Annotated in this window: 48 protein-coding genes, 1 tRNA gene, 1 other RNA gene and 2 pseudogenes (1 of these 52 cut by a window edge); 25 read left to right on the forward strand and 27 right to left on the reverse strand. The window is 70.0% G+C overall.

Translation table 11 applies throughout. The features are described from left to right. Positions 1-57: 57 nt before the first annotated feature. From AC0L6Y_RS05235 to aceE, 6 genes are all read right to left on the reverse strand, one after another. Positions 58-1,062, reverse strand: coding sequence for a beta-ketoacyl-ACP synthase III (locus AC0L6Y_RS05235; protein ID WP_473557043.1), 1,005 nt, complete (start codon positions 1,060-1,062; stop codon positions 58-60). Next, positions 1,059-1,988, reverse strand: coding sequence for an ACP S-malonyltransferase (locus AC0L6Y_RS05240; protein WP_473557049.1), 930 nt, complete (start codon positions 1,986-1,988; stop codon positions 1,059-1,061). Before AC0L6Y_RS05240 ends, AC0L6Y_RS05235 begins: the two co-directional genes overlap by 4 nt. Before the next feature lie 88 nt (positions 1,989-2,076). After that, entirely contained in the window at positions 2,077-3,192 is a 1,116-nt protein-coding gene (locus AC0L6Y_RS05245) for a Gfo/Idh/MocA family protein (RefSeq protein WP_473557054.1), read from the reverse strand. Further along, positions 3,177-3,875, reverse strand: a complete 699-nt coding sequence (locus AC0L6Y_RS05250) for a ThuA domain-containing protein (RefSeq protein WP_473557059.1) — start codon at positions 3,873-3,875, stop codon at positions 3,177-3,179. The genes AC0L6Y_RS05245 and AC0L6Y_RS05250 overlap by 16 nt, the downstream gene beginning before the upstream one ends. 61 nt (positions 3,876-3,936) lie before the next feature. Then, positions 3,937-5,115 (reverse strand): PucR family transcriptional regulator, encoded by a 1,179-nt coding sequence (locus AC0L6Y_RS05255; protein ID WP_473557064.1) that lies wholly within the window; start codon positions 5,113-5,115, stop codon positions 3,937-3,939. After that, positions 5,116-7,860 (reverse strand): pyruvate dehydrogenase (acetyl-transferring), homodimeric type, encoded by a 2,745-nt coding sequence (gene aceE, locus AC0L6Y_RS05260; RefSeq protein ID WP_473557072.1) that lies wholly within the window; start codon positions 7,858-7,860, stop codon positions 5,116-5,118. A gap of 226 nt (positions 7,861-8,086) precedes the next feature. Here aceE and AC0L6Y_RS05265 point away from each other — a divergent pair, with 226 nt between their 5' ends. The 8 genes from AC0L6Y_RS05265 (at position 8,087) to rnpB (ending at position 15,202) form a co-directional block, all read left to right on the forward strand. Further along, positions 8,087-8,569: a peroxiredoxin gene (locus AC0L6Y_RS05265; RefSeq protein ID WP_473557078.1), complete on the forward strand. Its 483-nt coding sequence runs from the start codon at positions 8,087-8,089 to the stop codon at positions 8,567-8,569. A 12-nt stretch (positions 8,570-8,581) separates the two neighbouring features. Then, positions 8,582-8,654, forward strand: a tRNA-Val gene (locus AC0L6Y_RS05270). Between the two features lie 48 nt (positions 8,655-8,702). Beyond that, on the forward strand, positions 8,703-9,620 hold the full coding sequence (locus AC0L6Y_RS05275; RefSeq protein ID WP_473557084.1) for a DMT family transporter: 918 nt from the start codon (positions 8,703-8,705) through the stop codon (positions 9,618-9,620). A 9-nt stretch (positions 9,621-9,629) separates the two neighbouring features. Next, positions 9,630-12,779: a purine-cytosine permease family protein gene (locus tag AC0L6Y_RS05280; RefSeq protein WP_473557091.1), complete on the forward strand. Its 3,150-nt coding sequence runs from the start codon at positions 9,630-9,632 to the stop codon at positions 12,777-12,779. Between the two features lie 22 nt (positions 12,780-12,801). After that, entirely contained in the window at positions 12,802-13,620 is an 819-nt protein-coding gene (locus tag AC0L6Y_RS05285; protein WP_473557096.1) for a Nif3-like dinuclear metal center hexameric protein, read from the forward strand. 13 nt (positions 13,621-13,633) lie between these two features. Next, positions 13,634-14,374 carry a zinc ribbon domain-containing protein gene (locus AC0L6Y_RS05290; RefSeq protein WP_473557099.1) on the forward strand — a complete coding sequence of 247 codons (741 nt, stop codon included), beginning with the start codon at positions 13,634-13,636 and terminating at the stop codon, positions 14,372-14,374. Beyond that, entirely contained in the window at positions 14,371-14,811 is a 441-nt protein-coding gene (locus tag AC0L6Y_RS05295) for a reverse transcriptase-like protein (protein WP_473557105.1), read from the forward strand. The genes AC0L6Y_RS05290 and AC0L6Y_RS05295 overlap by 4 nt, the downstream gene beginning before the upstream one ends. Before the next feature lie 21 nt (positions 14,812-14,832). Then, an RNA gene (rnpB, locus tag AC0L6Y_RS05300) (RNase P RNA component class A) lies at positions 14,833-15,202 on the forward strand. A 2-nt stretch (positions 15,203-15,204) separates the two neighbouring features. Here the strand turns inward: rnpB and AC0L6Y_RS05305 are convergent. The 4 genes from AC0L6Y_RS05305 to AC0L6Y_RS05320 all read right to left on the reverse strand — a co-directional run bounded on the left by AC0L6Y_RS05305 (position 15,205) and on the right by AC0L6Y_RS05320 (position 18,205). Then, positions 15,205-15,951: an FAD:protein FMN transferase gene (locus AC0L6Y_RS05305; protein ID WP_473557106.1), complete on the reverse strand. Its 747-nt coding sequence runs from the start codon at positions 15,949-15,951 to the stop codon at positions 15,205-15,207. After that, on the reverse strand, positions 15,948-16,424 hold the full coding sequence (locus tag AC0L6Y_RS05310) for an FMN-binding protein (protein ID WP_473557111.1): 477 nt from the start codon (positions 16,422-16,424) through the stop codon (positions 15,948-15,950). Before AC0L6Y_RS05310 ends, AC0L6Y_RS05305 begins: the two co-directional genes overlap by 4 nt. Then, entirely contained in the window at positions 16,421-17,845 is a 1,425-nt protein-coding gene (locus tag AC0L6Y_RS05315) for a ferredoxin reductase family protein (protein ID WP_473557116.1), read from the reverse strand. Before AC0L6Y_RS05315 ends, AC0L6Y_RS05310 begins: the two co-directional genes overlap by 4 nt. 156 nt (positions 17,846-18,001) lie before the next feature. Continuing rightward, positions 18,002-18,205 (reverse strand): cold-shock protein, encoded by a 204-nt coding sequence (locus tag AC0L6Y_RS05320; RefSeq protein WP_294180555.1) that lies wholly within the window; start codon positions 18,203-18,205, stop codon positions 18,002-18,004. Between the two features lie 330 nt (positions 18,206-18,535). Between AC0L6Y_RS05320 and AC0L6Y_RS05325 the strand changes: the two genes are divergently transcribed. After that, complete coding sequence (locus AC0L6Y_RS05325) at positions 18,536-19,633, forward strand: fatty acid desaturase family protein (protein WP_473557121.1); 1,098 nt, start codon at positions 18,536-18,538, stop codon at positions 19,631-19,633. Here the strand turns inward: AC0L6Y_RS05325 and ppgK are convergent. Both ppgK and map read right to left on the reverse strand, forming a co-directional pair. Then, positions 19,630-20,394, reverse strand: coding sequence for a polyphosphate--glucose phosphotransferase (gene ppgK, locus AC0L6Y_RS05330; RefSeq protein ID WP_473557127.1), 765 nt, complete (start codon positions 20,392-20,394; stop codon positions 19,630-19,632). The two genes, AC0L6Y_RS05325 and ppgK, sit on opposite strands and share 4 nt — an antisense overlap. A 15-nt stretch (positions 20,395-20,409) precedes the next feature. Continuing rightward, complete coding sequence (gene map, locus AC0L6Y_RS05335; RefSeq protein ID WP_473557133.1) at positions 20,410-21,294, reverse strand: type I methionyl aminopeptidase; 885 nt, start codon at positions 21,292-21,294, stop codon at positions 20,410-20,412. A 93-nt stretch (positions 21,295-21,387) separates the two neighbouring features. Here map and AC0L6Y_RS05340 point away from each other — a divergent pair, with 93 nt between their 5' ends. Further along, on the forward strand, positions 21,388-21,573 hold the full coding sequence (locus AC0L6Y_RS05340; RefSeq protein ID WP_473557136.1) for a methionine aminopeptidase: 186 nt from the start codon (positions 21,388-21,390) through the stop codon (positions 21,571-21,573). Here AC0L6Y_RS05340 and panB read toward each other — a convergent pair whose 3' ends face one another. Genes panB through AC0L6Y_RS05355 form a run of 3 tightly spaced genes read right to left on the reverse strand, consistent with a single transcriptional unit; the run spans position 21,574 to position 24,166 of the window. Further along, positions 21,574-22,389, reverse strand: coding sequence for a 3-methyl-2-oxobutanoate hydroxymethyltransferase (panB, locus tag AC0L6Y_RS05345; protein ID WP_473557139.1), 816 nt, complete (start codon positions 22,387-22,389; stop codon positions 21,574-21,576). A 45-nt stretch (positions 22,390-22,434) separates the two neighbouring features. Continuing rightward, complete coding sequence (locus AC0L6Y_RS05350) at positions 22,435-23,787, reverse strand: NAD+ synthase (protein ID WP_473557142.1); 1,353 nt, start codon at positions 23,785-23,787, stop codon at positions 22,435-22,437. Next, entirely contained in the window at positions 23,723-24,166 is a 444-nt protein-coding gene (locus tag AC0L6Y_RS05355; protein WP_473557146.1) for a nitrilase-related carbon-nitrogen hydrolase, read from the reverse strand. Before AC0L6Y_RS05355 ends, AC0L6Y_RS05350 begins: the two co-directional genes overlap by 65 nt. Before the next feature lie 36 nt (positions 24,167-24,202). On the opposite strand from AC0L6Y_RS05355, the gene AC0L6Y_RS05360 reads away from it, so the two are divergent. After that, positions 24,203-25,540 (forward strand): glutamine synthetase family protein, encoded by a 1,338-nt coding sequence (locus AC0L6Y_RS05360; RefSeq protein WP_473557152.1) that lies wholly within the window; start codon positions 24,203-24,205, stop codon positions 25,538-25,540. A gap of 34 nt (positions 25,541-25,574) precedes the next feature. Then, positions 25,575-28,496 (forward strand): bifunctional [glutamine synthetase] adenylyltransferase/[glutamine synthetase]-adenylyl-L-tyrosine phosphorylase, encoded by a 2,922-nt coding sequence (locus tag AC0L6Y_RS05365; RefSeq protein WP_473557157.1) that lies wholly within the window; start codon positions 25,575-25,577, stop codon positions 28,494-28,496. A gap of 101 nt (positions 28,497-28,597) precedes the next feature. Here the strand turns inward: AC0L6Y_RS05365 and glnA are convergent, their stop codons facing one another. Then, entirely contained in the window at positions 28,598-30,022 is a 1,425-nt protein-coding gene (gene glnA / locus AC0L6Y_RS05370; RefSeq protein WP_473558282.1) for a type I glutamate--ammonia ligase, read from the reverse strand. A gap of 229 nt (positions 30,023-30,251) precedes the next feature. On the opposite strand from glnA, the gene AC0L6Y_RS05375 reads away from it, so the two are divergent. Further along, on the forward strand, positions 30,252-30,587 hold the full coding sequence (locus AC0L6Y_RS05375; RefSeq protein WP_473557162.1) for an RDD family protein: 336 nt from the start codon (positions 30,252-30,254) through the stop codon (positions 30,585-30,587). Positions 30,588-30,700: 113 nt separating this feature from the next. Here the strand turns inward: AC0L6Y_RS05375 and AC0L6Y_RS05380 are convergent, their stop codons facing one another. The 3 genes and pseudogenes from AC0L6Y_RS05380 to lipB all read right to left on the reverse strand — a co-directional run bounded on the left by AC0L6Y_RS05380 (position 30,701) and on the right by lipB (position 33,329). Further along, the gene (locus AC0L6Y_RS05380; protein WP_473557168.1) at positions 30,701-31,402 is read right to left on the reverse strand and encodes a DUF4191 domain-containing protein; all 702 of its coding nucleotides are present in this window, start codon (positions 31,400-31,402) and stop codon (positions 30,701-30,703) included. A 262-nt stretch (positions 31,403-31,664) separates the two neighbouring features. Further along, positions 31,665-32,682 (reverse strand): annotated as a pseudogene (lipA, locus tag AC0L6Y_RS05385) (lipoyl synthase). After that, a complete protein-coding gene (lipB, locus tag AC0L6Y_RS05390; protein WP_473557175.1) occupies positions 32,679-33,329 on the reverse strand; it encodes a lipoyl(octanoyl) transferase LipB in 651 nt (216 codons plus the stop codon). The pseudogene lipA and the gene lipB overlap by 4 nt, the downstream one beginning before the upstream one ends. A gap of 119 nt (positions 33,330-33,448) precedes the next feature. On the opposite strand from lipB, the gene AC0L6Y_RS05395 reads away from it, so the two are divergent. Next, positions 33,449-35,068, forward strand: coding sequence for a protein kinase domain-containing protein (locus tag AC0L6Y_RS05395; RefSeq protein WP_473557180.1), 1,620 nt, complete (start codon positions 33,449-33,451; stop codon positions 35,066-35,068). Here the strand turns inward: AC0L6Y_RS05395 and sucB are convergent. From sucB to AC0L6Y_RS05410, 3 genes are all read right to left on the reverse strand, one after another. Beyond that, entirely contained in the window at positions 35,065-36,555 is a 1,491-nt protein-coding gene (gene sucB / locus AC0L6Y_RS05400; protein WP_473557184.1) for a 2-oxoglutarate dehydrogenase, E2 component, dihydrolipoamide succinyltransferase, read from the reverse strand. The genes AC0L6Y_RS05395 and sucB overlap by 4 nt on opposite strands. A gap of 68 nt (positions 36,556-36,623) precedes the next feature. Then, entirely contained in the window at positions 36,624-37,997 is a 1,374-nt protein-coding gene (gene lpdA, locus AC0L6Y_RS05405; protein WP_473557190.1) for a dihydrolipoyl dehydrogenase, read from the reverse strand. Between the two features lie 94 nt (positions 37,998-38,091). Then, positions 38,092-39,597, reverse strand: coding sequence for a leucyl aminopeptidase (locus tag AC0L6Y_RS05410; RefSeq protein ID WP_473557196.1), 1,506 nt, complete (start codon positions 39,595-39,597; stop codon positions 38,092-38,094). A gap of 102 nt (positions 39,598-39,699) precedes the next feature. On the opposite strand from AC0L6Y_RS05410, the gene AC0L6Y_RS05415 reads away from it, so the two are divergent. The 5 genes from AC0L6Y_RS05415 (at position 39,700) to AC0L6Y_RS05435 (ending at position 45,689) form a co-directional block, all read left to right on the forward strand. Further along, positions 39,700-40,614: a proteasome assembly chaperone family protein gene (locus tag AC0L6Y_RS05415; protein WP_473557201.1), complete on the forward strand. Its 915-nt coding sequence runs from the start codon at positions 39,700-39,702 to the stop codon at positions 40,612-40,614. Between the two features lie 73 nt (positions 40,615-40,687). Continuing rightward, on the forward strand, positions 40,688-42,019 hold the full coding sequence (locus tag AC0L6Y_RS05420; protein WP_473557206.1) for an MFS transporter: 1,332 nt from the start codon (positions 40,688-40,690) through the stop codon (positions 42,017-42,019). 154 nt (positions 42,020-42,173) lie between these two features. After that, positions 42,174-43,535 carry an RNA polymerase sigma factor gene (locus AC0L6Y_RS05425; protein WP_473557210.1) on the forward strand — a complete coding sequence of 454 codons (1,362 nt, stop codon included), beginning with the start codon at positions 42,174-42,176 and terminating at the stop codon, positions 43,533-43,535. A gap of 7 nt (positions 43,536-43,542) precedes the next feature. After that, positions 43,543-44,925 (forward strand): MurT ligase domain-containing protein, encoded by a 1,383-nt coding sequence (locus tag AC0L6Y_RS05430; RefSeq protein ID WP_473557216.1) that lies wholly within the window; start codon positions 43,543-43,545, stop codon positions 44,923-44,925. Continuing rightward, positions 44,922-45,689: a hypothetical protein gene (locus tag AC0L6Y_RS05435; RefSeq protein WP_473557221.1), complete on the forward strand. Its 768-nt coding sequence runs from the start codon at positions 44,922-44,924 to the stop codon at positions 45,687-45,689. Before AC0L6Y_RS05430 ends, AC0L6Y_RS05435 begins: the two co-directional genes overlap by 4 nt. Positions 45,690-45,702: 13 nt before the next feature. Here the strand turns inward: AC0L6Y_RS05435 and AC0L6Y_RS05440 are convergent, their stop codons facing one another. Both AC0L6Y_RS05440 and AC0L6Y_RS05445 read right to left on the reverse strand, forming a co-directional pair. Beyond that, the gene (locus tag AC0L6Y_RS05440; protein ID WP_473557225.1) at positions 45,703-46,728 is read right to left on the reverse strand and encodes a sugar-transfer associated ATP-grasp domain-containing protein; all 1,026 of its coding nucleotides are present in this window, start codon (positions 46,726-46,728) and stop codon (positions 45,703-45,705) included. Continuing rightward, positions 46,729-46,962 carry a DUF7455 domain-containing protein gene (locus AC0L6Y_RS05445; protein WP_473557227.1) on the reverse strand — a complete coding sequence of 78 codons (234 nt, stop codon included), beginning with the start codon at positions 46,960-46,962 and terminating at the stop codon, positions 46,729-46,731. A gap of 184 nt (positions 46,963-47,146) precedes the next feature. On the opposite strand from AC0L6Y_RS05445, the gene AC0L6Y_RS05450 reads away from it, so the two are divergent. After that, a complete protein-coding gene (locus AC0L6Y_RS05450; protein ID WP_473557231.1) occupies positions 47,147-49,228 on the forward strand; it encodes a DNA gyrase/topoisomerase IV subunit B in 2,082 nt (693 codons plus the stop codon). 176 nt (positions 49,229-49,404) lie between these two features. Here the strand turns inward: AC0L6Y_RS05450 and AC0L6Y_RS05455 are convergent, their stop codons facing one another. Continuing rightward, positions 49,405-51,876 carry a DNA gyrase/topoisomerase IV subunit A gene (locus AC0L6Y_RS05455; RefSeq protein ID WP_473557234.1) on the reverse strand — a complete coding sequence of 824 codons (2,472 nt, stop codon included), beginning with the start codon at positions 51,874-51,876 and terminating at the stop codon, positions 49,405-49,407. Between the two features lie 129 nt (positions 51,877-52,005). Between AC0L6Y_RS05455 and AC0L6Y_RS05460 the strand changes: the two genes are divergently transcribed. After that, positions 52,006-53,007, forward strand: a complete 1,002-nt coding sequence (locus AC0L6Y_RS05460; RefSeq protein ID WP_473557238.1) for an alkaline phosphatase family protein — start codon at positions 52,006-52,008, stop codon at positions 53,005-53,007. A 20-nt stretch (positions 53,008-53,027) separates the two neighbouring features. Here AC0L6Y_RS05460 and sepH read toward each other — a convergent pair whose 3' ends face one another. Next, complete coding sequence (gene sepH / locus AC0L6Y_RS05465) at positions 53,028-54,089, reverse strand: septation protein SepH (RefSeq protein ID WP_473557243.1); 1,062 nt, start codon at positions 54,087-54,089, stop codon at positions 53,028-53,030. A gap of 198 nt (positions 54,090-54,287) precedes the next feature. Between sepH and AC0L6Y_RS05470 the strand changes: the two genes are divergently transcribed. Beyond that, positions 54,288-54,578, forward strand: coding sequence for a DUF4193 domain-containing protein (locus AC0L6Y_RS05470; protein ID WP_473557250.1), 291 nt, complete (start codon positions 54,288-54,290; stop codon positions 54,576-54,578). 27 nt (positions 54,579-54,605) lie between these two features. Here AC0L6Y_RS05470 and AC0L6Y_RS05475 read toward each other — a convergent pair whose 3' ends face one another. Then, positions 54,606-55,055 (reverse strand): DUF3093 domain-containing protein, encoded by a 450-nt coding sequence (locus AC0L6Y_RS05475; RefSeq protein ID WP_473557256.1) that lies wholly within the window; start codon positions 55,053-55,055, stop codon positions 54,606-54,608. Positions 55,056-55,087: 32 nt separating this feature from the next. Here AC0L6Y_RS05475 and dut point away from each other — a divergent pair, with 32 nt between their 5' ends. From dut to AC0L6Y_RS05490, 3 genes and pseudogenes are all read left to right on the forward strand, one after another. After that, positions 55,088-55,558, forward strand: coding sequence for a dUTP diphosphatase (dut, locus tag AC0L6Y_RS05480; protein WP_473557263.1), 471 nt, complete (start codon positions 55,088-55,090; stop codon positions 55,556-55,558). Beyond that, positions 55,555-56,182, forward strand: a pseudogene (locus AC0L6Y_RS05485) (DUF3710 domain-containing protein). The gene dut and the pseudogene AC0L6Y_RS05485 overlap by 4 nt, the downstream one beginning before the upstream one ends. Beyond that, positions 56,179-56,917, forward strand: partial view of a DUF3159 domain-containing protein gene (locus AC0L6Y_RS05490; protein WP_473557269.1) — the 5' portion only. 8 nt of this gene lie beyond the right edge of the window; the window shows 739 of its 747 coding nt (coding positions 1-739); the start codon lies at positions 56,179-56,181; its stop codon lies off the right edge, out of view. The pseudogene AC0L6Y_RS05485 and the gene AC0L6Y_RS05490 overlap by 4 nt, the downstream one beginning before the upstream one ends.

Genomic DNA, 56,917 nt, shown 5'->3' on the forward strand with positions numbered 1-56,917 from the left:
TCGTTTCTCTCCTTGTGTGGTGCGTGTTAGTCGGGTGTAGGGGTGACCGTGTCGATCCTAGGGCAGGCGCACGACCTGGGCGCCGTAGACGAGCCCGGCGCCGAACCCGATCTGAAGGGCGAGGCCGCCGCTCAGCTCGGGGTGCTCTTCCAGCAGGCGGTGCGTGGCGAGCGGGATCGACGCGGCCGAGGTGTTGCCGGTCGTCTCGATATCGCGGCCGATCATCACGTGCTCGGGCAGCTTCAGCTGCTTGGCGAGCTCGTCGATGATGCGCATGTTGGCCTGGTGCGGGACGAACGCGGCGAGATCGTCGGCGGTGATGCCCGCGGCCTCGAGCGCCTGCTTGGCGACCTTGGCCATCTCCCAGACGGCCCAGCGGAACACCGTCTGGCCGTCTTGGCGCATGGTGGGCCACGGCTTCTCGCCGTCGAGGTACTCCTCGAAGGTCGCGTTCATGCCGACCGCGTCCCACTTCGAGCCGTCGGAACCCCAGACGCTCGCCGCGATGCCCGGCTCATCGGCCGGACCGACGACGACGGCGCCGGCGCCGTCGCCGAGCAGGAACGAGATCGAGCGGTCCTCCGGGTGCACGTACTGGGACAGCTTCTCCGCGCCGACGACGAGCACGTACTCGGCAGCGCCGCTGCGGATGAGCGCGTCGGCCTGGGCGATGCCGTAGGTGTATCCGGCGCACGCGGCGCTGATGTCGTAGGCCGGGGCCGGCGTCACGCCGAGGCGGTCGGCGAGCAGAGTCGCCATCGACGGGGTGACGGCGACGTTGCTGATCGTCGAGACCAGCACGGCGCCGATCTTCTCGCGCGGAACTCCGGCCTTCTCCAGTGCCTCGTTCGCTGCGGTCTCGGCGAGGTCGACCGCGTCAAGGCCCTTGCTGGCGCGCTTGCGCGTCACGATTCCGGTGCGCTGGCGAATCCACTCGTCGCTGGAGTCGATCGGTCCGATCAGGTCCTCGTTCGGAACGACGAGATCGCCGCGGGCCGCGCCCACGCTCAGAATCCGCGTGTACTGGGCTCCGCTGGACTGCGTCAGGGTGGGGGTGGTCATGCTGCTCCGTCGATGAGGGCCTGCGCGGCCGCGAGGTCGTCGGGCGTCTTGACCGCGACGGTGGGAAGGCCTTTCAGCCCACGCTTGGCGAGACCGACGAGCGCGCCCGCGGGGGCGAGTTCGACGATTCCGGTGACTCCGGCGGCCGCGAACGCCTCCATCGTCAGGTCCCAGCGCACGGGGCTGGCGACCTGTCCGACGATGAGGTCGAGGTAGGCGGCGCCGCTGCTGACGGTGCTGCCGTCGCGGTTGGTCCAGATGGTGGTGGCCGGGTCGCTGACGGCGACGCCGGTCGCGGCCTCGCGCAGCGTCTCGACGGCCGGGGCCATGAAGCGGGTGTGGAAGGCGCCGGCGACCTGCAGCGGGATGACACGCGCGCCCGGCGGCGGGGTCTCCTTGAGTCGCTCGAGCGCCGGAAGCTCGCCCGCGACGACGATCTGGCCGCCGCCGTTGAAGTTGGCCGGTTCGAGGCCCAGGGCTGCGAGCATGCCGAGCAGCTCACCCTCGTCGGCGCCGATCACGGCGCTCATGCCGGTCTTGACCTCGGCGGCGGCGGAGGCCATGGCGCGACCGCGCAGGGCGACCAGGCGCATCGCGTCGGCTTCGCTCAGGATGCCCGCACCGGCTGCGGCGGCGAGTTCGCCGACCGAGTGGCCGGCGATGCCGGCGAGGCGACCCGCGCGCGCGGAGTCGTCGCCGAGAACGGCGCGCAGCGACAGCAGCGAGGCTGCGACGATGAGCGGCTGGGCCACCGCGGTGTCGCGGATCGTGTCGGCGTCCGAGGTGGTCCCGTGGGCGGCTAGATCGACCCCCGAGGCCTCGGCGAGTTCGCCCAGGTGCGCGGCGATCGCGGGCTCCGCGAGCCAGGGTTCCAGGAATCCGGGGGTTTGCGAGCCCTGACCGGGCGCAACGATGACGACACTCACGCCCTCCAGTCTGTCAGCCGTCGCCCGGCGGTGCGAAACAGGTGCCACGAAGTATCGGCGGAAAGACTGGAGAGAACCTACAGGTGGCCTAGCGGACGGGCGGCGCGGCCGAGAGCTGCTCGAGGGGGACCGGGCGGGGACGCGTTGCTCCCGGGGAGATGTCGAGTCGGCGGCCGGTGCGGGCCGATTCGAGTGTCGCCTCCGTCACCTCGAGCGCATGGAAAGCGAGGGTCGAGTCGGCGCGCGGCACTGCCCCGGCCGGGGTGCGCGCGAAGTCGAGCAGACCGATCCCGCGACCGCCCGCCTTGAACCCCGCCACGATCGGCAGCGGCTGCCAGCCAGCATCGCCGGGGCGTCGAAGTGAGCTGAGTCCGTCGAACATGTTGGGATCGGGCACCGCGAGCGTTCCCGCGGTGCCGTGCACCTCGATCGGAGCCGCGTGCGTCGCGGTCGCGTCGAAGCTGGTGATCAGCGTCGACAGCGCGCCGCTGGCGTGCTCGAGCACCGCCGTCACGTGGGTGTCGATCGAGACGGGGATGGTCTCGCCCGCGCGCGGCCCCGAGGCGATGGTGCGGGAGTCCCGCGACCGGGAGCTCGCGCCGAACACCGACACCACCGGTCCGAGCAGGTGCACCAGCGCGTGGAGGTAGTAGGGCCCCATGTCCAGCAGGGGGCCACCGCCGTCGACGTAGTAGAAGTCGGGGTTCGGGTGCCACGCCTCGTGTCCGGGGCTGACGAAGGTGGCCGTGGCCGCGACCGGCGTGCCGATGAGTCCCGAGTCGATCGCATGCCGAGCGGACTGGATTCCGGAGCCGAGCACGGTGTCGGGTGCGCAGCCGAGCCAGACGCCGGCCGCCTGTGCCGCGGCCATGAGCGGGCGGGCCTGCGCCGTCGTGAGCGCGAGAGGCTTCTCGCCGTAGCTGTGCTTGCCATTGTCGATGGCGCGCTGCGCCACCTCCGCGTGCGCGCCGGGCACCGTGAGGTTGAGGATCAGGTCGATGTCGGGCGCCGCGAACAGATCATCGACCGTCCGCGCGACGATCCCGCGCTCGGCGGCGACCATCTTCGCGCGCTCATCGTCGCGGTCGGCGACGGCGACCAGCTGCACCTCGGAGGAGATCCGCGCGACCGTGTCGAAGTACTGGCCCGAGATCGCGCCGACACCGACCATGCCGACGCGCAGCGGCGTCAGCGACTCGCCCACAGGAGTCCGCGCTCGACGAGCGTGCGCACCGATGGATCGTCGAGCACTTCGAGCCGGTGGCCGGCGGTGCAGACGAACACGCGTCCGCGTCCCCACTCGCGCGTCCAGACGACCGGAACCGTGAACGGGCGATGCCAGGCGTCGAATTCGCGATGCACGATCTCCGTCGTCGCGAGCACGTCGTTGTATGCGTCCGAGAGCACCCAGTACTGCTCGGTGTCGAGGTCGAAGTCGTCGAGCCCGGCGACGATCGGATGCTCGCGGCGGTCCGGGCGGATGCTGACGCGGTGCCGCACATAGTTGTCGGACTGCTCGCCGGTGCGCTCGGCGGGCGGCCTCGCGGCGTGATGCGCGAACTGCCCGCCGACGAGCTGGAGGTACTCGGCGCTGGCCCGGTAGGAGTCGGCGATCCCGCCGTGCCAGCCGGCGAAGCCGCATCCGCTCTCGACGGCGGCGACGAGCCCGGCAACCTCGTCGGGTTCGATCGTCGTCATCGTGACCACCTGCACGATGAGATCGAGCGAGGACATCGTCTCGCGGTCGGCGTAGATGCTCGGACCGTCGTGCGTCTGCACCTCGAAGCCCTGCGCCGTCAGGAACGGGATCACCGAGTCGGTCGTCTCGATCGGCTGGTGGCCGTCCCAGCCGCCGCGCACCACGAGCGCCCTCTTCGTCGAAGTCATGCCGAGAAAGCTACTGACGGGCGGTGGTCCCTGCAACCGGCGGTGGCGGGCCGCCGACGCCTCAGCTGCGTTCCCCGGAGATGCTGCCGACGACGAGCGCGACCTGCAGGATGAGGGCCTCGCGGGCGCCGGTGGCGTCCCAGCCGATGACCTCGCTGATGCGCTTGAGCCGGTAGCGCACCGTGTTCGGGTGCACGAACAGCTCGCGCGCGGTCGCCTCGAGCGAGCGGCCGTTGTCGAGGTAGCACCAGAGCGTGGTCAGAAGCTCGGTGGAGTGGTTCTGCAGCGGAACGTAGATCCGCTCGACCAGCGCCTTGCGGGCGAGCGGATCGCCGGCGAGGGCGCGCTCGGGCAGCAGGTCATCGGCGTGGGTGGGGCGCGGCGCGTTGCGCCACGCCTTGGCGACGGCGAAGCCCGCGAGTGCCGCCCGCGCCGAGCGTGCCGCGTCGACGAGCGAGGGAACCGTGTGCCCGAGCACCAGGTGGCCGTCGCCGAATCCCGGCTCGAGCTGCGCGGCGATCTCCAGGAAGGCCAGGCGCTCCCGCGTCTCGGCGGTCTCCTCCCCGTCGACCGGGTTGGTGCGGCCGATGACCAGCACCAGGCGGCTGCCCTGCACGCCGATCAGCACGTCCGCGTCGAGATGACGCGCGGTGCGGCGCAGCTGATCGACGTCGAGGCTGCGCGGAGCGGTGCCGACCAGCACGCTCACCTCGCCGTGGCCGTTCCAGCCGAGCGCGGCGACCCGGCTGGGAAGCTCGCTGTCGTATTCGCCGGTGAGGATCGAGTCGACGACGAGCGCTTCCAGTCGCGCATCCCAGAGCCCTCGCGCCTCGGCGGCGCGGGCGTAGACGTCCGCCGCCGCGAAGGCGATCTCGCGCGAGTACAGCAGGATCGCCTCGCGCAGCACCTCGTCGTCGTCCTTGATGCGGTGCTCGACCACCTCGACCGTGACGCGGATCAGCTGCAGCGTCTGCTGCAGCGACACCGAGCGCAGCAGCTCGCGCGGGGCTGCGCCGAACACGTCGGCGGCGATCCACGGCGTCGATTTCGGGTCGTCGAACCACGAGATGAACGACGTGATTCCGGCCTGCGCGACCAGACCGACAGCGCTGCGCCGGCCCGGGGGCATGTCCCGGTACCAGGGCAGCGTGTCGTCGAGTCGCTTCAGCGTCGCGGTGGAGAGTTCACCGGTGAGCGTGCGAAGCCAAGCGAGCGTCTGCTTCTTGGTGCGCTCCGCCACTTAGCTCTCGCCGCCCGCCGATCCGGACGTTCCCGCCGTCACGTCGTGCAGGCGGTACTGCTCGATCGCGCGAGCCACGGTCGCCGGGTCCACAGCCCCGCGCCGCGCGAGCGACTGCAGGGTGCGCACCACGACCGACGGGCCGTCGATCTTGAAGTAGCGGCGAGCCGCCGGACGCGTGTCGCTGAATCCGAAGTCGTCGGCGCCGAGCGTCGCGAAGTCGCCGGGCACGAACTGGCGCACCTGGTCGGGCACCGCGTGCATGTAGTCGGTGACGGCGACGAACGGGCCCTCGGCTCCGCTGAGCTTGTTCCACAGGTAGGGAACCTGCGGCGGCTCCTCCGGGTGCAGGAAGTTGTGCTCGTCGGCGGCGAGGCCGTCGCGGCGCAGCTCAGTCCAGGAGGTCACGCTCCAGATGTCCGCCGACACGCCCCAGTCGCGAGCGAGCAGCTCCTGCGCCTCGACCGCCCAGGCGAGCGCGACGCCGGAGGCCATGATCTGCGCCTTGGGTCCGCTCGTCTCCGGGCCGGTGCTGACCTTGTGGATGCCCTTGAGGATTCCGTCGACGTCCACGTTCTCCGGCTCGGCGGGCTGCACGATCGGCTCGTTGTACACCGTGAGGTAGTACATGACGTTCGGGTCCGGATGGGTGAGACCGTTCTCGTCGGTGCCGTACATGCGCTGAAGGCCGGCCTTCACGATGTGGCCGATCTCGTAGCCGTAGGCCGGGTCATAGCTGACGACGGCGGGGTTCGTCGACGCGAGCAGCGGCGAGTGGCCGTCGGCGTGCTGCAGACCCTCACCGGTCAGCGTGGTGCGACCGGCGGTGGCGCCGATGATGAATCCGCGCGCCATCTGGTCGCCCGCGGCCCACATGGCGTCGCCCGTGCGCTGGAACCCGAACATCGAGTAGAACACGTAGACCGGAATCAGCGGCTGGCCGTGCGTCGAGTACGAGGTGCCGATCGCCGTGAACGCGGCGAAGGCGCCCGCCTCGTTGATGCCGACGTGGACGATCTGGCCCTGCGGGCTCTCCTTGTAGGCGAGCAGCAGGTCGCGGTCGACCGAGGTGTAGTGCTGGCCGTTCGGGTTGTAGATCTTCGCCGTCGGGAAGTACGCATCCATTCCGAAGGTGCGCGCCTCGTCGGGGATGATCGGCACGATGCGCTGCCCGAGGTCGGGGGTGCGCAGCAGGTCCTTGAGCAGTCGCGCGAAGGCCATCGTGGTGGCGACCTCCTGCTTGCCCGAGCCCTTCTTGACGACCTCGAAGGCCTTGTCCTCCGGGAGCGTGACCGGCACGTGCGTCGTGCGACGCTCGGGCAGGTAGCCGCCGAGCTCGCGGCGACGCTCGTGCAGGTACTGGATCGCCGGGCTGTCGTTGCCGGGGTGGAAGTACGGCGGGAGGTAGGGGTTCTCCTCGAGCTGGGCGTCCGTGATCGGGATGCGCAGCTCGTCGCGGAACTGCTTGAGGTTGTCGAGCGTGAGCTTCTTCATCTGGTGGGTCGCGTTGCGGCCCTCGAAGCTCTTGCCGAGGCCGTAGCCCTTGATCGTCTTGGCGAGGATGACCGTCGGCTGGCCCTCGTGCTCGACGGCGGCCTTGAACGCCGCGTACACCTTGCGGTAGTCGTGGCCGCCGCGACGCAGGCTCCACACCTGGTCGTCGGTCATGCCCTCGACGAGCTTGAGCGCCTCGGGGTCGCGGCCGAAGAAGTTCTCGCGCACGTAGGCGCCGTCCTCGGTCTTGTAGGTCTGGTAGTCGCCGTCGGGCGTCTTGTTCATCAGGTTGACGAGGGCGCCGCTCTCGTCGCGCGAGAGCAGGTCGTCCCACTCGCGGCCCCAGATGACCTTGATGACGTTCCAGCCGGCACCGCGGAAGAAGCTCTCGAGCTCCTGGATGATCTTGCCGTTGCCGCGCACCGGTCCGTCGAGACGCTGCAGGTTGCAGTTGACGACGAAGGTCAGGTTGTCGAGCTTCTCGTTGGCGGCCCACTGCAGGGCGCCGCGGCTCTCGACCTCGTCCATCTCGCCGTCGCCGAGGAACGCCCAGACGCGGCTGTCAGCCGCATCCGCGATGCCGCGGTTGGTGAGGTACTTGTTGTTCTGCGCCTGCCAGATCGCGTTGATCGGACCGAGGCCCATCGACACGGTCGGGAACTGCCAGAACTCCGGCATGAGGCGCGGGTGCGGGTACGAGCTGAGCCCGCCGCCCTCGTGCGACTTCTCCTGACGGAACCCGTCGAGCTGGTGCTCGGAGAGCCGGCCTTCCAGGTAGGCGCGGGCGTACATGCCGGGGGAGGCGTGGCCCTGGTAGAAGATCTGGTCGCCGCCCGAAGCGTGGTCGCGACCGCGGAAGAACCAGTTGTGGCCGACCTCGTACAGCGACGAGCTCGACGCGTAGGTCGAGATGTGTCCGCCGACGGCGATGCCGGGGCGCTGAGCGCGGTGCACCGTGATCGCGGCGTTCCAGCGGATCCAGCGACGGTACTCGCGCTCGAGCTCCTCGTCACCGGGGAACGGCGCCTCGTTCTCGGGGGCGATCGTGTTGATGTAGTCCGTCGTCGGCACCATCGGAACCCCGAGGTGCAGATCCTTCGACCGCTTGAGCAGGCTGAGCATGACGTCGCGACCGCGGCCACGGCCCTTCTCCTCGACGAGTGCGTCGAGGGACTGCTGCCATTCGGAGGTTTCCTCCGGGTCCGGGTCAGTGTGGCTCACCGAATACGGGTCCTGGTCGTTGACCGTCACGTCTGACTTCTCCTTAGGAGTCGCGGCATGGCGGGTGGGCCATGCGGTGGCGTCCGCGCTCGACAACCCTCCGGGTTCTCGGTGGTGGGGAGCGGGGTATCGAAAGGCAGTCTAGTTGTGTGAACGCCACAGTTCTGGACCGCTCGGCGCAATCGCGGTGTCGGGCGTAGGATCGGTCGCTGGACTTGTCGGGTGAACGCCCGGCCGGAGAGGAATCGCTGCGACCATGGCGCTGGAGAACGACACCCAGGCTCCCGACTTCGATCTCGCGAACCAGTTCGGCGAGCACGTGCGGCTGAGCGACTTCCGCGGGCGCAAGCCCGTCGCGCTCGTGTTCTTCCCGCTCGCGTTCTCGAGCCGATGCACGGGGGAGCTGTGCGAGCTGCGCGACAACCTGGCGCTGTTCCGCGAGAACGGCGTCGAGCTGATCGGCATCTCGGTCGACTCCAAGGCCAGCCTGCGCGCCTGGGCCGAGCAGGAGGGCTACGACTTCACCCTGCTCGCCGACTTCTGGCCGCACGGCGCCGTCGCCCGCGAGTACGGCGTGTTCCTGGAGGAGAAGGGCTTCGCCAACCGGGCCACCTTCGTGATCGATGTCGATGGCGTCATCCGCGCCTCGTTCATCACCGCGCCCGGCGAATCGCGCTCGCTCGAGGAGTACCGCGCCGCGGTGGCCGAGGTCGCACCGGTGACCGCCGAGCCCCGATAGCATCGATCGACCGGGCTCTTAGCTCAGCTGGTAGAGCGCCTCGTTTACACCGAGGATGTCGGGGGTTCGAGTCCCTCAGGGCCCACCGTTCGAACCGGACTCGGTTCCTCATCGGACGGAGAGGAGCGGAGCCGTGAATCCGGGTGCAGTCGTAGCGCTGGTGATTGCGGCGACGCTCTGGGGCACGACCGGGACGGCGGCCAGCTTCTTCCCCGAGGATGTGAGCCCCATCGCGGTGGGCGCGGCCACGATGGGCATCGGCGGCATGCTGCTCCTCCTCTTCGCGAGGCGACGCGCCCTCGCGGTGCTGCGGCATCGCGCGCAGCGTCGCTGGGTGGCGCTCGGCGCGCTCGGCGTCGTCGTCTACCCGCTCGCGTTCTACAGCGGCATGGATCTGGCTGGGGTGGCGGTCGGCAACGTCGTCGCCCTCGGCTCGGGGCCGGTGTTCGCGGCTCTCCTCGAATGGCTGCTCGAACGGCGCCCGCTCTCGCGGCGCTGGGCCATCGCGACCGCGTTCGCGCTGGTCGGAATCGCGGCGCTCGCCACGAGTCGCGCGATCTTCGGCGACGGAGCATCGGAGGAGGGGCGCCCGGGCGACGCCCCGGTGCTCGGGATCGCGGTCGCTCTTCTCGCCGGGCTCGCCTACGCGCTGTACACGTACGCATCCGGCCGCGCCATGGCGGCGGGCGGCACGAGCCGCGGGGTGATGGCGGCGATGTTCGGGCTCGGCGGTGCGCTTCTGCTGCCGGTGCTCCTCGTGACGGGGGCGCCTCTGCTTCAGAGCCCCACCACGGTCGGCATCGCCGGCTACCTCGTGCTCGGCCCGATGGTGCTGGCCTACCTGCTGTTCGGCCTCGGCGTGCGCGAGCTTCGCAGCTCCCACGTGACCACGATCACGCTCCTGGAGCCGGTCGTGGCGACGGTGCTCGCGGTGCTCATCGTCGGGGAGCGGCTCGCTCCGCTCGGCTGGGGCGGGGTCGCCCTGATCCTCGTCGGACTATCTGTTCTCGTGTCGGCTCGTCGTACCCCGTTAATGAGTGAGCGCCTCTAGGCTTTTCCTATGACCGACGCTCCATTCGGCAATGGTGACGCGGAGCCCGACTCCGTGGACGACGCCGCGCCGACAGGCAAGCGCCGATCCACGTTCACGCCGTTGCCGCGTGACGTGGAGACGGCCGCCACGACGCCCCCGCCGCCGCCGGCCGCGGACGAGCAGAGCGCGCGCGACGCCGAGCTGGAGTCCGAGCCGGAGTCCGAGCCGACACAGCCGGAGCAGCCGGAGCTCACCGACGACGACGCGATCGCCGAGGCGCTTGCGGCGCAGTTCTCGACGTACACCGCCCCGGTGTCGGTGATCCCCTCGGAGTCGCATGCACCCGTGATCCCGGATGCGTCGGATGCGTCGGATGGTTCGGATCTGCCGGATGCGTCGGATGCGCAGGGCGCGCCCGAACCGGCCGACGAGGAGTATCTGCCCCTCCCGGATTTCGAGCCCGAGCCGGAGCCGGAGCCGGTCGCGTTCGAGTCCGACCCGGTCGTTGTCGAGCCGGAGCGGGGCGCGGCCGAGCCCGAGGAGTCCGAATTCGAGCCCGAGCCCGAGGTCGCACCGTTCGAACCCGCGCCGGCTGCGCCGCGTCCGTTCGATGAGGAGCCCGACTCGTTCTCAGAGGAGCCGGATTCGTTCGAGCCCGACCCGGACCTGGCGGAGCCCGACCCGAATTCGTTCCACGACATCCCGATCGCCGAGGAGCCCGTCGAGCTGGTCGAGCCGGAGCCGGCGCCGACGCCGCCCGTCGCGGGTGACGAGAGCGACCTCGACACGGTGATGGGGGAGAGCTCGACGCTGGCCGCGATCGAGATCCTCGAGCAGCAGCTTCGACTGCGCGAGGAGGACCCGGATGCGTTCCGTGCCTGGCAGGAGGCGCTCGCCACGGGCGCGGTCACGCTGCCGGGCATCTCGGGCCTTCTGGACGAATCCCCGGTCGAGCAGGGCGAGGCCGCCCCGGAGCCCGAGCCGGCCCCGGACGGCGAGCAGCGGTCCGCGGACGATCAGCCGTCGGAGTCGGAGTCCCCCTCGTCGCGGTTCGCCCCGCCGGCTGAGGCGCCCCCGGTGCTCGTCGAGCCGCCCGCGTTCCCCACCTCGGGAGAGGTGCCGACGCTCCGTCCGTCGCTGCCGCCGCCGGACCCCGAGGCGATCGTGCGCGACCCGGAGCTCGCCGAACCCGTGCTCGCCGAGCCGATGCCGGCCGAGCCGGTCCCGGCCGAGCCCGTGCCGGTCGAGCCCGTCCCGGCCGAGCCGGTGCACCCCGACGAGGGCGCGGAGCTGCCTCCGCTGCTCGACTTCAGCTCGATGCCCCCGCCCATCGGAATCGAGCCGGCAGACCTGCCGCCCTACGTTCCCGGCGGCGACGCGGTCGTGCCCGCGCCGGAGCCGAGCGAGCCGCGGTCGGCGTCCCTCGAGCCCGTGTCGCACGACTTCGATGACCGCACGGTGCCGCGCGCGTTCGTGCCCCCGCTGGCCCCGGTGGGCCAGGACTTCGACCTCGACCTCGAGAACGACGACGTGGTCGACGAGGTCGATCGGCTGACCGGCTCCGTTCCGATCTCGGTCGGCGCGGCCGGAGTCGCCGACGTTCTGGCACCGCCCTCGGAGCCGATCGCCGTGCAGCGCGTCGCCGACGATGACCCGCTGCTGGCGGCGCAGGCGCGTCGGATGCCGCGTGCCCGGGAGATCGAGGCGACCGGGATCGAGCCGACGCCGCTCGATCGGCGTGCGGGTCGCTCGGTGCGGCTGTTCTGGCTTTGGTTCGCTCCCAACGCCTCGGTCATCTCGATCGCGGTCGGTGCGATCCTGGCCGCGTCCGGCATGAGTCTGCGTCAGGCGATCGTGGCGGCGCTCACCGGGGTCGCGGTCTCGTGGATTCCGCTCGGATTCGGAACCCTGGCGGGCAAGTGGACGGGACAGCCGGTGATGGTCGTCTCCCGTGCCGTGTTCGGCCACCTGGGCAACCTCGTCCCGGCCGCCCTCGCTCTCGCCACCCGCGTCTTCTGGGGCGGAGCGCTGCTCTGGCTCTTCGCGGCTAGCTCCGCCCACATCGTCGACCTCGCGGGTCTGGATCCCGGTCTCGGGGTCGAACTGGGGACCTTCCTCGGCATCATCGTCGGCGTGATCCTGATCGCGACCGTCGCCGTCATCGGGTACGGCCTGCTCGCGCTGGTCCAGCTCGTGTCGACGGTCGCCTCGCTGCTGCTCATCCTCGGCGTGGTGGTTCTGACCGCGCCCCAACTCGACTTCGGCACGGCGCTGACCAACGGCGACGGCTCCTGGCTGCTGGTGGTGCCGGGTGCGGCGCTCGTGTTCAGCGTGGTCGGGCTCGCCTGGGCGCAGTCCTCGGGCGACGTTGCGCGCTATCAGCGTCCCGATGGCTGGGGCGGCTCCGCGATGGTGTCGAGCTCGCTCGGCGCGACCCTGCCCCCGTTCGCGCTGATCGCCTGGGGGGCGCTGCTCGCGGCGTCCGGCCCGGAGCTCGGCGCGGCGCTGATCCTCGACCCGGTCGGCGCGCTCGCCTCGCTGCTTCCGCTCTGGTACCCGGTGCCGCTCGTGCTCGCGCTGGGAATCGGGCTGATCTCGGGCGCGACCCTCGCCACCTACTCGGCCGGGTTCGCGATCCAGTCGCTGGGGGTCCGCGCGCCGCGCACGTCGACGGCGATCGTCGCCGTCGTCCTGGTTGCCGCGGTAGCCGGGGTTCTGGCCTTCGTCGCGCTCGAGCCGGGAGAGATCCTGTTCGAGCTGATCATCACGATCGCCGTCCCCGTCGCGGCGTGGGTCGGGATCCTGGCGGCCGAGATGATGTTCCGCAGCACGCGTCTCGACGCCTCCTCGCTGCTCGAGCGCGGCCGCCACTACCCCGACGTGCGCTGGGGCAACGTGGCGATCCTCGTGGCGGCGACGGCGATCGGCTGGGGCTTCACCTCGGCCGACGTCGCGGGCCTGTCATGGCAGGGCTTCCTGTTCGCGCCGCTCGGCATCTCGGCGACCGACCTCTGGGCCAGCAGCAACGTCGGCGTCTTCGCCGCGCTCGCGCTGGGACTGGTTGCGACGCTCGCGACCGCGCTGCCGTCGGTGCGTCGCCAGGAGCGCAGCGTCGCCACCGATTCGGTGATCCACACCGGCGCGGTGAGCACCCCGCGCGGCGGCGCCGGCGCCTGACCGGCACTCGTAGACTGGGGGGATGCCTCCCACCCTCGCTGATGTCACGGATGTCGTCGAGACGCTCTGGCCGATCGGCTCCGCTGAGGGCTGGGATGCGCCGGGACTCCTGGCCGGCGACCCCGCAACCGAGGTCACGCGCATCCTTCTCGCCGTCGACGCGGTCGTCGACACGGCAGCCGAGGCCGTCGAATCGGGCGCCCAGCTGCTGCTCGTCCATCACCCGCTGTTCCTGCGCGGTGTCACGACGGTCGCCGAAGACACCTACAAGGGCGCCGTCGTGTCGCGACTGATTCGCGGCGGATGCGCGCTGATCGCCGCCCACACCAACGCCGACATCGTCGATCGCGGCACCTCGGCCGTCCTGGCCGGACGCCTTGGCCTGGTGGAGTCGCGCCCGATCGTGCCGTCAGCGGCCGATGCGGATCTGGGTCTCGGCCGGGTCGGCCGGCTGGCCCAGCCGATGACACTCGGCGCACTCGCGCGTGCGCTCGCGGACGTGCTGCCCGCGACCGCGCAGGGCGTTCGTGCCGCGGGCGACTTCGACCGCACGATCGAGACGGTTGCCCTGTGCGCCGGCGCCGGCGACTCCCTGCTCTCGGATCCTCAGGTGCGGGCGGCTGACGTCTACATCACGAGCGATCTGCGCCACCACCCGGCTTCCGAGGCGCGGGAGAGCTCGCGGCTGCGCGGCGGCCCGGCCCTGCTGGATGTCTCGCACTGGGCGAGCGAGTGGTTGTGGCTTGATACTGCGGCGGCGCAACTGCGCGCCGCGCTCCCGACGGTGGAGGTGCTCGTGAGCGAACTGCGCACCGATCCCTGGGACTTTGCGATCGTGTGATGAAGGAGAAACCATGGCGTTGACGGCTGCACCCGAGGATCAGGCTCTGCTGCTTGATCTGCAGGCGCTTGATACCAAGCTCGCGCAGTTGGCGCATCGCGCATTGACGTTGCCGGAGGCCGGTGTCGTCACCGAGCTCACGGCGGGTCGTGAGGCCCTGCAGCGGCGACTCGTCGAGCAGACGGGCGCGGTCGAGGATGCGCGCCTCGAGCTTCGACGCACCGAATCGGACGTCGAGGTCGTCGACGCGCGGATCATGCGCGATCGCGAGCGGCTGCAGTCGAGCAGCTCCGTGAAGGACATCCAGGCCTTCGAGCAGGAGCTCGCCGCGCTGGCCGTGCGGAAGTCCGACCTGGAGGACATCGAGCTGGCCGTGATGGAGACGGTGGAGGCCCGCGACGCGGAGCTGGCGGCCACGCGTGCCGAGCTCACCGAGCTGGATGAGCGCATCGCCGCGGCGATCGCGGCGCGCGATGCGGCCCTCGAGGTGCTCGCGGCGGATCGCCGCCACGCCGAGGCCAACCGCGCGACGGTCGCCGGCAAGGTGCCCGCCGAGCTGCTCGCCCTCTATGAGAAGCAGCGCGCGCGCTACGGCGTGGGCGCCTCGCTGCTTCGCGCGGGCGTGTCGAGTGCGAGCGGTGTCGCGCTCAACTCCACCGACCTCGGCGCCGTGCGCGCGGCCGCGCCGGACGCGGTGCTGCTGTGCCCGGATTCGAATGCCGTGCTGGTCCGCACTGCGGAGTCCGGCCTGTGACGAGCACCGACGGAGCGGCACGCGAGCTCATCGTCGAGGCCGACGGGGGATCGCGCGGCAACCCCGGTCAGGCGGGCAGCGGCGCGCTCGTGCTCGATGCCGCCACCGGCGAGGTCCTGACCGAGCTGGGGCTGTACGTGGGCGTCGCGAGCAACAACGTCGCCGAGTACAAGGGCATGATCGCGGGCGTGCGGGCAGCGATTGAGCTGGACCCGGAGGCGGTGCTGCGGGTGCGCATGGACTCGAAGCTCGTCGTCGAGCAGATGTCCGGGCGGTGGAAGATCAAGCACCCCGACATGGCGACGCTCGCCGCGGAGGCGCGCCAGGTGCTCACGGGAACTCCGGTCGCCTTCGAGTGGATTCCGCGTGCCGAGAACTCGCGCGCGGACAAGCTCGCGAACGAGGCGATGGACACGCGTCGCGACTTCCGTCGGTAGCGGTAACCTTGACCCAGTGAACGGGCCGACCAGACGGTCGCGTCAGGAGTCCTTCGGGACGACTGCCGAGGAACGTCCGGGCTCCACAGAGCAGGGCGGTGGGTAACACCCACCCGGAGCAATCCGCGAGAAAGTGCAACAGAAAGCAGACCGCCTCGGCTTCGGCCGCGGTAAGGGTGAAACGGTGGTGTAAGAGACCACCAGGAGCCCGAGTGATCGGGCTCGCTGGGTAAACCTCGCCTGGAGCAAGGTCAGACAGGGAACGTTGAGGCGGCTCGCCGAGTTCCCGGGTAGACCGCTGGAGATGTGCGGCAACGCACGTCCGAGATAGATGGCCGTCCGGCGCCTTTCGGGGCGACGACAGAACCCGGCGTATCGGTCGACCCGTTCACCTCACGCGGCAGCGTGCATCGCCTCGCGCATCCCCGGGGTGATCAGCAGCTCGCCGGCGCGGTCGACGGTGAGCACCTCGATCGGAAAGCGCGACGTGGCCTCGTCGAGGTAGTCGCGTCCGCCCGCCACGATCGCGGTCGCCAGCACGTCCGCGGTCACGATGTCGGGTGCGATCACGGTGACCTGCCGGAATCCGTTCTCGTCGAGAGCGCGGGCTCCCCAGATGTGGTCGCCGCGCTCGGTCGAACCGCTCGTCGCGATCGCGCGACGGTCGTCATCGAGCGACACGGAGGTCAGCAGTCGTCCGCGATCCTCCGGGTCCGCGATCCCGACGACCCACGGGCGGCCCTCGTGGTCGACGCCCTCGGTGAGCACGTCACCGCCGACGTTCAGGCACCAGTTCGCGGCCCCGCGGTCGCGCAGCGCATCGCCCGCGGCCGCCATCGCCCACGACTTCACGATGCCCGAGAGATCGAGCACCCCGTCGGGGCGATGCGCGGTGAACTGGCCCTCGGTGCGCCGCCGCCAGTCGAGGGCGAGGGCGTACGCGGCGAGCACCTCCGCCGAGGCCTCGACGAGGGGGAGCCCCCGGGCGACGGCGGAGAGCTCCGAGTCGGGGCGATACAGGCTGAACCGCGCATCGGCGGAGTTCAGCACGCGGGCGACGCTGGCCGCCGCGAGCTGATCCTCGGTGACGAGTTCGAGCGAACTGACCGTGCCCATGGTCCGGATCACATGGCGGCTCACGAGAGGGCCGCCTCGTCGAGGGCCGCCTGCACCGAGCTGAGGTAGGCCTCGCTCGTGAAGGTCGCGCCGCTGACGGTCGAGACGGCGCTCGACTGGGCGCTGATCACCTCGGAGGCGAGAATCGGGGTCGCGTTCGCCGCGAGCTGGACCGAGCGGCTGTCGGCATCGGGGGACTGCAGCGTCGCGACCTCGGTGATCTGGCCGCCGCTGATCGTCACCGCGACCTGGACATCGCCCCAGCGCGTCGACTCGACGCTCCCGGTGAACGTGCCCTCGCTCAGCCTGGCGCTGCCCGTCTCGGCGTCCGCGGAGGCACCCGCATCGGTGGGGGCGTCGGCCGTCCCGTCCGACGCGCTGTCGGTCGTGGTCGAGGTGGTCGCGGTGTCCAGCGGCTCGGCGACGCCGAGCTGCCATCCGATGCTGAGAAATCCGAGCGAGACGAGGCTTCCGATCGCTCGCGCACGGGCGCTCATGAGGCGAACCTCTCCACGTGGATGCGCCGGGCCGGCACGCCCGCCGCGAGCGCGTCGCGCTCCACGGCCTCCGACCAGGCGTCGGGGCCGCAGATGAACAGATCCGACTCGAGAAGGTCGGGGAATATCGAGCGGATGGTCACGCCGCGCGCGACATCTCGGGCGGCGAGCCAGCCGTTCGGATCCCGCGTGCCGACCGAGGTGTACACGGCGGCCCCGCGCTCGGTGGCGAGGTCGACGACTTCGTCGAGCAGGTACAGACCGTCGCTGGTGGAGGCGCGCAGCAGCACCGTCGCGTCCCCGGGGGTGGTCGAGGCGCCTTCGAGCAGTGCGCGAGCCGGGGTGATTCCGATGCCGGCGGCGGCGATCGCGAGCCGCGGGGTCGTGCGGGCGGCGTCGCGGAACAGCCCGTACGGGCCAGCGAAGCTGACGCGGGTTCCGACCGGAACGGCGGTCAGCCGTCGCGTCCCCGCGCCGAGCACGCGCACCGTGATGCGCAGGCGGTCGCCGGCGGGAGCGGCCGACAGCGAGATCGGGTGCGCATGCCACCAGGTCTGTCCCGTCCAGAACCGCCAGGTGAAGAACTGCCCGCCGTGCGCGGCGAGACGTGAGATGCCTCGCCCGCGGAGCCAGATCGAGGCGACATCGTGGGCGATCCACTCGATCCGGTCGACCACGAGGCGGTGACGCAGCGAGCGAACGAGGGGCACGGCGACGCGGAAGACCAGGATGCTGCCGAACGCGATGACGGTCAGGCTGATCCAGTACACCCGCTGCCAGGTTCCCTCCATGAGGATGCCGCCGAGGCTGAGCTCGTGGGGGAGCGCGGCGAGCACCGCGGCGTAGCTCAGCAGGTGCACGCCGTGCCACAGCTCGCGCGGCAGATGACGACGCACTGCGATGACCGAGGTCACGACCACGGCGATGAGCAGGCCGAGCCCCAGGTAGGCCAAGGGCATGTCCGTGATCGAGAACAGCAGCAGCGTCTCGCTCACGACGTCGGTGCCGTCGGCGACGGCGTAGCCGACCGTCAGGAACACCGCGTGGGCGAGCAGGAGGTAGAGCGCGGGCTTGCCGAGGCGCCCGTGCAGGGCGATCGCGCGGTCATGGCCCATAGCGCGGTCCAGCAGCGGAATGCGGGCGGCCAGCACGAGCATGACCAGCACGAGGTCGGTCGCGATGAGTCCGGTGAGGATGCCGGCGGCGGTGAGGGCGGAGCCGAGGTCGGTCACCTCGGAGAGCACACCGGAGGCGAGGGCGAGCGCGGCGGCGATCGCGCCGGAGCTCCAGGCGGCAACCTCGAGCGCGTCGGCAACGGCGGCGCGTCGCGCGGTTCGCCGGGAGAGCTCGTCGGCGAGAACCTCTCGGTTCTTCGCGACGAGAGTCCGCGGCGCGGCGGTGTCCGCGTGCATGGTGCTCATCTCACTCCTCGGTTCCGGGATGACCTCGTGGGAACCAGAATGAGCGCGATGGCTATTCGTCGGCTATGAATCGCATGAGAAGCGGATTCGATCGCCGGACAAGCAAAAAGCGCCGCCCGGCGAACCGGGCGACGCTTTTCAGAGTGAGTGCGAGACTCAGGCCAGCTTGATGGCCGAGGCCTGGGGCCCCTTGGGGCCCTGTGCGACGTCGAACTCGACGCGCTGACCCTCTTCGAGGCTGCGGTATCCCTTGGCCTCGATCGCGGAGTAGTGGGCGAACAGGTCCTGGCTGCCGTCATCGGGGGTAATGAACCCGAATCCCTTTTCGGCGTTGAACCACTTCACGGTGCCGGTGGGCATAGTGACTTCCTTCATGAACTGCCGGTCGCGTACTTCGCGTCCGTCCGTCGCGGTGTTCTTCTTCCGCGTTCATGAAGGCGGCACGGCACCGACGGCGCCTCACTGCCTGCACATCCTGCGCAACACAACAACTTCGACTGCAACGCTAGTGCACGAACGTGCGGAGGGACAGTCACATTTCATGTCGGATTTATCACGGTGTCGTAAACGATTGGCGACAGTGACCCGATTCTCGGGGGATCGGCAGGCGGGCGGGATAACATCAAGCATCTGAGAGCACACGCTCACTCCGGCGGCTGAGAAGTCGAAGTCGACTTGCGAAGGCCAGCTATGACGAACACATCCACCCTTGGACCGGTGCGTGCGACATCGCGTCGTGACCCGAACCGCGTCAACCCCACGAGCACCTACACCGCGCTTCTCGCGTTGATTCGCCAGGAGGGGCTGCTCCAGCGCAGCCGCGTCTTCTATATGAGTCTTCTCGGCACGCTCGTGCTGGCGCTCGGCGGATGCATCGCCGGCTTCATCCTGCTCGGCGACAGCTGGTTCCAACTGCTCATCGCGGCGGCGCTCGGCATCGTGTTCACCCAGTTCGCGTTCCTAGGCCACGAGGCATCGCACCGCCAGGTCTTCGAGTCGGGCAAGGCGAACGACCGCCTCGGCCGCATTCTCGCGAGCGGAGTCGCCGGACTCAGCTACTCGTGGTGGATGACGAAGCACACCCGCCACCACGGCAACCCGAACCAGATCGGTCGCGACCCCGACATCGACGCCGACACGGTCTCGTTCTACGACGAGGATGCCGCCGCGACGCGCGGCTGGCGCGCGGCGATCGTCCGTCGCCAGGGCTACCTGTTCTTCCCGCTGCTCACCTTCGAGGGCGTCAACCTGCACGTGCACTCGATCAGCCACATCTTCGGCCGAGGCAAGGTCGACCGTCGCTGGCTCGAGATCACCCTGATCGTCGCCCGCCTCGCCGCCGTCGTCGCGGCCGTGTTCCTCGTGCTCCCGCTCGGAATGGCGTTCGCGTTCCTCGGCGTGCAGCTCGCCGTGTTCGGCTTCTACATGGGTGCGGCGTTCGCCCCCAACCACATCGGCATGCCGGTCATCCCGGCTGGCACGAAGCTCGACTTCCTGCGCAAGCAGGTGCTGACCTCGCGCAACATCATCGGCGGCACCTGGGCGACCGTCCTCTTCGGCGGCCTCAACCACCAGGTCGAGCACCACCTGTTCCCGAGCATGGCCCGTCCGCACCTGGCGCGGGCGCGCGCGATGGTGCGCGAGCACTGCCGCGTCGAGGGGATCGACTACACCGAGCAGACGGTCGGGCGCGCGTACGCCAACGTGATCCAGTACATGAACCGGGTCGGCCTGCACGCGCGCGACCCGTTCAACTGCCCGGCGCTCGGCAACCTCCGCCGCGTCTAGCGTCTCGCGGCGTGCGGCTTGGCCGCGAGAGCGGCCGCGCCGAGGATGCCCGCGTTGTTGCGCAGCGTCGCGGGCACCAGCGGGGTGTCGATCTTGATCAGCGGCAGGAACTCCTCGTGCTGCTTGCTCACGCCGCCGCCGACGATGAACAGCTCGGGGGAGAACAGGAACTCGACGCGGTCGTAGAAGCGGGTCAGCCGCTTCGCCCAGTTCTTCCAGCTCAGCTTCCGCTTCTCGCGGACCGCGTTCGAGGCGCGCTTCTCCGCCTCACGGCCGTCGATCTCCAGGTGTCCGAGCTCCGTGTTCGGAACGAGTTCGCCGTTGTAGAGGAACGCGCTGCCGATGCCGGTGCCGAGGGTGGTCAGGATGACCAGCCCCTCGACTCCCTTCGCGGCGCCGTAGCGGGCCTCGGCGTAGCCGGCGGCGTCGGCGTCGTTGACGAAGTGGATGTCGCGGCCGAGCGCCTTCTCGAACAGCTCCTCGGCCTTCAGCCCGACCCACTCGTCGGAGACGTTGGCGGCCGTCATGGTGCGTCCGTTGCGGACCACCGCGGGGAACGTCACGCCGATCGGGACGCCATCCGCTGACTCGCCGAAGCGGGACACCAGTTCCACGGTTGCGGCGAGGATGTCGTCGGGACGACCGCCCCGCGGCGTCGCGATCTTCTCGCGCGAGCTGACGAGCTCGCCGGTCTCGACGTCGACGAGGGCGCCCTTGATCCCGGTGCCGCCGATGTCGACGCCGATTGCGAGAGTGCTCATGAGGTGATCGCCTTTCTAGGGCAGGGTGAGGATGTCGGCGCCGCGCTCGGTCACGACCAGGGTGTGCTCGAATTGGGCGGTCAGCGCGCGGTCGCGCGTGACGATCGTCCACTCGTCGGCCCACTCGTCCCAGTCGGTGCGGCCGGGCTGCATGACGGTTCCCAGGGTCAGCATCGGCTCGATTGTGAAGACCATGCCGACCTCGATCAGCTCGGCGTGCGCCGGTGCCGCGTCGTAGTGCGGAATGATGAGCCCCGAGTGGAAGGCCGCGCCGACGCCGTGGCCGGTGAAGTCGCGCACCACTCCGTAGCCGAAGCGCTTGGCGTAGCTCTCGATTGCGCGCCCGATCACGTTGACGGGGCGCCCGGGGGCGACCGCCTTGATGCCCCGGTTCAGCGCCTCCCGCGTCCGCTCGACGAGGTCGACCGTCTCGGGTGCGACGTCGCCGACGAGGAAGGTCTTGTTCAGGTCGCCGTGCATTCCGTCGTGGAACGCGGTGATGTCGATGTTGATGATGTCGCCGTCGACCAGGACCGTGTCGTCGGGGATCCCGTGGCAGATGACCTCATTGATCGAGGTGCAGCACGACTTGGGGAATCCGCGGTAGCCGAGCGTCGAGGGGTAGGCGTCGTGGGCGACGAGGAAGTCGTGCGCGACCCGGTCGAGCTCGTCGGTCGTGACGCCGGGGCGGATCGCGGCTCCGACCGCCTCCACGGCCTGCGCCGCGATGCGTCCGCTGGTGCGGATGCGCTCGATCTCGGAGGGGCTGTAGACGTCCGAGCCGGTGAAGGCCTGCGGGCCCGGCTTGCCGACGTACTCCGGGCGGGGGATGTGCCGCGGGACGGGTCGCTCCGGAGAGGTCGTTCCCGGGATGAGGTGTCCGGCACTGTCCCGAGGCATTCCGTGAGTCTACCGGGCGAGACCCTCCCGCTCGGCGGCGCCGAAGGCCCCGCGGCTCTTCGCGCGCGCCCCCACTCGGCGTAGGGTCGGGGCATGACGGAGCACACGACGCAGTGGTGGTACAACCACAGGACCGGCGAAGTCGAGGAAGGGCCGCAGTCGCTCGGCTCGGACCGCGATGGTCCGTACGCGAGCCGCGCGGAGGCGGAACGAGCGCCCGAGATCGCGCGGGAGCGCGCGCGGCAGTGGGCCGCGGAGGAGGAGGGCGACGAGTCCTAGCTACTCGTCGTACTCGTGCTCGGGTGCCGGGTAGGCGCCCGTCGTCACGTCGGAGATGTAGGCGGTCGCGGCATCCGTGAGCACCTCGGCCACGTTGGCGTACTGCTTGACGAACTTGGGGATGCGCCCGGTGGTGAGGCCCGCCCAGTCGGTCCAGACCAGCAGCTGCCCGTCGGTGTGCGGGCCGGCGCCGACGCTGATCGTCGGGATCGAGAGCTCCTTCGTGATCCGGGCCGCCACCGCGGAGGGAACCATCTCGAGCACCACCGCGAACGCGCCCGCGGCCTCGACCGCGTGCGCGTCGGCGAGGAGCTGATCGGCGCGGTCGCCGCGCCCCTGGATCACGTGCCCGCCGAGCTGGTGCTCGCTCTGCGGGGTGAAGCCGATGTGCGCCATCACCGGGATGCCCGCCGAGACGATGCGGCGGATCTGCTCGGCGCTTCGCTCGCCGCCCTCCAGCTTGACGGCGTGGGCCCCGGTCTCCTTCATGAAGCGGAACGCCGTGTGCAGCGCCTCGTCGGCGCCGGTCTCGTAGGAGCCGAACGGCATGTCGGCGATGACGAAGGCGCGCTTCACGGCGCTCACCACGCCGCGCGTCAGGGGGATCAGCTCGTCGATCGTGACCGGGATCGTGGTGTCGTAGCCGAGGACGGTGTTGCCGGCGGAGTCGCCGACGAGCAGGAAGTCGATCCCGGCGCGGTCGAAGATCCCCGCGGTGAGCACGTCGTAGCTCGTGAGGCCGGTGATCTTGATGCCCTGTTCCTTGGCATTCTGGAAATGCCGAGTCCGAACCTTTTTGACGACCGCGTCTGCCATGCCGTCAGTCTAGGGTGAGCGCCGCGCCGCTCGCCGGGCGCGCCGTCACCCGGCCGGGCGGGAGGTGATCGGGAGCCGCCGGTCGCGGCCGAAGGCCATCCCGGAGATCTTCGGTCCGATCGCGCCCTGCCGGCGCTTCCACTCGGAGCGGTCGACCAGGTTCGCCACGAACTCCACCGTCTCGGCGTCGAAGCCGCGCGCCACCACATCGCGACGGCCGAGGCGCTCGCTCACGTACAGCTCGAGGATCGCGTCGAGCACCTCATAGGGCGGGAGCGTGTCCTGGTCGGTCTGGTCGGGGCGCAGCTCCGCGCTCGGCGGCTTCTCGATCGAGTTGGCGGGGATCGGCTCCGCTTGCCCCAGAGTGCGCGCGTGCTCGTTCCGCCAGCGCGCCAGCTCCCAGACCAGCAGCTTGGGGACGTCCTTGATCGGAGCGAAGCCGCCCGCCGAGTCGCCGTAGATCGTCGAATAGCCGACCGCGAGCTCCGTCTTGTTGCCGGTGGTCAGCACGAGGTGGCCGTGCATGTTCGACTCGGCCATCAGGATGATGCCGCGGATGCGCGCCTGCACGTTCTCGGCGGCGGTCCCGGTCAGACCCAGCTGGGTTTCGATCGGGTGGACCAGTTCGCCGATGGGCTCGACCGAGTAGTGCAGTCCGATCCGCTCGGCGAGGTCTTCGGCATCGCCCTTCGAGTGCTCGGAGCTGTACCGGCTCGGCATGCTCACGCCGTACACGCGGTCGCCGCCGATCGCGTCGGCGGCGAGGGCCGCGCAGACGCTCGAATCGATGCCGCCCGAAAGTCCGAGCACGACGCTGCGGAAGCCGTTCTTCTCCACGTAGTCGCGAAGGCCCAGCACGAGCGCGTTCCAGAGCTGCTCGTGGTCGGCGGGCAGCTCGGCGATGTCGGGCGCGCACGGCGCCTCGGTCGCGGTGCGGGCGGTCAGCTCGACCCGGGCGACGTGATCGACCTCCACCGGATCGGTCGCGGCGTTCGGCTCCACATCCACGATGAGCAGATGCTCGTCGAACTGCGGGGCGCGGCCAAGGATCTCGCCCCGTTCGTCGACGACGACGCTGTCGCCGTCGAAGACCAGATCGTCCTGGCCGCCGACGATGTTGGCGTACGCGACGACCGTCTCTGTCTCGACGGCCCGGCGGGTGACGAGGGGGAGTCGCACCTCGTTCTTGTCGCGCTCGAAGGGGCTCGCGTTGATCACCAGCAGCAGTCCGGCGTCGGCATCCAGCACCCGGCTCACCGGGCCGCCGTCGCGCCACAGGTCCTCGCAGATGACGAGCGCGACATCGACATCGCGGATGCGCATCACCAGCAGCTCATCGCCGGGGATGAAGATGCGGTACTCGTCGAACACCGAGTAGTTCGGCAGGTGGTGCTTCACGTAGCGGGCCTGGGCGACGCCGTGCTCGCAGCACGCTCGCGCAGTTCTGCGCGATCGCGGTCGGCGCGTTGGAGGTGCCGAGCGTGCGCGGGGCGTGCGGGCCGTCCGGGTGTCCGACGACGACGATGAGCTCGCCGAGCCCTTCCTCGACGAGTCGGGCGGCCAGCGTCTCCACGGCGGCGCTCGCCTCGCGCAGGAAGCTGGGCTCCTGGGCGAGATCCTCGATCGGGTAGCCGCTGAGCGCCATCTCCCCGGTGATCAGGATGTCGGCGCCGTCGGCCCAAGCGCTGCGCGCCGCGTCGAGGATGTGCGCGATGTTGCCGGAAAAGTCTCCGACAATCGGGTTGGTCTGGGCCAAGGCCAGTCGGAGGCGGGGCATACCGATAGCCTAGTGACGAGCAAGAAAGGGGCCTGCATGGACAAGCAGCGTGACTTCGTTCTCCGCACCATCGAAGAGCGAGGCGTGAAGTTTGTGAGGCTGTGGTTCACCGACGTCGTCGGGACCCTGAAGTCGGTCGCACTCGCCCCCGCCGAGGTGGAGGGCGCCTTCAGCGAGGGCGTCGGATTCGACGGCTCGGCCATCGAGGGACTCACGCGCTCCTACGAGGCCGATGTGCTCGCGCACCCCGACCCCACGACCTTCCAGATCCTTCCGTGGCGCGGTGAAGTCGACCCCACGGCGCGCATGTTCTGCGACATCCGGACCCCCGACGGGCAGCCCGCCGTCGCCGACCCGCGCAACGTGCTCAAGCGCACGCTCGCCACGGCGGCCGATCGCGGCTTCACGTTCTACACGCATCCGGAGATCGAGTTCTACCTCCTGAAGTCGAACAAGCTCGAGAACGGCCAGCCGGTCCCCGTCGACTCGGCGGGCTACTTCGACAACGTTCCCGGCGGCACCGCGCACGACTTCCGTCGCGCCTCCGTGCGCATGCTGGAGGACCTCGGCATCTCGGTCGAGTTCAGCCACCACGAGGCGGGCCCCGGCCAGAACGAGATCGACCTCCGCTACGCGGATGCGCTCACCATGGCCGACAACATCCAGACCTTCCGCACGGTGGTCAAGGAGGTGGCGATCGACCAGGGCGTCTACGCGACCTTCATGCCGAAGCCCATCGTCGGCCAGCCGGGTTCGGGCATGCACACCCACATGTCGCTGTTCGAGGGCGACACGAACGCGTTCTTCGACCCGAGCGGGCAGTACCAGCTCTCCACCATCGGCAAGCAGTTCATCGCCGGACTGCTCCGCCACGCTCCGGAGATCACGGCGGTGACGAACCAGTTCGTCAACTCGTACAAGCGGCTGTGGGGCGGAGACGAGGCTCCCAGCTACGTCACCTGGGGTCACAACAACCGCTCCGCGCTGGTGCGCGTGCCGATGTACAAGCCCGGCAAGGGGCAGAGCGCGCGCGTCGAGTACCGCGGCATCGACTCGGCCGCGAACCCGTATCTCGCCTATTCGCTGATGCTGGCGGCCGGGCTCAAGGGCATCGAACAGGGCTACGAGCTTCCGGCCGAGGCCGACGGCGACGTGTGGAACATGACCAACACCGAGCGTCGTGCGCTCGGCTACGAGTCGCTTCCGGCGAGCCTCGACCACGCGGTGCGGCTGATGGAGAAGAGCGAGCTGGTGGCCGAGACCCTCGGCGAGCAGGTCTTCGAGTTCGTGCTGCTCAACAAGCGTCGCGACTGGGCCGGCTACCGGGCCCAGGTCACGCCCTACGAGCTGCAGAACAACCTGGAGATTCTCTGACGGACGCCGCCCATGCGGCGGCGACGGAGCTGCGATGACGCGTGCCACGCTGACCCTGACTCACCTCGCCCGACTCGGATTCGTCGAGCTGGGCTGGGCTCACGACGCGCTGGAGGGGCTGCCGTCGGGGCTCGCGGACTCGTTCTCCGTCAGCGCCGACTCCGACCTGGCGCTTCGCGGCGTGCTGACCCTGCACGAGCGTGCGCCGGAGAAGCTGGCGCGGGTACTCGACGACGCCGATGCGCGCCGGCGCCTGCTGCTGCTCGCGGGCGCCTCCGAGGGCCTGTTCGACTTCCTGGTGCGCCATCCGGAGCAGCTGGATGCGCTGCTCGACCCTCTGACGGAGCTGCTCAGCCCTGAGCAGGCGCGCGCCGCGATCGTGTCGGCGACCGATGGGCTGGTGGGGGAGGACGGCTGGAACGCGCTGCGGCTCGCCTACCGTCGCGAACTCGTTCGGCTGGCGGCTTGGGACCTCGACCAGGGGGACGCGCTCAGCGTCGTCGACCGGGTCGCGGCGTCGCTCGCGGACCTCGCCGGCGCAGCGCTCGATGCCTCGCTCGCGGTGGCGCGGCGGTCCTCGCGTTTTCCGTCCGAGCAGATCGAGCTGACCCGGCTGGCGATCATCGGGATGGGCAAGTCGGGGGCGCGTGAGCTCAACTACCTGAGCGATGTCGACGTGATCTTCGTCGGCGAGAGCGTCGACAGCGAGCAGCTCGCGGACGGCCGCGCGGTCGAGATCGCCACCTTCCTCGCCGCCGAGACGATGCGCGGGATCCAGGATCTCGCGCTCGAGCCGATGCTCTGGGAGGTGGACGCCAACCTGCGCCCCGAGGGCAAGGACGGCGCCCTGGTGCGCACCGTCGAGTCCCATCTGGCGTACTACGAGCGCTGGGCGAAGAACTGGGAGTTCCAGGCGCTCCTGAAGGCACGTCCGCTGGCCGGTGATCCCGGACTCGGCGAACGCTACCTCGACTGCATTCGCCCCCTGGTCTGGACGAGCGCCTCGCGCGACGGATTCGTCGAGTCTGTGCAGAAGATGCGGGAGCGGGTCACCGCGCACATCCCGCGCGACGAGGTCGATGTTCAGCTCAAGCTCGGTCCGGGCGGACTGCGCGACATCGAGTTCACGGTGCAGCTGCTGCAGCTCGTGCACGGCGCCAACGACGACCACGTGCGCGACCGCTCGACGCTCGGGGCGCTTCGCGAGCTGTCCGAGCGCGGCTACATCGGGCGCGTCGAAGCGGCCGAGTTCTCGCGCGACTACCGCTTCCTCCGGGTGGTGGAGCACCGCATCCAGCTGTCCCGTCTGCGGCGCACCCACCTCATGCCGCGCGACGAGGGCGTGCTGCGCGTGCTCGCCCGGGCCGCGGGACTCGGCACCTCGGCGAAGGATCTGCTCGGCCAGTGGCAGAAGATCAAGACCTCGGTGCGGTCGCTGCATGAGCGCCTGTTCTATCGTCCGCTGCTCGAAGCGGTGGCGTCCCTCCCGGACGAGGGCACCTCGCTCACGAGCGAGCAGGCGACCGCCCGACTCGCGGCGATCGGCTTCGTCGACCCCGAGGGCGCGCTGCGGCACATCGCGGCGCTGAGCGGCGGCGTCTCGCGTCGCGCGGCGATCCAGCGCACCCTGCTGCCGGTCATGCTGCAGTGGTTCTCCGACGGCGCCGACCCCGACTACGGCCTGCTGACCTTCCGCAACCTCAGCGAGCAGCTGGGGGAGGCGTACTGGTATCTCCGCATGCTGCGCGACTCCTCCGGTGCGGCCGAACGGCTGACGCACGCGCTGTCGAGCTCGCGGTTCATCGGCGGGCTGTTCGAGCGGATCCCCGAGGCGGCCGCCTGGCTGGAGAAGGACGAGGAGCTGCGTCCACGCCCCCGAGAGGCGCTCCTGGAGGAGTCCGCGGCGATCGTGTCGCGGCACCGCGACGACGTCGAGGGCGCGAAGTCGGCGCTGCACATCGCGCGCCGACGTGAGGTGCTGCGGCTGGCCCTCGCCGGCGTGCTCGGAGTGATCTCCGTCGAGGAGCTCGGCCGGGCGCTGAGCGACGTGACGGATGCGATCCTGACCGGCATGCTCGGCGTCGCGCACCGCTACGGCGACGGCATCGAGTTCGCGATCATCGCCATGGGACGCTACGGCGGGCAGGAGCTCGGCTTCAGCAGCGACGCCGACATCCTGTACGTCTACCGCCCAGCCGGCATCGAGTCCGAGGAGGCGCAGAAGCGCGCCGAGGGCATCGTGCGTGAGCTGTCGCAGCTGAGCCAGGATCTGCGGCTTCCTCTGGATCTCGACATCGACCTGCGGCCCGAGGGCAAGAACGGTCCGGTCGTGCGGTCCCTCGACTCGTACCGCAAGTACTACGAGCGCTGGTCGCTCACCTGGGAGGCGCAGGCGCTCCTGAGGGCGCGCGGCGCCGTCGGCGACCCCGAGCTGATCGCCGAGTTCGAAGCGCTGGCCGACGAGGTGCGCTACCCGGAGCAGATCTCCGACGCGGATGTCCGCGAGGTGAAGCGCATCAAGGCCCGGGTCGAGGCGGAGCGGCTGCCGCAGGGGGCTGATCCGGCGCGTCACCTGAAGCTCGGCCGCGGATCGCTGAGCGATGTGGAGTGGTTCGTGCAGCTCCTGCAGCTGCAGCACGCCGCTCGCGTGCCGGAACTGCGCACGACGTCGACTCTCGGTGCGCTGGCGGCGGCCGTCGAGGCGGAGCTGGTGACGGCCTCCGATGCGGCCCGGCTGCGCGACGCCTGGCTGATCGCCTCGCGCGCCCGCTCGGCGATGACCCTGTGGACGGCGAAGACCGCCGACGTGCTGCCGAGCGACCGGCGCTCGCTGGAGGGCGTCGCGCGACTGATGGAGTACCCGCGCTACTCCGCGTCGCAGCTCGAAGAGGACTACCTGCGGTTGACGCGACTGGCCCGCCAGGTGTTCGAGCGCGGCTTCTACGGCATCGAGTAGCGCCGATGCGGCCGCCGGCGTCCCGCGTCGTGTGCGGCCCGCCAACGCGGAACGGGCCGCCCTCCCGAAGGAGAACGGCCCGTTGCCGGTGAAACGCGGGATCAGACCCCGAAGTACAGCTCGTACTCGTAGGGGTGCGGACGCTGCGCGAACGGCAGAAGCTCGTTCTCGCGCTTGTAGTCGATCCAGGTCTCGATGAGGTCCTTCGTGAACACGCCGCCCTCGAGGAGGAAGTCGTGGTCGGCCTCGAGCGCCGCGAGGGCCTCGTCGAGCGATCCGGGCATCTTGGGGATGCTGGCCGCCTCCTCGGGCGGAAGCTCGTAGAGGTCCTTGTCGACCGGCTCGTGCGGCTCGATCTTGTTCTTGATGCCGTCGATGCCAGCCATCAGCTGCGCCGCGAAGGCCAGGTACGGGTTACCCGAGGCGTCCGGCGCGCGGAACTCGATGCGCTTGGCCTTGGGGTTCGTGCCCGTGATCGGAATGCGGACCGAAGCGGAACGGTTGCCGGCCGAGTAGACCAGGTTGACCGGAGCCTCGAAGCCCGGGATCAGGCGGTGGTACGAGTTCACCGTCGGGTTGGTGAACGCGGCGATCGCCGAGCCGTGCTTGAGGATGCCGCCGATGTACCAGCGCGCGATGTCCGAGAGGCCGCCGTAGCCGCTCTCGTCGTAGAACAGCGGCTTGCCGTCGTTCCACAGCGACTGGTGGGTGTGCATGCCCGAACCGTTGTCGCCCATGAGCGGCTTCGGCATGAAGGTCGCGACCTTGCCCCACTCGAGCGCCGTGTTCTTGACGATGTACTTGAACTTCAGGATGTCGTCACCGGCGTGAACCATGGTGTCGAACTTGTAGTTGATCTCGCCCTGGCCGGCGGTGCCCACCTCGTGGTGGCCACGCTCGACCTCGAAGCCGGCGTCGATCAGCTTGAGCACGATGTCGTCGCGAAGGTCGGCGTGCTTGTCGACCGGCGAGACGGGGAAGTACCCGCTCTTGTACGGGGTCTTGTTGGAGAGGTTTCCACCCTCCTCGACGCGGCCCGTGTTCCAGGCGGCCTCCTCCGAGTCGACCTCGTAGAAGCTCTTGTTCTGCTTCACCTCGAAGCGCACGTCGTCGAAGATGTAGAACTCCGCCTCGGGCGCGAAGAACGCGGTGTCGGCGATGCCGGTCGACGCGATGTACTTCTCGGCCTTCTTGGCGACCTGACGCGGGTCACGCGTGTAGATCTCGCCGTTGCGCGGGTTGTAGATGTCGAAGACGATCACGAGGGTGCGCGCGACGCGGAACGGGTCGAGGTACGCCGTCGAGATGTCCGGGACGAGCTGCAGGTCGGACTCGTGGATCGACTGGAAGCCGCGAATCGACGAACCATCGAACATCTGGCCGACGGTGAAGAAGTCTTCGTCGACGGTCGACGCGGGGATGGTGAGGTGCTGCTGGATACCCGGAAGGTCAGTGAACCGGATGTCGATGAACTTGACATCCGTGTCCTTGATGAACTTCAGGACCTCAGACGAGTCGCTGAACAGAGGGCTGGACATAGGGAATGACTCCAAGGGCCGTAGAACGGTTGAGACTGCAGGTGCAGCCTGCACCTCGACCATAGGCGGAGGGGGTTTCTCTGCCATGACGCAATTGTTTCCGGCATGTTACGGCGGCGCAAGCGCATAGGCTCGTGGGGTGAGTACGGGAGCCGCAGAGAACTGGCCGGGACGCGCGTTGGGGCTCCCCGAAACGGGGCGGCGTTCGGTTGCCCGCGTGGGACGCCGAGCGGCTGCGCTGGCCATCGACTGGGCTCTGGCGACGCTGCTGTCGCTCGCCTTCTTCTCACCCGGCGACTGGCAGACGGATCCCTTCGCCACCCTCGGGATCTTCGCCGTCCTGCAGGTGGTCTTCCAGATCTTCTTCGGCGGGGGCCTGGGGCACCTGATGCTCGGGATGCGCGTCGTGCCGATCACGGGAGGACCGCTCGGAGTGTGGCGGCCGCTCGTCCGCACGTTGCTGCTGTGCCTCGCGATCCCCGCCCTGATCTGGGACAAGAACCAGCGCGGCATGCACGACGTCGCCGCTGGCACCATCCTCGTCCGCGTCTGACCGCGCGCCCCGCGCCGTGGGGTCGCCGAGCGCTACTGAAACACGCGAGCGCGACCAGAACTTCGGTGGCGTTCGTGGGTCTCGGTGGCGCTCGGGACAGCTAGGGGAGCCGGTTAGCGCGGGCGCGGGGCGCGGACCTTGGTCGGGTCCATGCCCTTCGGGATGGGCAGCATGTTGCGGCTGAGCGAGGTGAGGCGGTTCGAGACCGCCGTGACCTCGTCGCGGCGCAGCGACTTCTTCAGGCGCGCGAGCGTCGGCACGATCTTGTGCAGCGGCGTCGAGTCGTGGTCCGGGCCCACGTACATGAGTGTGACGGTGACGTTCGGGAGGATGCGTGAGACGTTCGCGCGCTCCTTGTCGAGCATCGGCTGGGTGCGCGAGCGCGGCCCCTCGCCGATCAGCACGACGCCGCCCTTGCCGACCGCGCGGTAGACCGCATCCTGGGTGCGCGGGCTCACGTTGATCGGCATCTCGCTGCCGATCCAGCTGCGCCGCAGCGAGCTCTTCAGCACCGCGCCCACGGCGCCGGCCTGGCCCTCGATCTGCGAGAACGCGGCCCGTTCGGCGCGCCGGCCCAGCACGATCAGCACCAGCAGCACACCGGCGAGCACGCCCGACACGTTGTACAGGATGATGCCGATGATGTTGTCGCTCGAGAACAGGATCGAGATGACGATTCCGGCGCCGATCGGGGCGATCAGGGCGAGGATCAGCATCCAGACGATGTTGCCGTCGTAGCGGCGGGTCATCTGGAACACCTGCCACATCTGCTTGAGACGACCGGGTTCTTTCGCGGGGCGAGGGGTGCGGGCCATGAAATCTAGGATACGGGTCGGCGCGGATGCTCGGGACACGTGTGCTGGGGATGCTCAGGGGGAGTGGGGTGCGGGAAGGGCCTTCGATAGGCGGCGGAGTTGCTGCTCAGGGGGCTCGGCTATCGGCGATGCTCTGGTGCTGCCTTTCGATACGCGGCGTTGCCGCTACTCAAGGCGCTCTGCTTACCGGGGGCCTTTCGATACGCGACTGCGTCGCTACTCAAGGCGCTCGACTTAAGGGGCTCTGCTTCGTGCGCGTAACTCAGGACACGGCCTGGGCGAAGGCGGAGTCGGATTCGGCCGCGTCGGCGAGGTGCTGCGAGCTCCGGCGGAACCGCCCAGCCCTTCGCCTTCATCGAGCGCGCCCAGAGCCGCCCCGCCCGGTAGCTGGAGCGCACCAGCGGTCCGGCGAGCACCCCGAGGAAGCCGATTTCCTCGGCCTGGTCCTTGAACTCGACGAACTCCTCCGGCTTGACCCATCGGGCCACCGGAAGGTGCCGCGGCGTCGGCCGCAGGTACTGCGTGATCGTGATGATGTCGCAGCCGGCCTCGTGCAGGTCGCGGAGCGCCTCCGTCACCTCGGCGGGCTCCTCGCCCATGCCGAGGATCAGATTCGACTTCGTGATGAGTCCCGCGCGCCGAGCCTGGGTGATCACGTCGAGCGAGCGCTCGTAGCGGAACGCGGGACGGATGCGCTTGAAGATCCGCGGCACCGTCTCCACGTTGTGGGCGAACACCTCCGGTCGCGACGAGAACACCTCGCCGAGCAGGTCGGGGTTGCCCGAGAAGTCCGTCGCGAGGATCTCGACGCCCGTGCCCGGGTTGGCGGCGTGGATGGCGCGCACCGTCTCGGCGTGCAGCCACGCGCCCTCGTCGGGCAGGTCGTCGCGGGCGACGCCGGTCACGGTCGCGTAGCGCAGACCCATCGTGACCACCGATTCGGCGACCCGGCGGGGCTCGTCGGTGTCATAGTCGGCGGGTTTCCCCGTGTCGATCTGGCAGAAGTCGCAGCGCCGCGTGCACTGGCTGCCGCCAATCAGGAAGGTGGCCTCGCGGTCTTCCCAGCACTCGTAGATGTTCGGACATCCGGCCTCCTGGCACACCGTGTGCAGGCCTTCGTCCTTCACGAGGCTCTGCAGCGCGGTGTACTCGGGGCCCATCTTGGCGCGGGTCTTGATCCAGTCGGGCTTGCGCTCGATCGGCACGGAGGCGTTGCGCACCTCGACGCGCAGCATCTTGCGCCCGGCCGGCTCGGTCGCGCGGGTCTCGTTGAGGGTCATGCGGTCACCGTTTCGGTCGAGGCCAGGCTGTCGGAAAGATTTGCTTCGAACAGACGGGGGATGAGCGGGAGCACATCCTCGGGGGTCACCGTCCGGCCGAGTTCGCGCGAGATGCTCGTGACCCCGGCCTCGCGAATGCCGCAGGCGATGATCGAGCGGTAGGCCTCGAAGGAGTTGCTGCAGTTGAGCGCGAAGCCGTGCATGGTGACGCCGTCGGCGACGCGGATGCCGATCGCCGCGATCTTGTCGGTGCCGCGCAGCCACACCCCGCTGCGCCCGTCGACCCGCTCTCCGGCGACGCCGAGCTCGGCGAGCACCGCGATGAGCAGGTCTTCGAGCCGTCGCACGTAGGCGACCACGTCGATCGGATCGCGCAGGCGCAGGATCGGGTAGCCGACAAGCTGTCCCGGGCCGTGCCAGGTGATCTTGCCGCCGCGGTCGACGTCGATCACCGGGGTGCCGTCGGTGGGGCGCTCGTGAGGCTCGGTGCGCTTCCCGGCGGTGTAGACGCTGGGATGCTCGAGAAGGAGAACGGTGTCCGGCGCCCGACCACTCGACACGTCGGCGTGCAGGGCACGTTGACGTTCAAGGGCCGTCGAATACGACACGGAGTTGGCGCTTAGCCCCGCGTCGACATAGTCGACCATGCCCCCAGCTTAGGCGCGCGCGGGAGCGGACGCGTCCTCCGCCGTCAGCAGTGCCGTCCTCCGTCCACGACCGCCGTGCCGGCGGCGCGCGGCGTCGGGCCGCGGGTCAGACTGCGGTGATGACGGTCGTGGAGCCCGAGACGGTGGCGGGGTATCGGGTGACGCGGACGATCGCGCGCACCGCGCACGGGGCCGTCCTGATCGGCCACGATCCGGAGGCGGGGGTCGCGGTGCTGAAGGTGCGGCGCGGCGCCGAGGCGATCGCGGAGACGCTCCGTGAGGCGGCCGCGCTGCAGCGTGGCGCCGGAGCGCACGTCGTCCGCCTGCGGGATGTCGCGACCGCCCCGTCCGCCGACGGCGAGGACCGCGGAGTCCTGGTGCTGCAGCGGTGCGAGGGCGGCACGCTCGCTGAACTGCTGCGACGCCGACGCCAACTCGCTGCGGGGGAGGCGGTGACTTTGCTCGCCCCGGTGATCGCGACGCTGGCGCGCCTGCACGACTCCGGCGTGGCGCACGGCGCGCTCGCACCCGAGCACATCGCCTTCGGCGCTCGCGGGGAGCCGCAGCTCATCGGCTGGGGCCGCGCGGTCGTGTTCGAGGCGAACACCGCCGAGGTGGTGCGCGAGCGCGAACCGGGCGTGCAGGCGGATCGTCGGGCGGCACGCGCCGTGGTGTCGCGGGTCATGGCGCTCGTCGACCCCGCGGCGGCGCCCGCGCGGGATCGGCTCTGCGCGCGGCTGGACGCGTGCGCCGACGAGGACCTGTTCGAACTCTGCGAACGCGTGCTCTTCGGGTTTGCGCCCGCGATCCCGCTGCGCGGCGACGACGGCGCACCGGGATTGACGGCACGCGACGGCGCATCCGCGGTCCGCGGCGGTTTCGCGGCGGCCCGGCAGCTCGTCCCCGCCCGGCCGACGGACGGTCACGCGGGATCGGCGGACGGCGACCCGCACTCGCGGACGGGACCGTTCGAAGCGCTGCTGGTCGGGGTTCTCCCCGATCGGGTTCTCCACCTGCTCGACGCGGTGCGAGGTCGGCGGTGGGAGGTGTTGGCCGAGCGGGCGGGCGCGCCTCGCGTGGGAGAGGCGCTCGCCCGCGTCGCGCGCGCCTGGGACGGCGCGAGCCGGGGCCGCCGTCGCGCGCTGCTCGCGGGCGGCAGCGCCGCACTCGTGGTGGCCGTCGGCGTTCTGGGCCTCCCGGCGGGCGGCGGCGCTGAACTCGACGCGGCAGCCGATGGATCTGCGGCACCCGGCTCCGCGGTGCCGGAGGTTGCGGAGCCGGACTCGGCGGTGTCGGGCTCAGCCCTCTCGGAATCGGTCGCGCCGGGAGGTGCCGGGGCAGGCCCCGACGGGGAGCCAGCGCACGACGCGGCCGAGGACGGGCCGAGTTCGACGGTGTTGTTCGCGGACGACCCTCGTGCCGCATCCGCGGCCCTGGTTGCGACACGGGAGCGGTGCCTCGCCGAACTGTCGATCCTCTGTCTCGACCAGGTCTTCCAGCCGGGATCGGCGGCGATGGAGGCGGATCGCGAGGTGATCCTCGTGATCCAGAGCGGAGGCGAAGCGACGGCGACGCGGTGGCCGATCGACTCGGAGCCGAGCGGGTGGGTCCTGGTGGAGCGGCTCGGCGGCACCGCGCTCATCCGACTCGGGCCCGAACGCACCGCGGCCTCGCTCCTTCTGATGAAGGGCGAGGCCGGGTGGCGGATTCGCGAGTACTTCGCGATGAGCAGTGGCTAGACGCCGAGCACTCCCGCGAAGTTGCCGCCCTCGAGACGGTTCTTGACCGCGGTGAGGAAGCGCGCCGCGTCGGCTCCGTCGACGATCCGGTGGTCGTACGAGAGCGCCAGGTACACGGTCGAGCGGATCGAGATCGCGTCGAGGCCGTTGTCGCTGACGACGACCGGCTTCTTGACGACGATGCCGGTGCCGAGGATCGCCACCTGCGGCAGGAACACCACCGGGGTGTCGAACAGCGCACCGCGCGAACCGGTGTTCGTCACGGTGAACGTGCCGCCGGCGAGCTCGTCGGGCTTCAGCTTGTTGTCACGCGTGCGCTCGGCGAGATCGGCGATCTCCTGCGCGAGCTGCGCGAGCGTCAGCTCGCTGGCGTTGCGCACGACCGGGGTGAGCAGGCCGCGCTCGGTGTCGACGGCGATGCTCACGTTCTCGTGGTCCGGGTACACGATGCTGTCGCCCTCGACCGTGGCGTTGATGATCGGGAACGCCTTGAGCGCCTCGGCCGCCGCGAGCGTGAAGAACGGCAGGAAGCTGAGCTTCACGCCGGTCTTCGAGAGGAAGTCGGCCTTGACCTGGTCGCGGTAGGCGGCGACGCGCGTGACGTCGACCTCGACCACCGTGGTGAGCTGCGCCATCGACTGCATCGACAGCACGGCGCGTTCGGCGACGACCTTGCGCAGGCGCGACATCGGCACCGTGGTGCCGCGCAGCGGCGACACTTCGAGCTCTTCGACCGGCGCGGGCGTGCCCGCGGGGGCGGCGGCGGGTGCGGCCGGGGTGGCGTCAAGGATGTCCTGCTTGCGGATGCGTCCGCCGACACCGGTGCCGGAGACGGTCGACAGGTCGACACCCCGCTCGTTGGCGAGCTTGCGCACGATCGGCGTCACGTAGCCGGCGTGGCTTGCCGGGGCAGCGGCCGCCGGTGCCGCGGCGGGAGCCGGAGCAGCAGCGGGTGCCGGGGCGGCAGCGGGAGCCGGAGCGGCGGCAGGTGCCGGAGCAGCGGCGGGAGCCGGAGCAGCAGCCGGAGCGGCGGCAGGTGCCGGTGCAGCCGCGGGAGCCGGAGCGGCGGCCGGAGCGGGAGCAGCAGCAGGTGCGGCGGCGGGAGCAGCCTCGGCGGGTGCCGGAGCAGCCTCGGCCGGTGCGGCAGGGGCCTCCGCTGCCGGGGCCGGAGCTTCCGGCTCGGCGGGTGCCTCAGGCTCGGCGGCGGGCGCCTCGGGCTCGGCGGCCGCGGGCTCCGCAGCGGCACCCGAGCCGTCACCGATGGTGACGAGCGCGGTGCCGACCTCGACGGTCTCGTCCTCGGCGACCAGGATCTGCTCGATCACGCCGGCGACGGGCGAGGGGATCTCGGTGTCGACCTTGTCGGTCGAGACCTCGAGCAGGGGCTCGTCGACCTCAACGCGGTCACCGACCTGCTTCAGCCAACGGGTCACTGTTCCTTCGGTGACGCTCTCACCGAGCGCCGGAAGGGTGACGGATTCACTCACGGGAAAACTCCTTTTGGAAACCTGGTCGGTTCTAGCTTAGTTCGCGCATCGCGCGGTGGTTGGGGGGATCAGATTGCGTGAAGCGGCTTGCCAGCGATCGCGAGGAAAGCCTCGCCGAGCGCCTCGTTCTGGGTGGGGTGCGCGTGCAGGAACGGCGCGACGTCCTCGGGGTACGCCTCCCAGTTCACGGCCAGCTGCGCTTCGCCGATCAGTTCGCCGACGCGGGCGCCGATCATGTGCACGCCGACGATCGGGCCGTCGTTGAGGCGGACGACCTTGATCGATCCTGAGGTGCCGATGATGTGGCTCTTGCCGTTGCCGGCGAGGTTGTAGTCGTAGGCGGTGACCGCGTCCGCGCCGTACTCCTCCACGGCCTTCGCCTGGCTGAGACCGATCGACGCCACCTCGGGGTCCGAGTACGTGACCTTCGGGATGTTGACGTCGGAGACGACCACCGGGTTCAGTCCCGCGATCTCCTCGGCCACGAAGATGCCGTGCTGGAAGCCGCGGTGCGCGAGCTGCAGGCCGGGCACGATGTCGCCGACCGCCCAGACGCCGGGAACGTTCGTCTGCAGGCGCTCGTTGGTGAGGACGAAACCGCGATCCATCGCGACGCCGACCTCCTCGAAGCCGAGGTTCGCCGTCTGCGGGCCGCGACCGACCGCGACGAGCAGGATGTCCGCCTCGACGGTCTCGCCGTTCTCCAGCATGACGACCACGCCGTTGTCGTCCTGCGTGACGCCCGAGAAGCGCACGCCGAGCTTGAAGTCGATGCCGCGCTTGCGGAACGCGCGCTCGAACTGCTTCGAGATCGCCTCGTCCTCGTTCGGGACCAGGTGCGGCAGCGCCTCGATGATGGTGACGTCGGCGCCCCACGACTTCCAGACGCTCGAGAACTCGACGCCGATGACGCCGCCGCCGAGCACGGCGACCTTCTTCGGCACGAAGTTCAGCTCGAGCGCCTGCTCGGAGGTGAGCACGCGTCCGCCGATCTCGAGACCCGGGAGCGAGCGCGAGTACGAACCGGTCGCCAGGATGACGTTCTTGCCGGTGATGGTCTGGTCGCCCACCTGGACGCTCGTGGGGGAGACCAGGCGGCCCGCGCCCTCGATGGTCGTGATGCCGCGCGCCTTGATGAGGCCCTGCAGGCCCTTCCACTTGCTGGCGACGACCTCTTCGCGGTAGCTGGTGACCGCGGCGACGTCGATGCCGTTGAACGTGCTGGTCACGCCGTACTTGGCCGACTCGCGCGTGACATCGGCGACCTCGGCCGAGTGGAGCAGCGCCTTGGTGGGGATGCAGCCGACGTGGAGGCAGGTGCCGCCCACCTTGGCCTTCTCGATGAGCCCGACGCTCATCCCCAACTGGCTGGCGCGCAGCGCAGCGGCGTAGCCACCGCTTCCTGCGCCAAGAACAACAAGGTCAAAGTTCTGCTCGGACACCCGGCGACTCCCTCGAGATGCAGTTGCGGCACCGCAATCAGGGTGGCGAGCGGCGCGATCTGACGACACGTGGTTGCGTGCCAGAACGACACTACTACGGTCGGGAAAAGTCTTCCGTCATCGCGATCAGGGTGCGGACCGTGGCACCGGTCGGTCCCTTGGCGATCACGCCGTAGGGCGCTCCGCCGTTGCTCGCGGCCCCGGCGATGTCCAGGTGCGCCCACGGGATGGGGGAGCCGTCGCGCGTGCCGACGAAGGATTTCAGGAACACGCCCGCGAGGAGCATGCCGCCGGCGGTGTTGCCCGGCTTCGCGTTGGCGATGTCGGCGACCTCGGTCTCGAGCAGCGACGACAGCTCGGAGGGAAGCGGCATCGGCCACAGCGTCTCGCCAGCGCGCGCGCCCGCGTCGACGAGCGCCCGCGAGAGCTCGGTGTCGCCCATCACGGGGATCGTGCGCTCGCCCATGGCCACCCGCGCCGCACCGGTCAGCGTGGCGACGTTGATGATCGCGTCGGGCTGCTCTTCGCTCGCCGCGACGAGCCCGTCGGCGAGCACCAGGCGACCCTCGGCGTCGGTGTTGAGCACCTCGACCGTCTTGCCGCCGCGGATGCGCAGCACGTCGTTGGGGCGGATCGCCGTGCCCGAGGGCATGTTCTCGGCGAGACACAGCCAGGCGGTGACCCGCACCGGAAGACCGAGCTCGGCCACCGCCATGATCGCCGCGAGCGCCGTCGCCGCCCCGGTCATGTCGTACTTCATGCCGACCATCGATCCGGCCGGCTTGAGCGAGAGCCCGCCCGAGTCGAACGTGATCCCCTTGCCGACGAGGGCGAGGTGCTTGGTCGCGCCGGCGGGCGCGTAGCGCACGATCGCGAGACGAGGCGGCCGGCTCGACCCCTGGCCGACGCCGAGGATACCGCCGAAGCCGCCCTCGGCGAGCGCCTGCTCGTCGAGCTCCTCGATCTCGACCGGGAGCCCCTTCGCGTAGTCGCGGGCGCGGTCGACGAAGCTCGCCGGGTAGAGGTCGTTCGGGGGAGTGTGCACCAGGTCACGCACGCGGTGCACGCCACCCGCGACGGCGCGCGCGCGAGCGGTCAGCGCCTCCGCGTCGCCGGGCAGGGACTCGGCCAGCACGGTGATCGCAGCGACCGGCTGCTTGGCGTTCTCGAGGGTCGAGAAGCGGTACCCGGTGAAGCTGTAGCTGGCGATCGCCGCCCCCTCGAGGACGGCTCCGATCTGCTCGCTCGCGGCTCCGGGAAGAGCGAACGCGACCGATCCGGTGCCGGCGAGCTGGCGGATCGCCGAACCGGCGGCGTTGCGGAGCGCATCCACGGTGGGCTCCTCGGCGCCTTCGGGCAGCGTACCGAGCCCGACCAGCGCGAGCGACGGCGTTCCGGGGCGCAGCGCCGGAAGCCGGCGGAGCTCGTCGTTCGCGCCGCTGACGCCGATCGCGGTGAGCGAGGCCTCCAGCGCGGCGAAGTCCTCGGTCGGAGCGAACAGGCGCGGTCCGGCGGGGCTCTTGGCCACCCCCACCACGAGCACCTCGGCGCTCGTGTCGAGAGCGGAATCGGAACGGAGTTCGAGCGAAGGCATCGGCATTCGCTCAGCCTAATCGCGCCGGATGCCGGAACCGTGCGTCATGTTCGCTCTCGGCTTGCGCGACCCCCGGTGGCCGTTCCGGGCCCCGAATAGACTGGGGGCATGCGCGATCCTCACGGGCTCTACGACCTCACCTCCGGGTTTGTCGAGGTCCCGCGCGGCCTTCACCTCGTCGCCGGGCTGACCGGGTTCACGGATTCCGGTTCTGCGGTCACGCAGTTCAGCGAGTACATCCTGGAGAACCTCGAGGCGCGCGAGATCGTCCGCTTCGACAGCGACGCGCTCCTCGATTACCGCGCGCGGCGCCCCACGATGTACTTCGATCTCGACCATCTGACCGAGTACCGGCCGGCGAAGCTGTCGCTGTATCTGGTCGAGGACGAGCTGCACCAGCCGTTCCTGCTGCTGACTGGCTACGAGCCGGACTTCCAGTGGGAGCGATTCAGTGCCGCGGTCGTCGAGCTGATCGAGCAGTACGGCGTCGCCGACACCACCTGGGTGCACGCGATCCCGATGCCGACCCCGCACACCCGTGCGCTCGGGGTGACGGTCAGCGGCAACCGGCGCGAGCTGATCGACGCGATGTCGGTGTGGAGGCCGCAGACGGAGCTGCCGGCGAGCGCGATGCATCTGGTGCAGTACCGCCTCGAGGAGATCGAGCACTCGACCGCCGGATTCGTGCTGCTGGTGCCGCACTACCTGGCCGACACCGAGTTCCCCGCGGCCGCGGTCGTCGCCTTCGAGAGCATCAGCGCCGCCACCGGCCTGATCTTCCCGACGGATGAGCTGCGTGAGCGCGGGCGTGAGTTCCTCGTGAAGGTCGAGGAGCAGGTGCGGGGCAACCCGGAGCTGCAGCGGCTGATCAGCACGCTCGAGGAGCGGCACGACAGCTACATGGAGGAGAACCCGCTTCCCTCGCCGTTCGCCGACCGGCACGGCGAGGTTCCTTCGGCGGACACGATTGCGGCCGAGCTGGAGAAGTTCCTCGCCAACCGACGCGACGACGAGCCATCCTGAGCGGCGCGCGTTCGGCGCCCGGGCGCGTTAGCCTCTCAGCCGTGCATCTCGTCTCTGCGTTCGGGAACCCGACGTGAACTCCTGGCGTTCCTGGGTGGTGTTCGCGGGCGCCGTCATCGTGTACCTGATCGCGGTCACGCAGCGGACGACCTTCGGCATCGTCGGCGTCGAGGCGACCGATCGCTTCGGGGTGAGCGCCGCCACCCTCTCGACCGTCGCCGTGGTGCAGGTGGCGACGTATGCGGCCCTGCAGATCCCGGTCGGGGTGCTCGTCGACCGGCTCGGCCCGCGTGTCCTGCTGATCGGCGGTGCCACCATCATGGCGCTCGGGCAGGTGCTGCTCGCCTTCGCCGACGACATCGGCCTCGCGATCGCCGCCCGCGTGCTGGTCGGAACGGGCGACGCCCTCACGTTCGTGTCGGTGCTGCGCCTGCTGCCGAACTGGTTCAGCGGCCGGATCCTGCCGCAGCTGGCGCAGTGGGTGGGAATGATCGGGGCGACCGGCCAACTGGTCGCGGCCATCCCGTTCGCGTTCCTGCTGCACGCGGTCGGATGGAATGTCGCCTTCCTGATCGCGGCCGGGGTGTCGCTGTTCGCGGTCCTCGTCGGCGTCACCGTGATCCGCACCGGCACCCGTCCTCCGCTGACGGAGGAGATCACGACCAGCTCGACCTGGTCGCGGCTGCGCGCAAGCGTCGCCCGCCCCGGCACGCAGCTGGGCTTCTGGTCGCATCTGCTGGGCGGAACCGCGCCGCAGACGATGGGGGTGCTCTGGGGCTACCCGTTCCTCACCGCGGCCCTCGGCTATGACGTGCCGACCGCGGCGGCGGTGTTCTCGCTGCTGGTCGTCGGCGCCGTGCTGCCGGCTCCGCTCATCGGCTACGCCGTCGCCAGCTTCCCCTTCCGCCGTGGCGACCTGGTGCTCGGGATGGCGGCGCTCGTCTACGGGGCGCTGGTCGCCGTGCTCGTCTGGCCGGGCCAGCCGCCGCTGGCGCTCGTCTGCGTGCTGTTCTTCCTGATCGGCGCGGGAGCGCCGAGCTCGCTCATCGGCATGGACTACGCGCGCACCCTGAACCCGTCGCACTCGGTCGGGACCGCGAGCGGCTTCGTCAACGTCGGCGGATTCCTGGGGGGCTTCGTCTCGATGTTCCTGATCGGCGTCGTCCTCGACATCGTCGACTCGGTGCGTGTCGCGACAGGCGAGGCCTCCGATCTGTACGCCTGGGAGTCGTTCCGGCTGGCGTTCCTGGCACCGCTGGTGATCGCCCTCGTCGCGGTGGTCGGGGTCGTGGTGACCCGGCGCCGCGCGCGCACCGTGATGACCCGCGACGAGGGAATAGAGATCACCCCACTGTGGGTTGCACTCTTCAGGACCCGCCGCAACGGTCCTGGCGGTCGCCGCTAGCGTGAAAGCGGGCCCGGTGTCAACGGTCACTTCAAGACTGTGAGATAATCGAGTTTCTGGACCCGGTCAGGTCTTCGAATGGGCGTTGCGAGCAGCACCCGTAGGACTTGACATGGGTCCTTGTACTGCCCAGATCCACCCGGGAGGGGTCAGAATGGCAACCCGAACCACCGCGAAGGACGCCGCCGATACCGGCGAGAAGAAGACCACGCGGGCGCGCGCGACGAAGGCGACCGCGGCCGACGCCACGGCGACCGACGCGAAGACGCCCGCCAAGAAGCCGGCGGCTCGCAAGGCGAGCACCGCGAAGGCCAGCACGGCCAAGGCCAGCCCCGCGAAGGCCAGCAAGGCGAAGGCCAGCAAGGCCACCGAGGACGACGACCTCGAGGAGACCGAGGTCGACGACGCCGCGGTCGACGCCAAGGGCGTCGCCGCCGCTGCCAAGTCGGCCAAGGCGGGCGACAGCGACGACTCCGACGACGAGGACGACGACGAGGAGAAGTCGACGTCGCTCGATGAGCCGCTGCCCTCGGGCGCGATCCGGCTCTCCTCCCGCGACGACGAAGACGAGATCCCGGTCTACTCGGCGGCGATCACCGGCGCCACCGCGGACCCGGTCAAGGACTACCTGAAGCAGATCGGCAAGGTCGCGCTCCTGAACGCGGCCGAAGAGGTCGAGCTCGCGATGCGCATCGAGGCGGGTCTGTTCGCCGAGGAGAAGCTCGGCGGCATGACGGACGCCGAGAAGCGCTCCCAGCTCGGGCGAGAGCTCGCCTGGGTCGCGCGCGACGGGCAGCGCGCCAAGAGCCACCTGCTCGGCGCGAACCTGCGACTCGTCGTCTCGCTCGCCAAGCGCTACACCGGTCGCGGAATGCAGTTCCTCGACCTCATCCAGGAGGGCAACCTGGGTCTCATTCGTGCGGTTGAGAAGTTCGACTACACGAAGGGCTTCAAGTTCTCGACCTACGCCACCTGGTGGATTCGTCAGGCGATCACCCGTGCGATGGCCGACCAGGCGCGCACGATCCGCATCCCCGTGCACATGGTCGAGGTCATCAACAAGCTCGCGCGCGTTCAGCGCCAGATGCTCCAGGACCTGGGACGCGAACCCACGCCCGAGGAGCTCAGCCGCGAGCTCGACATGACGCCCGAGAAGGTCGTCGAGGTGCAGAAGTACGGCCGCGAGCCGATCTCGCTGCACACGCCCCTCGGCGAGGACGGCGACAGCGAGTTCGGCGACCTGATCGAGGACACCGAGGCGGTCGTTCCGGCCGACGCGGTCGGCTTCACGATGCTGCAGAAGCAGCTCGAGTCGCTGCTCGACTCGCTCTCGGAGCGTGAGGCGGGCGTGATCCGCATGCGCTTCGGCCTCGGCGACGGCATGCCGAAGACTCTCGACCAGATCGGCGACACCTTCGGCGTGACGCGCGAGCGCATCCGCCAGATCGAGTCGAAGACGATGGCCAAGCTGCGCCACCCCTCGCGGTCGCAGTCGCTGCGCGACTACCTCGAGTAGGCCGAACGTGGTGCGCGTCCTGCTCGCGATCTGGGCGGGGAAGCTCGCGGGTGCGACGCTGCGCGCGCTCGGGCGCGCCGGCACGCACGTGCCGGGCATCATCGCGCGCAAGGTGCACCCGGGAATCATCGGCGCGATCGCGCATCCGCCGCGGGTGATCGCGGTGACCGGGACGAACGGCAAGACGACCGCGTCGAACCTGCTCGCCGCGGCCCTCGCCGCCCAGGGCCAGCGCGTCGCGAGCAACCGCAACGGCTCCAACCTGGCCGCGGGGGTGACGGCGACGCTGATCTCCGCCGTGGACTGGCGCGGGCGCTCACGCGTCGACGTCGGCGTGTTCGAGATGGACGAGCGCTCCGCGAAGCTCGTCCTTCCGGGCCTTCGCCCGGACGTGCTCGTGGGCCTCAACCTCACGCGGGACTCGATCAAGCGCAACGCGCATCCGGCCTACATCGCCTGGATCCTCTCGTCCGCCGTGCCGTCGACGACGACGCTCGTGCTGAACGCCGACGACCTGCTCGTCGCCGGAATCGGCGGCGACGACAACCCCCGGGTCTTCTTCGCCGTCGATCGGATGCCGACGGCCGGCGACCAGCCCGCCGGGGCGGCCGTCAACGTCACCATCTGCCCGGTCTGCGACCACGGGCTCACCTGGGACTACTGGCGCTACAACCACATCGGCGCCGCGCACTGCGAGGCCTGCGGATTCCGCTCACCCGAGGCGGCGTACCGTGCCCGCGAGGTCGACGCGGCGGCGCGTCGCGTCGTGCTCGACCTGGACGGCGAGACCCGCACGGCGGCGCTCGTCAACGAGAACATCGTGAACGTCTACAACCAGGTCGCGGTCGCCGCGGCGCTCGGCGTGCTCGGCTTCGACCGCGACACGGTCGCTGCCGCGTTCGACGAACTCGCGCCGCCGGAGACGCGCTTCATGACCGACGCCGTGGGGTCGACCCGCGTCGTGCGGATCCTGACCAAGGGACTGGTCGGCGTCGCCTGCTCGCGCGCCTTCGACTATCTGCGCTCGTTCCCGGGACGCAAGTCGATCGTGCTCTCGATCGACGAGGTCAGCGAGCGCACCGCCGACGTCGAGAACACCGCGTGGACCTACGACGCCGACTACGACTACCTCGCCGACGACAGCATCCGGCAGATCGTCGTCGGCGGCATCCGCCGACACGATCAGGCGCTGCGCCTGGCGATCGCCGGCGTCGATCCCGGGCGCATCGTCACGGTCGAGTCCGAGACCGACACGGCCGACGTCGTCACCCTGGACGGCATCGACGCGGTCTTCAACCTGCACAGCGTGCACAACGCCGAGCTGACCGGAACGCCCGTCCAGGCGCGCCTGCGCGCGCGGCTCGCCGACCGAGAGGCGGCGACGCGATGAGCCGGGCCCTGACGATCGAGATGCTCTTCCCGGAGGTCGCAAACCTCCACGGCGACAACGCCAACATCGACTACCTCGCGCAGTGCCGCCCGGACGCGACGATCGTGCGCACCGCCCTCACCGACACGCCCGCCTTCGCCGCCGGCGACGTGGACCTGGTGTATCTCGGCCCGCTCACCGAGCACGGGCAGCTGAAGGCGATCGAGCGGCTGCGGCCCCACCGCGAGCGGCTCCTCGACCTGATCGAGTCGGGCACCGCGTTCCTGTTCACGCACAACGCCCTTGAGGTGCTGGGTGCGCGGATCCGCAACGACGAGATGGGCTACGACGTGCCCGGCGTCGGGATCTTCGAGCTCGAGTCGACGCTGTCGATGTTCGGCCGCTACAACGGCAAGGTGATGGGAACCCTCGCCGAGGTGGGCGCCCGGGCGCCGATCGTCGGCTACAAGTCGCAGTTCTCGACAGTGACGGCGCCGGATGCGCTTCCCGGATTCCTCGACGCGGAGCGCGGCATCGGCCGCAACCCGGGGACGAGTGTCGAAGGGGTGCGCCGCGGCAACTTCCTCGGAACCTCGCTGCTCGGACCGCTGCTGATCACCAACCCGCAGCTGACGCGCTGGCTGTTGGCGACGATCGATCCCGACAGCGAGCCCGTGCTTGCCCATGAGGCGCTCGCGATGGCCGCCTACGAGGCGCGTCTGCGCGACTTCCGCGATGCGAAGCGCTGGCATCCGTTCGAGCGCGTGACCGCGCCGCGTCGCTGACGCCCTGCGCGCTTCAGAATCCGATCGCAGCGCGGTAGCGCGGCAGCAGCCCGGTGCGGATGCCCGAGACGCTTGGCTTCGACTGGTAGACGCCCGAATTGGGGTTGCCCTCGATCACGACGGGGCCGTCCGGCGCGATCGCCACGTCCCAGCCGACGTACGGCACCTCGGGGATCTCGCGCGAGAGCTCGTCGACGAACGCGATCACGCGGTCGTAGTACGGCACGCGGAACCCGACGATGGGCGTGCCCGAGAGCGGGTGCGTCGCGAACGTCGTCCCGCTCTCGTCGAAGGCGGGGGAGTGAACCACGCCCTCGTCGTCGAGCATCGTGTACATGCCGCCGCCCGAGAAGTTGTCGATCGGGCCGCCGTTGCCCATCTTGAGCACGCTTGCGAGCACGTGGGTGCGATCGCCGTCGAAGTAGGTGATGACGCGCAGCGAGTTCACGCTCGACGGGTTGAGCGAGACCATCTCGTCGTGCTGGGTGATGAACTCCTCCACCAGGTACTGCCGGCGCTCCAGCAGCCGCGCACGGAAGGCCTCCCAGTCGGTGACCTCGGCGGCCTCGACGCGCTCGATCCCGTAGCCGGAGAGGCTGTCGGGGACCTTCACCATCACGACGCCGCGACGGGTGACGAACTCGCGCAGCTCCGACGCATCCGTCGCGCGCACATCGAGCCATTCGCGACCCAGCCAGCGGTCGAAGCGCGGGTTGAACTGCGCCTTGTCGGCGAAGAGCTTCCGCAGCTCCGGGTCGTTGAGCTTCTTGGCCAGGTGGTTCGACTTGGGGTGCGTGATGTAGGTGCGGCGCTCGCGCCGGGTCAGCAGGACGAAGTCCCAGTCCAGGTAGTCCTGGAAGCCGGTCTCGTAGCGCACCGAGCACCAGAGCATGTCCAGCACGACCAGCGGCACCGGCTTGCGGGACAGCTTGGCGGCCTCACGGGCGATGCGGGTGACGTTCCCGAGGTTGATGGCCCGGGCGCGCGTCAGGAGATAGCGAACCCTTCGGCCGAGCCCGAGTCCGCGGGACGCCGACACCTACCGCTCGTCGGTGGCGGGAACGGCGCTCAGGCGCGCGCTCTCGTCGTGCCACTCCAGCGCGGTCGCGGAGAGCTTCTCCTTGAACTTCGCACCGTGGTGAGCGCAGAACAGCAACTCACCGGAGGCGAGGGTCACTCGCACGTACGCCTGCGCACCGCAGCTGTCGCATCGGTCGAATGCCGTCAGCTCGGGGGCATCCAGCTCGTCGACTTCGCTCGTGATCTGCGACATGGTCTGCTCCCTCTCCGTCATGAACCGTGGGGTGTGTCTTGCGTGCGATTCTGACCTATCCAGTCAAACACGTCCCCGTCTGCGACGTGTGTCGCCGACGTTACATTTCGCTTTGGGCGTATCCAGCCGCGTTCACGGCGGGGCGCCATCCGGGCGGTGTCGGGATCAATAGTCTTAACCCTGTATGAGTAGCGACTATTCCGCCCGGCATCTCTCCGTCCTCGAGGGTCTCGAAGCCGTGCGCAAGCGGCCCGGCATGTACATCGGATCGAACGATTCGCGCGGTCTGATGCACTGCCTATGGGAGATCATCGACAACTCGGTCGACGAGGCGCTCGGGGGCCACGGCTCGCAGATCGAGGTCGAACTCCACCCGGACGGCAGCGTCGAGGTGCGCGACCGTGCGCGCGGCATCCCGGTCGACATCGAGCCCAAGACGGGCCTCTCCGGTGTCGAGGTCGTCTTCACCAAGCTGCACGCCGGCGGAAAGTTCGGCTCCGGCTCCTACGCGGCATCGGGCGGTCTGCACGGCGTCGGCGCCTCGGTCGTCAACGCGCTCTCCGAGCGACTCGACGTCGAGGTCGATCGCGACGGCAAGACCTGGGCGATGTCGTTCCACCGCGGTGAGCCGGGGGTCTTCGACGACGCCGGGACGCCGCGACCGGACGCGCCCTTCAGCCCCTTCATCTCCGGCAGCGAACTGCGCGTCGTCGGCAAGGTCGCCAAGGGCGTCACGGGCACCCGTGTGCGCTACTGGGCCGACCAGCAGATCTTCGCGCGCGGCGCGGGCTTCGTCATGGACGAGCTCGTCGCTCGCGCCCGGCAGACCGCGTTCCTGGTGCCCGGCCTCGGCATCGAGATCGTCGACGCCCGCGACGCCTCCGTCGAGCCGGTTCGCGAGAGCTTCCGCTTCGACGGCGGGATCGCCGAGTTCGTCGAGTTCCTGGCCCCGGATGCGGCGGTCACCGACGTCTGGCGCATTCAGGGGTCCGGCGGCTACACCGAGACGGTGCCGGTGCTGCAGGAGAACGGCCACATGGTCTCGACCGAGCTCTCGCGCGAGTGCGAGGTCGACATCGCCCTCCGCTGGGGCAGCGGCTATGAGACAGTCTTCCGCAGCTTCGTCAACATCATCGCGACGCCCAAGGGCGGAACCCACCAGGCCGGCTTCGAGCAGGGGCTGCTGAAGTTCATGCGCGCCGAGGTGGAGAAGAACGCGCGCCGACTCAAGGTCGGCAACGACAAGCTCGAGAAGGACGACGTTCTCGCCGGACTCACGGCCGTGCTCACCGTGCGACTGCCCGAGCCGCAGTTCGAGGGGCAGACCAAGGAGATCCTCGGCACGCCCGCGGTGCGCAACATCGTCTCGAACGCGGTGGCGAAGGCGATGGCGGCGAAGTACGCCTCGAGCGCGCGGGCCGACAAGGCTCAGGGTACGCTCGTGCTCGACAAGGTCGTCGCCGAGATGAAGAGCCGCGTCTCGGCCCGGGCGCACAAGGAGACGCAGCGCCGAAAGAACGCGCTCGAGAGCTCGAGCCTCCCCGCGAAGCTCGTCGACTGCCGCTCCACCGACGTCGCCGACACGGAGTTGTTCATCGTCGAGGGCGATTCGGCGCTCGGCACCGCGAAGCTCGGCCGCGACAGCGAGTTCCAGGCGCTGCTGCCGATTCGCGGCAAGATCCTCAACGTGCAGAAGGCGTCCGTCTCGGACATGCTGAGCAACGCCGAGTGCGCGTCCATCATCCAGGTGGTCGGAGCCGGCTCCGGGCGCAGCTTCGAGCTCGACCAGGCGCGCTACGGCAAGGTCATCATCATGGCCGACGCCGACGTCGACGGCGCCCACATCCGCACGCTGCTGCTCACGCTCTTCTTCCGCTACATGCGTCCCATGATCGACGCCGGGCGGGTGTTCTCCGCGGTGCCGCCGCTGCACCGCGTCGTGGTGATGAATCCGGGCTCGAAGCCCAACGAGGTCATCTACACGTACTCCGAGGCGGAGTTGCAAGGCGTGCTGAAGGGTCTGGAGAAGCGCGGCAAGAAGTACCAGGACCCGATCCAGCGCTACAAGGGCCTGGGGGAGATGGATGCCGACCAGCTTGCCGAGACGACGATGAGCCGTTCGCACCGCACGCTGCGCCGCGTCCGCGTCGACGACGCCGAGAACGCGGCGCGGGTCTTCGAGCTTCTGATGGGCAACGAGGTGGCTCCGCGCAAGGAGTTCATCATCGCAGGCCAGGGTCTCGACCACGCGCGGGTGGACGTCTAGCCCACGCCGAGACTCGATTCGCGCTGGCGTCGCGCGCGCGTTTCGGTCGCTGCCCTTCCGCAAAGTCGGAGAATCGGCCACCTCGTCCACGACTTGTGGACGTCAGCGGCGAATCCCCGAGTCTGCGGGGGGATCGGGGACGGGGACGGCGGGGACGGAGCCCGCTCGCGGTCGAGCTACAGGGTCGTGCCGACCGAGCCGATGACGGCGTCGAGCGGGATGCCCGAGGCGTCGCGCTTGGAACCCGACTCGGGCAGTGCCCGCAGCGAGCCGTCGGGTCCGACCGGAACAGCCGGCGCCGCACCGACCCAGGCGAGTTCGAGGCTGCTCTCGCCCTTGAGGAAGGACTGCGCTCGCACGCCTCCGGTGGCGCGCCCCTTGCCGGGGAACTCGCTGAACGCGCTCACCTTGCCGCGACCCGCGTCGGTGCCGACGAGCACGCCGTCGGGGGTCGAGATGGTGACCACGACGGCGGCATCCGGCTGTTCGACGGTGCCGAAGAAGAGCACACGCGCCTTCGGTGAGAGCTTGATGCCGGCCATGCCGCCCGCCGACAGCCCCTGCGGGCGCACGCTCGCCGCGGCGAAGTGGAGCAGCTGCGCGTCGTTGGTGACGAACACGAGCTCGCTGGCGTCGGTGCTGTGGCTCACGCCGACCACCTCGTCGCCGGGCTTGAGCGAGATGACCTCGAAGTCGGGCCGGCTGGGCCACGCACCCGGCGTCACGCGCTTGACGACGCCCTGCGCCGTGCCGAGCGCGATCGGCTCGTCGCTCGTCAGCGAGACCAGAGCGATGACGTGCTCCTTCTTGTCGCTGAGCCCGAGGTAGTCGCGGATCTTCGCCCCCGCCGCCAGCTGGACCGAGTTGGGCGGAACCGCCGGGAGGTCGACCGGGGTGAACCGGATCAGGCGACCGCGGTTCGTGATCGCGCCGAGCTCACCGCGCGAGGTCGCCGAGACGGTGGAGCGGATCGCGTCGTGACGGCTCCGCCGCGCGGGCGATGCGGGGGCCTCGACGCCCTCGGGGAGGTCGACGCGCACGGCGCGGCCGGTGGTCGACAGGATCACGAGCGTCGGCACATCGGCGATCTCGAGCGCGGCGGCGGCCTGCTTGGCGGCGGCGGAGGCGCTGCGCGGCGGTGCCGGTCGCGCTTCGGTGAGCAGTGTCCGCCGCGGGGTTCCGAACTTCTCGGCGGCGTCGGCGAGCTCGCTCGACACGAGTGCGCGGAGTCGGGTGGGGGAGCCGAGGATCTTCTCGAGCTCGGCGATCTCCTTCTGGAGCTTGTCGCGCTCGGTCTCCAGCTCGATGCGGCTGAACTTGGTGAGGCGGCGCAGCTGCAGCTCGAGGATGTACTCGGCCTGCAGAGTGGAGAGGTCGAAGACCTCCATCAGCCGGGTGCGCGCCTGCGCCGTGTCGTCCGAGGTGCGCACGACCTGGATCACCTCGTCGATGTCGAGGATCGCGATGAGCAGTCCGAGCACGAGGTGGAGGCGCTCTTGGCGCCGCGTCAGCCGATACTGCGAACGCCGTGTGACGACCTCGAGCCGGTGCGTCAGATAGACCTGCAGCAGGTCCTTGAGGCCCAGTGTCAGCGGCCGGCCCTCGACAAGGGCGACGTTGTTGATCGAGAAGCCGTCTTCGAGCGGAGTGAGCCGGTAGAGCTGCTCGAGCACCGCCTCCGGGCTGAAGCCGGTCTTGATCCCGATCACGAGGCGCAGGCCGTTCTTGCGATCGGTGAGGTCGGTGACGTCGGAGATGCCGGTGATCTTCTTCGAGGTGACGCCGTCTTTGATCTTCTCGATGACCTTCTCGGGTCCGACGAGGTAGGGCAGCTCGGTGACGACGAGTCCGGTCTTGCGCGCGGTGATCGGCTCGATCGAGACCTTCGCGCGCGTCTTGAACGAGCCGCGTCCGGTCGCGTAGGCATCCTTGACGCCGTCGAGGCCGACGATCGTTCCGCCGGTCGGCAGGTCGGGGCCGGGCACGAACGCCATGAGCTCCTCGAGCGTGGCGTCCGGGTTGTCGAGAAGGTGGCGTGCGGCGGCGACGACCTCCACCAGGTTGTGCGGCGCCATGTTGGTGGCCATGCCGACCGCGATGCCGCTGGCGCCGTTGACGAGCAGGTTCGGGTACGCCGCCGGAAGCACGCCGGGCTGGGTCAGCTGGTTGTCGTAGTTCGGGACGAAGTCGACGACGTCCTCGTCGAGTCCCTCCGTCATCGCCATCGCGGTCGCCCGGAGGCGGGCCTCCGTGTAGCGGGCGGCCGCGGGGCCGTCGTCGAGCGAGCCGAAGTTGCCGTGCCCGTCGATCAGCGGCACGCGCATCGTGAAGTCCTGCGCGAGCCGGACGAGCGCGTCGTAGATGGCGCTGTCGCCGTGCGGATGCAGGCGGCCCATGACGTCGCCGACGACACGGGCGCTCTTGACGTGGCCGCGGTCCGGGCGCAGGCCCATCTCGCTCATCTGGTAGAGGATGCGTCGCTGAACCGGCTTCAGGCCGTCGCGCGCGTCGGGCAGCGCGCGGGCGTAGATCACCGAGTAGGCGTACTCGAGGAACGAGCCCTGCATCTCGGCAGAGACGTCGATATCTTCGATGCGCTCGCCATTCGGCTGGGCAGGGGTGACGGGAGAAGATGCGCGCGGAGTCATAGGATCGGGGCAATGTTACCGGCGGCGAAATCCCACCGGTTCAGCCTTGCCGACGTTCTTCCGAATTGCCTTCAGGCCTTGCGGGGACAGCGCGGATCGCTGGGCCTTCCGACAGTGACCCATGCGGTCGTGGTTCTGGTCGACGGTCTCGGTTTCGAGGTTCTCGCCGCGCATCGCGGGCACGCCCGCACGCTCTCGGCGCGACTGGACCGCGACGCGCCGATCGACAGCGGCATCCCGTCGACGACGGCGGCCGCGCTGGCGTCGCTGACGACGGGGACGCGTCCGGGGGAGCACGGCATGGTCGGCTACTCCGTGCTCGACGCGGCACGTGACCGGGTCGTCAACCAGCTCACCGGATGGGGGCCGGACGGCCTCGATCCGGAGCGCTGGCAGAGGTCGTCGACGGTGTTCGAGCGTGCCCGCGAGTTCGGCATCCACTCGGTGGCGATCGGCCGGGAGCGGTATCGCGACTCGGGCTTCTCGGCCGCGGTGCTGCGCGGCGCCGAGTTCCACGCGGGCGAGACGATCGAGGATCGCGTCGAGGCCGCAGCGCAGGAGCTGCACCACGCAGGACCCCGGCTGGTCTACCTCTACGTTCCGGAGCTGGACGTCGCCGGGCACGCCAAGGGGGTGGCCTCCGCGGAGTGGACGGCGGCGCTCGAGACCTTCGACGCGGCGCTCGCGCCGCTCGCGGCGAGCCTGACCGGCTCGCAGGGGCTGCTCGTCACGGCGGATCACGGCATGCTCGACATCGCTCCCGAGGCGCACCGAATCGTGGCGCCTGAGCTGCTGGCGGGGGTGCGTCACGTCGCCGGTGAGCCGCGCGGCCTGCAGCTGCACCTCGAGGCGGGGGTCGACCCGGATGTCGTGGCGGAGGCCTGGCGCGCCAGCGAGGGCACGCGGGCCTGGGTGGCGACCCGGACCGAGGCGATCGACGCGGGATGGTTCGGCGAGGTCAGCTCGGAGGTGCTGCCGCGACTCGGTGACGTGTTCGTCTTCGCGCGGCGTCCGATCGCCTATTACGTCGATCCCGGTGACGGCGGGCGTGGCATGGTCGGCCAGCACGGCTCGCTGACGCCGACCGAGCGGTCGATTCCGCTGCTGCGCTTCGGCGCGTTCGCCCGCTGACGCCGCGGCGTCAACGTCGGCTACTCGTCGTCGGGACGGGCGCCGAAGACGATGTCGTCCCAGCTCGGCATGGAGGCGCGGCCCTTGCGGCTGCTCTTCGGGGCGGGAGCCGGCGCCGCACTCGGGCCCTGCGCCGCCTTCGTCGCCGGGACGGCGGTGTCGATCGGCATCGTCTCCATCGGGACGTCGATCACTCGGACGGTTCCGGTTCCGGGACGGTCGGCGAGCTGCTCCTCCGGCTCCGGATCCATGGGATCGCGCTCACCGCGGCGTCGCCGCAGCGCCTCCAGAAGGTCGGCGGTCTGGCCATTGTTGCGGCTGGCGCGCTCGCGCGGAGGCGCGGCGGCCGCCGGTTCCGACCGCTCGGCGCTCGGCCGGCGAGGTGCCGGGGGAATCGCTTCGAGCCGCGGTCCGGATTCGTCATCGTGCTCGACGCGGAACGCACCGCTGTCGAAGCGGGAGTTCGGCTCGTCGGGCTCGCTGTCGTCCGCGGCGACGGCGCGCAGACGTGGAATCAGGGGCGCGGGCATATCGCCGTGCTGCGACAGCGACTCGGCCTCGCGGTTGAGGGGCGAGAGCGCGCCCCGCTTGGGGTCGAAGCCCCAGCGGGCGTCGTGCTCGACGTCGTCGGCGCTGAAGGTCAGCTTGACGATCCATCCGCCGCCCTGCTCCTTCCAGCTCGCCCAGCGCTCGTCGACGGCGCCCGCGTCGAGGAGTCGGCCGCGAATGATGTCGCCGAACTGCGCCGAGTCGGCGGGGTCCGCCTCGCCCGGGCCGCGAACGGCCACGGCGAGAGCCGACTGGATCACGTATTCGCGCTCCGCGAGCACGGGGCCCTCGAAGCGCCGGATGTCGTCGAGCGACGCACCGGTCACGGTGGCGACGTCTTCGGCGGACATCCCGGCTCGGATCTGCGACTGGATCTCGCGCGGCGAGACCTTGTGCGCGGACGCACCGGCGCTCGACGCCTGTCGCAGCCGCGCGCGCAGCGCCTCATCGACGGGGACGCGGTAGCGGCCGCCGTCGTCATCCGCGAGCAGGAGCGCTCCGCTCTCAACTCCGGTGACCTTCAACTCGTGCATGTCGAACGACCTCCAGCCGTCACGATTCACGCACAGGATGCCACGGGATCGCCGGTAACCACGGGAATATCGCGGGCGCGCCGCGAGTTGCACGGGAAGCGCTGAGACTCGCGAAAAACAAGGTTTGCGAATCCCGGGCGAATGATGCAGACTGTGCCCGCCGATTTGCACCGACGGCACCCGAGAAATGGAACGAGCATGGCAACCGACTACGACGCCCCGAGGAAGACGGACGAGGAAACCGAGTCCATCCAGGCCCTCCAAGAGCGTGTCCCCGACAAGATGTCGGGAGTCGTGGATGTCAACGATTCCGACAACCCGGGCTACGAACTCAGCGGCCAGGACCTGGCCGACATCGACCTCGACGTCGTGGTGCTCCCGCCTCAGGCGGACGAGTTCACCTGCGTCAGCTGCTTCCTGGTGAAGCACCGCTCGCAGGTCGACCACGAGAGCAAGCTCGGACCGGTCTGCCTGGAGTGCGCTTCCTGACCCACGCTCGAACGCGCGTCATGCCGTTCAGCGCGTGAGCGCGGCCGCGAGCTCCTCGGGGCGGCGGCTCGACACCAGCCAGTACGGCGTGGGGTCGCTCGGATCGTCGAGCTGGATGCGAACGACGGGGGAGATCCAGCCCCGCAGCAGCAGCCAGGCGCGGGCATCGAGTCGCGGTCCGCGCTCGGCGCTCGCCTCCTCGTCGCGGTGCGGGTGGGCTTCCGCGATCAGTTCGCGCGGGATCTCGGCGCTGCCGGCGCGCAGTCGGGAGTCATCCACCTCGATCGCGGGCGTCGTCAGGACCAGTCCTGCGACGATCGCGAGGTAGAAGCCGATCGCGGTCACGATCCCCGCGGGCACCGAGATCGGCAGGAACACGAGCAGGCTCGCCGGCATCACCAGCGCCGAGACGATGAACACCCATGCCGACGGCCAGAGTCGTTCGCGAAAGAGTACGGGTGCGGGGGTGCTCGTCATGTCCTTATTCGACCATGGACTAGCCTCGATGCGTGACCGAGTCGATCGAAGTTCTGCTGCGTGCAGCCGCGGAGCCGACCTATGCTCACCCCGGCGATGCCGGTGCCGATCTGACCTCGACGGAGAGCGTCACGATTCCGGCCGGCGAGCGGGTGACGCTCGGAACGGGCGTCTCGATCGCGCTTCCGGATGGCTTCGTGGCGTTCGTCGTTCCGCGCAGCGGCCTGGCGGCCAAGCACGGCATCACGATCGTCAACAGCCCCGGCACGGTGGATGCGGGGTACCGCGGAGAGATCCGCGTCACGCTGCTGAACACCGACGCGCGCGAGCCGTACGCGGTTCAGGCGGGCGATCGGATCGCCCAGCTGATCGTGATGCCGGTCGTGCGGGCGCGCTTCATCCCGGTTGAGGTTCTTCCGGGAAGCGATCGCGGTCAGCGAGGATTCGGCTCGACGGGATACGGTTCCGGCGAGTCCACGACACACACGGGAGATTCTGCGTGAGCGATACCAGCACGGGCGCGACGTCCGCGCCGACCGAGCACCCGAAGTCGGCCCCGGCCGACCGCGAGACGGCGGGGCCGCTCGACGAGAGCGAAGCCAATGCCGTCCGGCCCTATGTCGACCTCGGCGGAGTGAAGATCCTGCCGCGGCCCGAACTGGCGCTGCGCCTCGAGGTGGAGGAGGGGAGCAAGCGCGTCGTCGCGGTCGCTCTCGACTTCGCTGAGTCGAACGCTGCAGGTGCAGCCGTTCGCGGCGCCGCGAACGAGCGGCCTCTGGCACGAGATCCGCGCTCAGATCGCGGATCAGATCCGCAAGCAGGGCGGTTCGGTTGCCGAGGCGACCGGCTCGCTCGGCCCCGAGCTGCACGCGCAGATCCCCGCGACCGGCCCGGAGGGCGGCTCGCGTCTGGCGCGCTTCGTCGGCGTCGATGGTCCGCGCTGGTTCCTGCGCGGCGTGATCAGCGGCAAGGCTGCCGTCGATGCCGAAGCCGCGGCGAAGATCGAGGAGCTGTTCCGCAGCGTGGTGGTGGTGCGCGGCACGACGCCGATGCCGCCGCGCGATCTGATTCCGCTGCACGTGCCCGCGTCGGCGCAGGATGCGCGGCCGGGTGGCGCCACGTCATGATCGACCCTCGTTCCGAGGAGTCCGGTGCCGACGACGCCGCCGCGCGTGACGCGATGAGCGAGGCGCTGGCGCAGGCGGCGAGGCGTTCGGCTGTCGGTCGTGTGATCCCGGGGCAGGAGCCCACCGGTGCGGCGCTCTGGGCCGCGGTTGGCGGGGTGCGCGGGATCGTCGAGTCGATCCTGCCCGGACTCCTGTTCCTGGTGCTGTTCACGGTGACCGGCGAGGTGGCACTGTCGGTGCTCGCGCCCGTGGTGATCGCGGTGATCTTCATCGGGATTCGGCTGGTGCGGCGCGAGCCGCTCGGTTCGGCGATCGCCGGTGCCTTCGGAATCGCCCTCTCGGCCGGCATCGCGCTGTTCACGGGCGAGGCGCGCGACAACTTCGTGGTCGGGTTCTTCATCAACGGCGGGATCACCCTGGCGATGGTGGTCAGCCTGGTGGCGCGCTGGCCGTTCATCGGCGCGATCGTCGGCTTCGCGGTCGGCGACCGCGAGTGGCGCGCCGACAAGGCGAAGTTCCGCGTCGCGGTGGTGGCGACCCTGATCTGGGCGACGTTCCCGCTCGTGCGGCTGGCGGTCGAGCTGCCGCTCTACTTCACCGATCAGACCTCGGCGCTGGCGACCGCGAAGCTCCTTCTGGGTGTTCCGCTCTATGCGATCGTGCTCTGGATCACGTGGCTGCTGGTGCGCAGCGTCTGGAGCTTCGGCATGTCGCCGTCGGATTCCGCCGAGGAAA

The organism is Pseudolysinimonas sp. 10J20-29 (assembly GCF_055809595.1).

Coding starts and splice junctions, on each gene's coding strand:
- AC0L6Y_RS05235 (WP_473557043.1), bottom strand. CDS start 1,062: ATGACCACCCCCACCCTGACGCAGTCCAGCGGAGCCCAGTACACGCGG.
- AC0L6Y_RS05250 (WP_473557059.1), bottom strand. CDS start 3,875: ATGACTTCGACGAAGAGGGCGCTCGTGGTGCGCGGCGGCTGGGACGGC.
- AC0L6Y_RS05265 (WP_473557078.1), top strand. CDS start 8,087: ATGGCGCTGGAGAACGACACCCAGGCTCCCGACTTCGATCTCGCGAAC.
- AC0L6Y_RS05280 (WP_473557091.1), top strand. CDS start 9,630: ATGACCGACGCTCCATTCGGCAATGGTGACGCGGAGCCCGACTCCGTG.
- AC0L6Y_RS05285 (WP_473557096.1), top strand. CDS start 12,802: ATGCCTCCCACCCTCGCTGATGTCACGGATGTCGTCGAGACGCTCTGG.
- AC0L6Y_RS05290 (WP_473557099.1), top strand. CDS start 13,634: ATGGCGTTGACGGCTGCACCCGAGGATCAGGCTCTGCTGCTTGATCTG.
- AC0L6Y_RS05310 (WP_473557111.1), bottom strand. CDS start 16,424: ATGAGCGCCCGTGCGCGAGCGATCGGAAGCCTCGTCTCGCTCGGATTT.
- AC0L6Y_RS05315 (WP_473557116.1), bottom strand. CDS start 17,845: ATGAGCACCATGCACGCGGACACCGCCGCGCCGCGGACTCTCGTCGCG.
- AC0L6Y_RS05320 (WP_294180555.1), bottom strand. CDS start 18,205: ATGCCCACCGGCACCGTGAAGTGGTTCAACGCCGAAAAGGGATTCGGG.
- AC0L6Y_RS05325 (WP_473557121.1), top strand. CDS start 18,536: ATGACGAACACATCCACCCTTGGACCGGTGCGTGCGACATCGCGTCGT.
- ppgK (WP_473557127.1), bottom strand. CDS start 20,394: ATGAGCACTCTCGCAATCGGCGTCGACATCGGCGGCACCGGGATCAAG.
- map (WP_473557133.1), bottom strand. CDS start 21,294: ATGCCTCGGGACAGTGCCGGACACCTCATCCCGGGAACGACCTCTCCG.
- AC0L6Y_RS05340 (WP_473557136.1), top strand. CDS start 21,388: ATGACGGAGCACACGACGCAGTGGTGGTACAACCACAGGACCGGCGAA.
- panB (WP_473557139.1), bottom strand. CDS start 22,389: ATGGCAGACGCGGTCGTCAAAAAGGTTCGGACTCGGCATTTCCAGAAT.
- AC0L6Y_RS05355 (WP_473557146.1), bottom strand. CDS start 24,166: ATGCCCCGCCTCCGACTGGCCTTGGCCCAGACCAACCCGATTGTCGGA.
- AC0L6Y_RS05360 (WP_473557152.1), top strand. CDS start 24,203: ATGGACAAGCAGCGTGACTTCGTTCTCCGCACCATCGAAGAGCGAGGC.
- AC0L6Y_RS05365 (WP_473557157.1), top strand. CDS start 25,575: ATGACGCGTGCCACGCTGACCCTGACTCACCTCGCCCGACTCGGATTC.
- AC0L6Y_RS05380 (WP_473557168.1), bottom strand. CDS start 31,402: ATGGCCCGCACCCCTCGCCCCGCGAAAGAACCCGGTCGTCTCAAGCAG.
- lipB (WP_473557175.1), bottom strand. CDS start 33,329: ATGGTCGACTATGTCGACGCGGGGCTAAGCGCCAACTCCGTGTCGTAT.
- AC0L6Y_RS05395 (WP_473557180.1), top strand. CDS start 33,449: ATGACGGTCGTGGAGCCCGAGACGGTGGCGGGGTATCGGGTGACGCGG.
- AC0L6Y_RS05410 (WP_473557196.1), bottom strand. CDS start 39,597: ATGCCGATGCCTTCGCTCGAACTCCGTTCCGATTCCGCTCTCGACACG.
- AC0L6Y_RS05415 (WP_473557201.1), top strand. CDS start 39,700: ATGCGCGATCCTCACGGGCTCTACGACCTCACCTCCGGGTTTGTCGAG.
- AC0L6Y_RS05425 (WP_473557210.1), top strand. CDS start 42,174: ATGGCAACCCGAACCACCGCGAAGGACGCCGCCGATACCGGCGAGAAG.
- AC0L6Y_RS05435 (WP_473557221.1), top strand. CDS start 44,922: ATGAGCCGGGCCCTGACGATCGAGATGCTCTTCCCGGAGGTCGCAAAC.
- AC0L6Y_RS05445 (WP_473557227.1), bottom strand. CDS start 46,962: ATGTCGCAGATCACGAGCGAAGTCGACGAGCTGGATGCCCCCGAGCTG.
- AC0L6Y_RS05450 (WP_473557231.1), top strand. CDS start 47,147: ATGAGTAGCGACTATTCCGCCCGGCATCTCTCCGTCCTCGAGGGTCTC.
- AC0L6Y_RS05455 (WP_473557234.1), bottom strand. CDS start 51,876: ATGACTCCGCGCGCATCTTCTCCCGTCACCCCTGCCCAGCCGAATGGC.
- sepH (WP_473557243.1), bottom strand. CDS start 54,089: ATGCACGAGTTGAAGGTCACCGGAGTTGAGAGCGGAGCGCTCCTGCTC.
- AC0L6Y_RS05470 (WP_473557250.1), top strand. CDS start 54,288: ATGGCAACCGACTACGACGCCCCGAGGAAGACGGACGAGGAAACCGAG.
- AC0L6Y_RS05475 (WP_473557256.1), bottom strand. CDS start 55,055: ATGACGAGCACCCCCGCACCCGTACTCTTTCGCGAACGACTCTGGCCG.